At 48.1% G+C, this 57,671-nt stretch carries 51 protein-coding genes and 2 pseudogenes (3 of these 53 running past the window's edge); 15 read left to right on the top strand and 38 right to left on the bottom strand.

The window, feature by feature from the left end; translation table 11 throughout:
* Position 1, bottom strand: a 1-nt sliver of a protein-coding gene (locus H7F26_RS08745; RefSeq protein WP_003179029.1) for a mannitol-1-phosphate 5-dehydrogenase. The gene continues 1,139 nt to the left of window position 1, outside the view; only 1 of the gene's 1,140 nt is visible here; only part of the start codon is in view: it crosses the left edge, with 1 base visible at position 1; the stop codon falls past the left edge of the window.
* Positions 1–438: the 5' portion of a PTS mannitol transporter subunit IIA gene (locus H7F26_RS08740; RefSeq protein WP_003179027.1), read on the bottom strand. The gene continues 3 nt to the left of window position 1, outside the view; 438 of the gene's 441 nt are visible here — the first part of the coding sequence; the start codon lies at positions 436–438; its stop codon lies off the left edge, out of view. The genes H7F26_RS08745 and H7F26_RS08740 overlap by 4 nt, the downstream gene beginning before the upstream one ends.
* 66 nt (positions 439–504) lie before the next feature.
* Positions 505–1,929, bottom strand: coding sequence for a PTS mannitol transporter subunit IIBC (locus H7F26_RS08735; protein ID WP_003179025.1), 1,425 nt, complete (start codon positions 1,927–1,929; stop codon positions 505–507).
* Between the two features lie 244 nt (positions 1,930–2,173).
* Positions 2,174–2,812, bottom strand: a complete 639-nt coding sequence (locus H7F26_RS08730) for a GDSL-type esterase/lipase family protein (RefSeq protein ID WP_011197556.1) — start codon at positions 2,810–2,812, stop codon at positions 2,174–2,176.
* Positions 2,813–2,900: 88 nt separating this feature from the next.
* Positions 2,901–3,650, bottom strand: coding sequence for an IclR family transcriptional regulator (locus H7F26_RS08725; protein WP_003179022.1), 750 nt, complete (start codon positions 3,648–3,650; stop codon positions 2,901–2,903).
* Positions 3,651–3,681: 31 nt separating this feature from the next.
* Positions 3,682–4,695: a 5-oxoprolinase subunit C family protein gene (locus tag H7F26_RS08720; RefSeq protein ID WP_003179020.1), complete on the bottom strand. Its 1,014-nt coding sequence runs from the start codon at positions 4,693–4,695 to the stop codon at positions 3,682–3,684.
* Complete coding sequence (gene pxpB / locus H7F26_RS08715; RefSeq protein ID WP_044051830.1) at positions 4,692–5,402, bottom strand: 5-oxoprolinase subunit PxpB; 711 nt, start codon at positions 5,400–5,402, stop codon at positions 4,692–4,694. The genes H7F26_RS08720 and pxpB overlap by 4 nt, the downstream gene beginning before the upstream one ends.
* Positions 5,403–5,503: 101 nt before the next feature.
* On the bottom strand, positions 5,504–6,277 hold the full coding sequence (locus tag H7F26_RS08710) for a putative hydro-lyase (protein WP_085959542.1): 774 nt from the start codon (positions 6,275–6,277) through the stop codon (positions 5,504–5,506).
* A gap of 20 nt (positions 6,278–6,297) precedes the next feature.
* Entirely contained in the window at positions 6,298–7,509 is a 1,212-nt protein-coding gene (locus H7F26_RS08705) for an NRAMP family divalent metal transporter (protein ID WP_003179015.1), read from the bottom strand.
* A gap of 24 nt (positions 7,510–7,533) precedes the next feature.
* The gene (gene pxpA / locus H7F26_RS08700) at positions 7,534–8,295 is read right to left on the bottom strand and encodes a 5-oxoprolinase subunit PxpA (RefSeq protein WP_003179013.1); all 762 of its coding nucleotides are present in this window, start codon (positions 8,293–8,295) and stop codon (positions 7,534–7,536) included.
* Between the two features lie 286 nt (positions 8,296–8,581).
* Positions 8,582–9,337 (bottom strand): Cof-type HAD-IIB family hydrolase, encoded by a 756-nt coding sequence (locus H7F26_RS08695; protein ID WP_003179011.1) that lies wholly within the window; start codon positions 9,335–9,337, stop codon positions 8,582–8,584.
* A gap of 74 nt (positions 9,338–9,411) precedes the next feature.
* Positions 9,412–10,362, bottom strand: a complete 951-nt coding sequence (locus tag H7F26_RS08690; protein WP_003179009.1) for a transketolase family protein — start codon at positions 10,360–10,362, stop codon at positions 9,412–9,414.
* Entirely contained in the window at positions 10,359–11,201 is an 843-nt protein-coding gene (locus tag H7F26_RS08685; protein WP_011197555.1) for a transketolase, read from the bottom strand. Before H7F26_RS08685 ends, H7F26_RS08690 begins: the two co-directional genes overlap by 4 nt.
* Positions 11,202–11,215: 14 nt before the next feature.
* Positions 11,216–12,589, bottom strand: coding sequence for a PTS ascorbate transporter subunit IIC (locus H7F26_RS08680; RefSeq protein WP_003179004.1), 1,374 nt, complete (start codon positions 12,587–12,589; stop codon positions 11,216–11,218).
* A gap of 23 nt (positions 12,590–12,612) precedes the next feature.
* Positions 12,613–12,894, bottom strand: coding sequence for a PTS sugar transporter subunit IIB (locus tag H7F26_RS08675; RefSeq protein ID WP_003179002.1), 282 nt, complete (start codon positions 12,892–12,894; stop codon positions 12,613–12,615).
* 16 nt (positions 12,895–12,910) lie between these two features.
* Positions 12,911–14,962 (bottom strand): BglG family transcription antiterminator, encoded by a 2,052-nt coding sequence (locus H7F26_RS08670; RefSeq protein ID WP_003179000.1) that lies wholly within the window; start codon positions 14,960–14,962, stop codon positions 12,911–12,913.
* A gap of 165 nt (positions 14,963–15,127) precedes the next feature.
* Complete coding sequence (gene tsaA / locus H7F26_RS08665; RefSeq protein ID WP_003178998.1) at positions 15,128–15,595, bottom strand: tRNA (N6-threonylcarbamoyladenosine(37)-N6)-methyltransferase TrmO; 468 nt, start codon at positions 15,593–15,595, stop codon at positions 15,128–15,130.
* Positions 15,592–16,004, bottom strand: a pseudogene (locus tag H7F26_RS21910) (3-hydroxyacyl-ACP dehydratase FabZ family protein). The gene tsaA and the pseudogene H7F26_RS21910 overlap by 4 nt, the downstream one beginning before the upstream one ends.
* 118 nt (positions 16,005–16,122) lie before the next feature.
* Entirely contained in the window at positions 16,123–17,763 is a 1,641-nt protein-coding gene (locus H7F26_RS08650) for an SLC13 family permease (RefSeq protein WP_009330168.1), read from the bottom strand.
* A 228-nt stretch (positions 17,764–17,991) separates the two neighbouring features.
* Between H7F26_RS08650 and H7F26_RS08645 the strand changes: the two genes are divergently transcribed.
* Positions 17,992–18,672 (top strand): GntR family transcriptional regulator, encoded by a 681-nt coding sequence (locus tag H7F26_RS08645; RefSeq protein WP_003178989.1) that lies wholly within the window; start codon positions 17,992–17,994, stop codon positions 18,670–18,672.
* 25 nt (positions 18,673–18,697) lie between these two features.
* Here H7F26_RS08645 and cobA read toward each other — a convergent pair whose 3' ends face one another.
* From cobA to nirB (H7F26_RS08620), 5 genes are all read right to left on the bottom strand, one after another.
* Positions 18,698–20,158: a uroporphyrinogen-III C-methyltransferase gene (gene cobA / locus H7F26_RS08640; protein WP_009330169.1), complete on the bottom strand. Its 1,461-nt coding sequence runs from the start codon at positions 20,156–20,158 to the stop codon at positions 18,698–18,700.
* A gap of 117 nt (positions 20,159–20,275) precedes the next feature.
* On the bottom strand, positions 20,276–20,596 hold the full coding sequence (gene nirD / locus H7F26_RS08635; RefSeq protein ID WP_061565960.1) for a nitrite reductase small subunit NirD: 321 nt from the start codon (positions 20,594–20,596) through the stop codon (positions 20,276–20,278).
* A 30-nt stretch (positions 20,597–20,626) separates the two neighbouring features.
* Complete coding sequence (nirB, locus tag H7F26_RS08630) at positions 20,627–23,047, bottom strand: nitrite reductase large subunit NirB (RefSeq protein WP_003178981.1); 2,421 nt, start codon at positions 23,045–23,047, stop codon at positions 20,627–20,629.
* 113 nt (positions 23,048–23,160) lie between these two features.
* Entirely contained in the window at positions 23,161–25,320 is a 2,160-nt protein-coding gene (locus tag H7F26_RS08625) for an assimilatory nitrate reductase catalytic subunit NasC (RefSeq protein WP_016885148.1), read from the bottom strand.
* Between the two features lies 1 nt (position 25,321).
* Positions 25,322–27,616 (bottom strand): nitrite reductase large subunit NirB, encoded by a 2,295-nt coding sequence (nirB, locus tag H7F26_RS08620; RefSeq protein WP_003178977.1) that lies wholly within the window; start codon positions 27,614–27,616, stop codon positions 25,322–25,324.
* 260 nt (positions 27,617–27,876) lie between these two features.
* On the opposite strand from nirB (H7F26_RS08620), the gene H7F26_RS08615 reads away from it, so the two are divergent.
* The 3 genes from H7F26_RS08615 to H7F26_RS08605 are packed head-to-tail and all read left to right on the top strand — an operon-like array spanning position 27,877 to position 30,762.
* Entirely contained in the window at positions 27,877–28,449 is a 573-nt protein-coding gene (locus H7F26_RS08615) for a DeoR family transcriptional regulator (protein WP_016886382.1), read from the top strand.
* Between the two features lie 19 nt (positions 28,450–28,468).
* Positions 28,469–30,115 carry a copper resistance protein CopC gene (locus tag H7F26_RS08610; RefSeq protein ID WP_313770536.1) on the top strand — a complete coding sequence of 549 codons (1,647 nt, stop codon included), beginning with the start codon at positions 28,469–28,471 and terminating at the stop codon, positions 30,113–30,115.
* Between the two features lie 2 nt (positions 30,116–30,117).
* A complete protein-coding gene (locus H7F26_RS08605; RefSeq protein WP_003178971.1) occupies positions 30,118–30,762 on the top strand; it encodes a YcnI family copper-binding membrane protein in 645 nt (214 codons plus the stop codon).
* Positions 30,763–30,809: 47 nt separating this feature from the next.
* Here H7F26_RS08605 and H7F26_RS08600 read toward each other — a convergent pair whose 3' ends face one another.
* A complete protein-coding gene (locus tag H7F26_RS08600) occupies positions 30,810–31,301 on the bottom strand; it encodes a hypothetical protein (RefSeq protein WP_003178968.1) in 492 nt (163 codons plus the stop codon).
* Between the two features lie 164 nt (positions 31,302–31,465).
* Between H7F26_RS08600 and H7F26_RS08595 the strand changes: the two genes are divergently transcribed.
* Positions 31,466–32,350 carry an EamA family transporter gene (locus tag H7F26_RS08595; protein ID WP_003178966.1) on the top strand — a complete coding sequence of 295 codons (885 nt, stop codon included), beginning with the start codon at positions 31,466–31,468 and terminating at the stop codon, positions 32,348–32,350.
* A 46-nt stretch (positions 32,351–32,396) separates the two neighbouring features.
* Here the strand turns inward: H7F26_RS08595 and gabD are convergent, their stop codons facing one another.
* Genes gabD through gabT form a run of 3 tightly spaced genes read right to left on the bottom strand, consistent with a single transcriptional unit; the run spans position 32,397 to position 36,504 of the window.
* A complete protein-coding gene (gene gabD, locus H7F26_RS08590) occupies positions 32,397–33,791 on the bottom strand; it encodes a succinate-semialdehyde dehydrogenase (protein WP_009330176.1) in 1,395 nt (464 codons plus the stop codon).
* Positions 33,766–35,157, bottom strand: coding sequence for an APC family permease (locus H7F26_RS08585; RefSeq protein ID WP_003178960.1), 1,392 nt, complete (start codon positions 35,155–35,157; stop codon positions 33,766–33,768). Before H7F26_RS08585 ends, gabD begins: the two co-directional genes overlap by 26 nt.
* Positions 35,158–35,190: 33 nt before the next feature.
* Positions 35,191–36,504, bottom strand: a complete 1,314-nt coding sequence (gene gabT / locus H7F26_RS08580; RefSeq protein WP_011197548.1) for a 4-aminobutyrate--2-oxoglutarate transaminase — start codon at positions 36,502–36,504, stop codon at positions 35,191–35,193.
* A gap of 102 nt (positions 36,505–36,606) precedes the next feature.
* On the opposite strand from gabT, the gene H7F26_RS08575 reads away from it, so the two are divergent.
* Positions 36,607–38,037 (top strand): MocR-like transcriptional regulator GabR, encoded by a 1,431-nt coding sequence (locus H7F26_RS08575; RefSeq protein ID WP_185855250.1) that lies wholly within the window; start codon positions 36,607–36,609, stop codon positions 38,035–38,037.
* A 64-nt stretch (positions 38,038–38,101) separates the two neighbouring features.
* Here the strand turns inward: H7F26_RS08575 and H7F26_RS08570 are convergent, their stop codons facing one another.
* Positions 38,102–38,398: an ArsR/SmtB family transcription factor gene (locus H7F26_RS08570; protein WP_003178955.1), complete on the bottom strand. Its 297-nt coding sequence runs from the start codon at positions 38,396–38,398 to the stop codon at positions 38,102–38,104.
* A gap of 177 nt (positions 38,399–38,575) precedes the next feature.
* On the opposite strand from H7F26_RS08570, the gene H7F26_RS08565 reads away from it, so the two are divergent.
* From H7F26_RS08565 to H7F26_RS08545, 5 genes are all read left to right on the top strand, one after another.
* Positions 38,576–38,863, top strand: coding sequence for a putative quinol monooxygenase (locus H7F26_RS08565; protein WP_003178953.1), 288 nt, complete (start codon positions 38,576–38,578; stop codon positions 38,861–38,863).
* Between the two features lie 18 nt (positions 38,864–38,881).
* On the top strand, positions 38,882–39,619 hold the full coding sequence (locus H7F26_RS08560; RefSeq protein ID WP_003178951.1) for an NADPH-dependent oxidoreductase: 738 nt from the start codon (positions 38,882–38,884) through the stop codon (positions 39,617–39,619).
* A 110-nt stretch (positions 39,620–39,729) separates the two neighbouring features.
* Positions 39,730–40,572, top strand: coding sequence for an isocitrate lyase/PEP mutase family protein (locus H7F26_RS08555; RefSeq protein ID WP_009330179.1), 843 nt, complete (start codon positions 39,730–39,732; stop codon positions 40,570–40,572).
* Between the two features lie 94 nt (positions 40,573–40,666).
* Positions 40,667–41,554: a TetR/AcrR family transcriptional regulator gene (locus H7F26_RS08550; RefSeq protein ID WP_228767661.1), complete on the top strand. Its 888-nt coding sequence runs from the start codon at positions 40,667–40,669 to the stop codon at positions 41,552–41,554.
* Between the two features lie 11 nt (positions 41,555–41,565).
* Positions 41,566–42,987, top strand: coding sequence for an MDR family MFS transporter (locus H7F26_RS08545; protein WP_003178944.1), 1,422 nt, complete (start codon positions 41,566–41,568; stop codon positions 42,985–42,987).
* Positions 42,988–43,155: 168 nt separating this feature from the next.
* Here the strand turns inward: H7F26_RS08545 and H7F26_RS08540 are convergent, their stop codons facing one another.
* The 4 genes from H7F26_RS08540 to H7F26_RS08525 are packed head-to-tail and all read right to left on the bottom strand — an operon-like array spanning position 43,156 to position 46,763.
* Positions 43,156–44,103 (bottom strand): siderophore ABC transporter substrate-binding protein, encoded by a 948-nt coding sequence (locus H7F26_RS08540; RefSeq protein ID WP_003178942.1) that lies wholly within the window; start codon positions 44,101–44,103, stop codon positions 43,156–43,158.
* Positions 44,104–44,117: 14 nt separating this feature from the next.
* The gene (locus H7F26_RS08535; protein ID WP_003178940.1) at positions 44,118–44,876 is read right to left on the bottom strand and encodes an iron ABC transporter ATP-binding protein; all 759 of its coding nucleotides are present in this window, start codon (positions 44,874–44,876) and stop codon (positions 44,118–44,120) included.
* Positions 44,876–45,820: an iron chelate uptake ABC transporter family permease subunit gene (locus H7F26_RS08530; protein WP_003178939.1), complete on the bottom strand. Its 945-nt coding sequence runs from the start codon at positions 45,818–45,820 to the stop codon at positions 44,876–44,878. The genes H7F26_RS08535 and H7F26_RS08530 overlap by 1 nt, the downstream gene beginning before the upstream one ends.
* Positions 45,810–46,763 (bottom strand): ABC transporter permease, encoded by a 954-nt coding sequence (locus H7F26_RS08525; protein WP_003178937.1) that lies wholly within the window; start codon positions 46,761–46,763, stop codon positions 45,810–45,812. Before H7F26_RS08525 ends, H7F26_RS08530 begins: the two co-directional genes overlap by 11 nt.
* Positions 46,764–47,039: 276 nt before the next feature.
* Between H7F26_RS08525 and H7F26_RS08520 the strand changes: the two genes are divergently transcribed.
* Positions 47,040–48,401 carry an aspartate kinase gene (locus H7F26_RS08520; RefSeq protein WP_009330182.1) on the top strand — a complete coding sequence of 454 codons (1,362 nt, stop codon included), beginning with the start codon at positions 47,040–47,042 and terminating at the stop codon, positions 48,399–48,401.
* Between the two features lie 135 nt (positions 48,402–48,536).
* Positions 48,537–50,242, top strand: a pseudogene (locus H7F26_RS22200) (methyl-accepting chemotaxis protein).
* Between the two features lie 32 nt (positions 50,243–50,274).
* Here H7F26_RS22200 and H7F26_RS08510 read toward each other — a convergent pair.
* Both H7F26_RS08510 and H7F26_RS08505 read right to left on the bottom strand, forming a co-directional pair.
* Positions 50,275–51,702 (bottom strand): sensor histidine kinase, encoded by a 1,428-nt coding sequence (locus H7F26_RS08510; RefSeq protein WP_009330185.1) that lies wholly within the window; start codon positions 51,700–51,702, stop codon positions 50,275–50,277.
* On the bottom strand, positions 51,692–52,378 hold the full coding sequence (locus H7F26_RS08505) for a response regulator transcription factor (protein WP_003178929.1): 687 nt from the start codon (positions 52,376–52,378) through the stop codon (positions 51,692–51,694). Before H7F26_RS08505 ends, H7F26_RS08510 begins: the two co-directional genes overlap by 11 nt.
* Before the next feature lie 217 nt (positions 52,379–52,595).
* Between H7F26_RS08505 and H7F26_RS08500 the strand changes: the two genes are divergently transcribed.
* Positions 52,596–54,035 (top strand): ABC transporter permease, encoded by a 1,440-nt coding sequence (locus H7F26_RS08500; protein ID WP_017473981.1) that lies wholly within the window; start codon positions 52,596–52,598, stop codon positions 54,033–54,035.
* A 15-nt stretch (positions 54,036–54,050) separates the two neighbouring features.
* A complete protein-coding gene (locus H7F26_RS08495) occupies positions 54,051–54,734 on the top strand; it encodes an ABC transporter ATP-binding protein (protein ID WP_003178925.1) in 684 nt (227 codons plus the stop codon).
* Between the two features lie 32 nt (positions 54,735–54,766).
* On the opposite strand, the gene H7F26_RS08490 is transcribed toward H7F26_RS08495, so the two are convergent.
* The 3 genes in view from H7F26_RS08490 to H7F26_RS08480 are tightly spaced (at most 55 nt apart) and all read right to left on the bottom strand, a layout consistent with a single transcriptional unit that may run on beyond the window.
* The gene (locus H7F26_RS08490; protein WP_009330188.1) at positions 54,767–55,495 is read right to left on the bottom strand and encodes a MerR family transcriptional regulator; all 729 of its coding nucleotides are present in this window, start codon (positions 55,493–55,495) and stop codon (positions 54,767–54,769) included.
* A 55-nt stretch (positions 55,496–55,550) separates the two neighbouring features.
* The gene (locus H7F26_RS08485; protein WP_061565964.1) at positions 55,551–56,657 is read right to left on the bottom strand and encodes a GerAB/ArcD/ProY family transporter; all 1,107 of its coding nucleotides are present in this window, start codon (positions 56,655–56,657) and stop codon (positions 55,551–55,553) included.
* A gap of 24 nt (positions 56,658–56,681) precedes the next feature.
* Positions 56,682–57,671, bottom strand: the 3' portion of a protein-coding gene (locus H7F26_RS08480) for a Ger(x)C family spore germination protein (protein ID WP_061565965.1). 234 nt of this gene lie beyond the right edge of the window; the window shows 990 of its 1,224 coding nt (coding positions 235–1,224); its start codon lies beyond the right edge, outside the window; its stop codon occupies positions 56,682–56,684.

Here is a 57,671-nt window from a genome sequence, read left to right as displayed (position 1 = left end):
TACCTGGTCACCTTCTTCAAAAACCGCCATTAACTCGTCTTCATTTTTCGCATTGATGATCCGTTCGACATTGTCCGCTTCTGAGCAGACAATCGCAATCTTTGACAAAATCTCCAAATGCTCATCATTTTTTCCGGCAATGCCAAAGATCACTTTAGCAATATTGCCATCGCCGTATTCGACACCTTCCGGAAGCTGGATAACGGATATTCCGGAATGAAGAACATCCTGCTTGCTGTCTTCCGTACCATGCGGAATGGCGATTGCGTTCCCCATGTAAGTGGAAGTGAGGCCTTCCCTCTCCAACATTTTCTCGATATAATCCGCGGTAACATAGCCGGCGTCAACCAGCGCCTTTCCGGCCAGTCTGATCGCTTCTTCCTGCGTTGCGGCAGATTGATTGAGATGAATGTTTTCTTTTGCAAGTACTGGTTTCATTGGGAAATCACTCTCTTTCATACATGTTGTGTGAGCCTGATTTTCAGGCTCACGGGTTCTCAAACTTTACTTTTTAAGCTGATTGATCAGTTCGTCGTATTTTGGACTGTTAAGGAAGTTTTCCACCGATATGTGTCTGGCGCTTGGAAGCTTCGCTTTTGCGCGTTCCGTTAAGTCTTTATGCGTGATGACGATATCGGCATCTTCCGGCAGATTATTGATCGATGTATTGGATACGTCGATATCGAGTTCTGCTTTTTTGACTTTGTTTTTCAAAATTGATGCCCCCATCGCACTGGAGCCCATTCCGGCATCACACGCGAAGATGATCTTGCTGACATTTTCGTACGGAGCCGCTGATTCTTCCGCTTCGTCAGCCGAAGTCAATGCAGAAACGGCCTGGCTCTTCTTGCCTTTCATTTGCTGCATTTTTTCCGCCGCGGCCGTCAAATCTTCTTCGCCGGCTTTAGACGTTTTCAAAATCAAAGAAGCTACAATGAATGAAACGACTGCTGCGACGAGAACACCAAGGATCACGCCGATGTGGTTGCCTTTCGGCGTCATCGCCAGCACCGCAATAATACTTCCAGGTGAAGGAACAGCCGCAAGCCCCGCATTAAAGATGGAAAACGTCAGCACACCGCTCGCTCCGCCCGCTATTGCAGCCAGGATTAACAGCGGTTTCATCAGAATGTAAGGGAAATAAATTTCGTGAATACCGCCTAGGAAATGGATCACTGCAGCGCCCGGAGCGGTCTGCTTTGATGTGCCTCTTCCGAAAATCATGTAAGCTAAAAGAATCCCGAGACCAGGGCCTGGGTTCGCCTCTAAAAGGAATAAAATTGATTTTCCTGTCTGGGCGGCCTGCTCAATACCAATCGGGCTCAAAATACCGTGGTTGATCGCATTGTTAAGGAAAAGAACTTTCGCAGGCTCTACAAAAATACTTGCGAGCGGAAGCAGATTCGCATTGACGATCACTTCCACGCCGGCCGCCAATGTTTTGTTTAAGCCGAGCACCACCGGACCGATTGCAAGAAAGCCGAGCACCGCCAGAATGAAGCCGAGAATTCCGGCTGTAAAGTTGTTGATCAGCATTTCAAATCCGGAACGGACCTTATCTTTGAAAAGCCTGTCCGTCAGTTTCATCAGGTAGCCGCCCAGCGGCCCCATGATCATCGCGCCGAGGAACATCGGAATGTCCGCGCCGACGATAACGCCGATCGCTGCAGTCGCACCGACGACGCCTCCGCGGTGATCGTACACCATCTTACCGCCCGTGTATCCAATCAAGAGCGGCAGCAAAAATTTGATCATTGGATCAACCAATGAAGCAAGCGCTTCATTCGGCATCCATCCCGTCGGAATAAACAATGCGGTAATGATCCCCCATGCGATAAATGCACCGATATTCGGCATGATCATTCCGCTCAAATAGCTTCCGAAACGTTGAATCTTTACTTTGAAATCTTGATTTTGTCTATCTTCCATTTCATAACCCTCCTTTGTTGTCCTTTAAAGCCTGTGATAAAAAAATGATGTCGAATAATGTCGGCTCCCTGTTTCTATATTAAAACGCTTACAGATGACTGCTCAATCGAAAGAAAACGGCACTTTGGCAGGAGCCGTGTGACAAAATTTAATAGTTTCATTTTTTAGTCTGTTTTCGGCTGCTCGCTGAAGAATTGCATAAAAAAAGACCATTCCTGATTGGAATGGTCTTTCTTCATCATATTCAGCCCTCCAGCCGCCCGTAGCCCGCCGCTCTCAGCTTTTCCGACATCGCTTCATACCCTCTGCTGCTTGGATGCACACGGTCAATTGACAAATATTCTTTTTCGCGTCCTTTAAAGACAGCATAAGTATCGATCACCTTGATTTGCGGAGCGGACTCTAGCTGCTTTAAGTGCCTGTTAAAGCCGGAAATCCATTTGTCCGCTAATTCGATTGACGGAAATGGGTTGTATAAATTGAGAAGCCGGACGAGATAACGCGTATCTTTTTCTCCCTTTATTTCTCTGATCTTCTCAAGCATGCCTGAGTAGTTTTTCTGACAGTGGGAGGAAGCTTCCAAAAAGACGTGTTCATCCTTTTCTTTTTCATATATCTCCAGCGATTGCAGAAGATCATTTCCGCAGCCCGTTATCGTGATGACGTCCGCTTTTTTGACCTGTTCCATGATGAAAGGCTCGTTCAGCATCGCTAAAATTTCCGACGTCTCAAGACCGGATTTCGCAAATACAATCAAAGAAACTTCTTCGTTCAAATCCTCTTCCATTTTCCTTTTATAGCGCTGTACAAATCCCGGCTCAAACAAACCTGCACCGACCCCGACGGTTAAAGAGTCGCCGAGAGCCGTATATTGAAGCGTCATATCCTTTCCCCCTCCGATATGCCGTTTTTTCGCGGCAGCTACCATATATGTACTCGGCAGAGGCTCGAAAGGATACTTTTCTTTTTTCCTAAAAACCTAATTTTCTCGAGATGTCAAGCGCCGCCTTTTTCACTCTTTCGGTCAAATAAGGAAGACGGTCTTTCTGAAAGCGGGCTTCAAACCCGGCGATGCTGATCCCAGCTGCGACTTCGCGCTTATGATTGAAAATCGGCGCGGCAATCGCGGAGGTGTAGTCTTCGAGCTCCGAATGACTGACCGTGCAGCCGCTCCGGTACGACTCGTCCACAATGCGGATCAGCTCAGCCTTGTCCCGGATCGTGCCGGAAGCGATCGGCACCAGCTCTGTTTGCTCGATATAGGCATCCCGCTCCTCTTCAGGCAAAAACGTCAGAATGCTTCTCGCACAGGCTCCGGCATATAAAGGGGACCGCCTCCCGATCGCTGTATAGAGGCGAACGGTCTGCGTGCCCTCAATTTTTTCTATATACATTGCTTCATTTCCCTGCCTTACAATTAAATGGACGGCTTCATCCACGTCATCGCGGAGTTCTTCCATGATGGGCAGAGCGATTTTTCGAATATCAAGCCTTTCTGAAACAAGGTGGCCGTATTGCAAAAACAGCAGTCCTAAGCTATACATCCCGTTCTCGTCGCGGTCGAGAAAACCCATTTCTTCGAGAGAACAAACCATGCGGTAGACAGATGTTTTCGGCATGCCTGTCAGCTCAATCATGTCGCCCAGCGAGAGCCTTTCTCTCGTCAGGAACAGATTGAGCAGGGTCATGGCTTTGACGACTGTTTTGTTTTTATGTTCCATGCCTTCCCCCTCCTGATACACATCACACCTATCATAACATGTATTCAAGCTTCAATCGGGCAGAAAGTTCGCTGATTTTCGTCTCCCGTTCGATGTAAACGCGCTCTGCTTCCTGAAGGCTGACAAGCTGAAACTGCACCTGCTCGCCCGGCATCATCTGCGTGACCTGAGAAAAATCAGCTGATGCGATATGGGCGATTCTCGGGTATCCGCCCGCTGTCTGCCTGTCTGCGAGAAGAACGATCGGATTGCCGTCGGGCGGCACTTGAATCGTTCCGAATGATACCGCTTCAGAGATCATTTCCAGAGGCTGAGTGAGTTCGAGCGCCTCTCCTTGAAGACGGTACCCCATCCGGTCGGATTTAGCCGTCACCCGGAATGGACCCGCGAAAAAGCGCTCTTGTGATGATGAGGTAAAGCAAGCAAACTGATCGCCTTTGATGACACGAATGACCGGGTTCTTTTTTAGCGGGAGAAAATATTTGCGGTCGACAGCCCACTTCGGAGCCGCAAAGCCCCGTTCTTTGCCCTCGTCTGCGAGCTTTCTGTGCAGCGCTTCCGACAACGGCGTCGGGCTGCCTAGCGATAACACGTCTCCCTTTTGAAGCGCCCTTCCTTGAAAGCCGCCGAGTCCTGCTCTGACATATGTGCTTTTGCTTTCCATTACAGGCGGCACATCAATTCCCCCGGCCACTGCCATATATGCACGGCTTCCGCGCTTGCACATGCCGAATGTCAACACGCTGCCCTCTTTGATGAAAACCGGGCGCCAAAGCGGGACTTCTTCGTCATTTACCATCAGTGAAAAGTCAGCGCCCGTCACCGCTATAAGAGCAGGTTTTTGAAAGCGGAGAGACGGCCCCGGCCCCATCAGCGTCACTTCAAGCGCAGCTTCGTTCTGGCTGTTCCCCGCGAGCAGATTGGCAATCCGCAAAGAATCGGCATCCATGGCACCGCTGACAAGCACGCCGTATTTTTGAAAACCTGTGCGGCCCAAGTCTTGAACCGTTGTCATCAGACCCGGCTTTAACACTTCTATGCTCAAGATTTCCCCTCCTTCAGCGCGTGATACTCCTCTTCTGTCACGCTGACAAATTTCACGATATCCCCTGCTCTCAGAAGGCTCGGAGGCTGTTCATAAGGCTTGAATAATTCAAGCGGCGTATTGCCGATCAGCTGCCAGCCGCCCGGCGTTGAAAGGGGATAGACGCCTGTTTGCATGCCGGCTATTCCGACTGAACCGGCGGGAATCGAAGTCCGAGGAGATGACCGCCGCGGTGCGGCTATCTTTTCAGACATTCCGCCTAGGTAAGGGAAGCCCGGCGCAAAGCCGATCATATAAACGAGGTACTCACCCGAGGTGTGAATATCGATGACTTCCTGTGCAGTCAGGCCGTTGATGTCGGCCACTTCCTCCAAATCAGGGCCGAAACGGCCGCCGTAACAAACCGGAATTTCCACCGTGCGCTGATCTGTCTCTTCTTCCATTGTGAGCTCTTGGAGATGATGGTCGAGGAGGGCTTTTACCTTTTCATACGGAGAATCAACAGCCTTGCCGCTCTCCATCTTGCGGTATACTTCAAATGGCTGATAGAAAACGGTCACACTCGTGAAAGCCGGCACACACTCAATAAAACCGGGAAACGGATCGTTTTCAATCCGCTTTGTCAGCGCGCTGACGACACGGTGCGTCTGTTCGCTTATCCCCTCTCCAAGCTGGATGATAACCGCGGAGTCGCCGAGCGGAGACATTGTCGCATTCGAAAGATTTTTCAATTCTGTTTCACCTTGCCTTTCATCCCCTTAAATTAAAAATCAATACAGATAAACCGCTCTGTATTGATTTTGAAATCCTATAACACACCAAATTGTTCATCCCGAACATCGGTAACCAGCATATGGCCGGGCGAATGCGTAATCATCAGCTCCGGCCTTGCGTGCATTGCGACTGCCTGAGGGGTGACGCCGCAAGCCCAGAATACCGGAACTTCCCCTTTTTTTATCGTTACCGCATCGCCGAAATCGGGTTTTGCGATGTCTGTTATACCGATGGCTTCTGGACTGCCGATATGGACAGGCCCTCCGTGAACGGCGGGAAGCCTTGATGTAACCTGAACGGCTCGCACCGCCTGCTCTTCCGGAACCGGCCTCATGCTGACGACCATAGGCCCTTGAAAACGGCCTGCCGGGACACAAGGAATATTCGTTTGATACATCGGGACATTTCGCTTTTCTTCAATGTGTCTGACAGGGATTCCGTTATTCATTAACGCTTGTTCGAACGTAAAGCTGCAGCCGATTAAAAAACCGACCATGTCGTCTTCCCATAAAGAAGAGATATCTGTCACTTCATCCGCCAATTCGCCACGCTTGTATACGCGGTATTTTGGAAAATCGGTGCGGATATCAGCGTCCGGCGCCGTGATGGACGGAACCGGAGATCCGGGGTCCGTGACATCAAGAATCGGACACGGCTTTTGATTGCGCTGGCAAAACAGCAAGAACTCAAAAGCGAGCTCTTTTTTCAAAATCACCAGGTTTGCCTGGGTAAAACCCCCGGCCATGCCGGCTGTCGGACCCGTTATTTCCCCTTTTCGAATCAGAGCCCTGACTTCGTCAGGACGCATTTCATTTACATGCAACGAGATCATCCCCATAACTTAGGAATTTCATTGATTAACGTATAGCCTCCCATGATGGCCATGACAATAACGACCAGAATGCCCGGAATTGTAAGCCAGATCGGATGCCTGTAGTCGCCGATGACATTCTTCTTATGCGCGCCGATTAAAAGGGAGCCTAGTGCGATCGGCAAGATTAAGCCGTTTAATGCGCCGGCAAGAACGAGAAGGTTGACCGGCTTTCCAATTGTTACAAAGCAAAGCGTTGATACAATAATAAAGACAATTATAATGCCGCGTGAATTCTTTTCGATTTTCGGAGAAAACGTTTTAAAGAATGATACCGACGTATAAGCAGCACCGATCACGGATGTAATAGCAGCGCTCCACATGACGAGGCCGAAGATTTTGTATCCGACATTTCCTGCGGCATGCTGGAATACTGATGCCGGCGGATTATCCGGATTAATCTGCATACCTTTTGATACGACGCCAAGTACGGCAAGGAAAAGCGCAATCCTCATGACAGACGTGATCAAAATGCCGGAAACAGAGCTTTTCGTTACTTCAGGGATCGCATCCTTCCCTTTAACACCCGCATCAAGCAATCGGTGTCCGCCGGCAAATGTAATGTATCCGCCGACCGTACCGCCGACAAGCGTTATAATCGCAAGATAATCAATGTTATCAGGCATGACCGTCTTCGTTATCGCTTCCCCTACCGGAGGTCCGGTGGTGACAGCGACGTACACCGTCAGTAAAATCATGACAAAGCCTGCGATCAGCGTAAACCGGTCCATCGCTTTTCCCGCTTCTTTAATGACAAAGATCAAAATCGCGATGACGGCGCTGATGATGGCTCCCATCTGCGGCGAAATGCCGAATAAAACCTGCATGCCGAGACCGGCGCCTCCGATATTGCCGATGTTGAAGGCAAGCCCGCCCAGAACGACAAGAAAGGCGATAAAATAGCCGAGTCCCGGTAAGACGAGGTTGGCGATTTCCTGCCCTCTTTTTTCAGAAACCGCAATAATTCTCCACACATTGGTTTGGGCGAAAATATCTAAAATGATGGAAACGAGGATGACAAAGCCGAAGCTTGCGGCCAAAGATTGTGTAAATACTGTGGTTTGTGTTAAAAATCCCGGACCGATTGCAGATGTGGCCATTAAAAAAGCGGCGCCCAAAAGCAACGTCCAGTTGCCTGCCGGCGCTTTTGTTTTTTTATTTTGTTTCAAATGGTATTCCTCCTTTTGTCAACATCATGTAGAAAAAGCTTGTACTTTAATATCTGCTGCTCTGAGTTCGCGGCGGATTTTTTTCGCAAACTGAAGCGCGTGTGCACCATCACCGTGAATGCACACCGTATCTGCTTTAAGGATGACATCCGTTCCCTGCAGGCTGCGGACCTTGCCTTCTTTCACCATGCGGATCACCTGGCCGACGGCTTCATCGTCATCTTGAATCAGCGCATCATTCTGGCGGCGGGAAGTCAGCGTTCCGTCTTCTTGATATGTACGGTCGGCGAAAACTTCGTGAGCCGTTTTTAAACCGGCTCTTTCACCGGCAAGCACAAGTTCGCTTCCCGCCAAACCGAATAAAATCAGTTCCGGGTCTGTTTGATAAACTGCGCGCGCGATCGCATCCGACAGTTCCCGGCTTTGCGCAGCCATATTATATAGTGCGCCATGGGGTTTCACATGCTGCATGGTCACGCCTTCAGCCTTTAGAAATCCTGAAAGCGCACCGATTTGATACACGACAAGATCGTATGCTTCTTCAGGCGTGATCGCCATATTGCGGCGCCCGAATCCCGCTAAATCGGGAAGTCCCGGATGCGCGCCGATTTTCACGCCTTTTTCCGCCGCCATTTTGACGGTTTTGCGCATGACGCCAGGGTCTCCCGCATGAAATCCGCAAGCGATGTTGGCTGATGTAACAAACTCGAGAATCTCCTCATCCAGCCCGATTTTATAAGCGCCGAAGCTTTCTCCAAGATCGCAGTTTAAATCAACTTGATTCATCAAATCCCCCCTATATATTGATGCACATTCGGTCGAATTTTAGTATATCCCTCGTTTTGTTCCGATTTTCGGAACATTAATTCCGAATAATCAAACTTGAATTGATTATATCAAGGATTTGCCCGCTTGGCATCATATTGTTAGGAAACCTCACATAAAATAAATCGTTATACCTAAAAACTTTAGCTGATAAACCTGATTTCACAAGGTTTTTCAGCTTGCTTCAGTCCATGAATATTTTTTATTTTGCACAAAAAAAAGAGCCGCAAATCGGCTCTTTTTTCGGCTAGGACAATACCCAATGCCTGATCGCCTTTGCGACTCCGTGTTCGATATTGGAATCTGTAATCCAGTCCGCGGTTTCTTTGACGATTTCCTGGGCGTTCCCCATGGCAACGCCTAAACCGGCTTCTTTGATCATGGCGATATCATTTAAACTGTCTCCGACCGCCATCACATGTTCCATCGTAAAGCCGAGGCGCTCGCACACTTTTGCCAAAGCGGCCGCTTTATTGATCCCGATGGCATTGACTTCAATATTGGTCGGGCTTGAATTGGTGACTTCCAATTCTTTGTTCTTTTTCAGCTCTTCCAGGACCCGGTTTCTGACGTCGTCATCCGGAATATCAAAGCCGAATTTCAGCCATTCATACGCTTGTATATCCTCAGGAAACTCGCCTCTCCACACTTTATCGACACTGGCGGCCCAGAAATCGGTGTTGTGCAGATTGCGCAAATCCCACATCATTTGGACATGATCGGGATGAAGCAGCTGGCGCTCGACCAGGTTGAAAGACGAATCCCAGATTTCACTGCCATTTGCCGTGATCAAAAAAGAAGACAGTTCGAGCGACTCCGCCAACTCCCGGCACGTCATCAGCGTCCGCCCGGTGCTAAGCACGACATAAACCCCTTTTTCCTCAGCTTCTTTAATCGCTTTTCTGTTTTCATCAGAAATGGTTTGTTCGTCATTTAACAGTGTTCCATCCATATCCAGAGCTACTAGCTTCACATCGATTCGATTTCTTTGACTGACTGACACGATATTTAAGATACCTCCACTTTTTTTAGGCTTTTATCTATTCTAATATAAAAATCGGCCAGGACAAAGAAATCTTAAACGAGCTGTTCCGCCGCCAGTGCAATGTGTTCTGCGGTCAAACGGTAAGATTTTTTCAAATAATCGATTGTCCCGACCTGCCCGAAGGCTTCATGAACCCCGATTCTTTTAAGCGGCGCGGGATAATGTTCACTCAGCACTTCCGCAACTGCGCTTCCCAATCCGCCTATGACATTATGGTTTTCAGCCGTGACAATCGCATTCGTTTTTTGTGCATAACGAACCACCGTTTCTTGATCAATCGGCTTGATGCAATACATATCGATCACTGCTGCATCGATTCCTTTTTCTTTTAGCAGTTCAGCCGCCTGCAAAGCTTCGGCGACCATGATGCCGCTGGCAAACAGCGCCGCATCGCTGCCATCTTTGAGAACTTTTGCTTTTCCGTCTGCGAATGTTTCGTGTTCATCATAAAGCCTGACAGCCTTTTTTCTGATCGTCCTGATATAGTGAATGCCGTACTCTGCCGCAGCCTTTTTGATCAAAAATTTGAGCATTGCCGCATCGCTTGCTTCATAAACAAAGGCGTTTGGGATCAGCCGGGCGAGTCCCAAATCTTCAAAGGCCATATGGGTTCCGCCGTTATGTTCAGCCGTAATTCCCGAATCTGATCCGAGAATCTTAATGTTTGTTTTGGCATATGCACCTGAAACAAACAGCTGGTCAAAACAGCGTCTTGTCGCAAACTGAGCGAACGTGTGAACAAACGGGATTCTTCCGGTTAACGAAAGCCCGGCCGCAATCCCTATCATATTGGCTTCCATGACACCGCAATTGATCACTTGCTCGGGAATGCGCCGTTTGACTTTGTCCATGGAGATCGAGCTCATCAAATCCGCTTCCAAGGCCACGATGTCCGTGTTTTCTTGAGCCAGTTCATAAACGGCTGAGCTGTATGCCTGCCTCATTTCAACAGCGTCCAGCTCTACATTTGCCGCCTCATTCATGCCCTCACTTCCTTTTCTTCAAGCGTCAAAATGATCCTTTCGATCATGCGGTTTTGCTCTTCATTTGCTCTAATGTGGTGGCTGTTCTCCATTTTTTCAAAATAAGGGATGCCCTTTCCCTTCACCGTATCAAGGATGACGGCAACCGGCCTTTCCCGCTGGGCTTCGCCTCTTTTGACCGCACGATAAATCGCTTCCGGTTCGTGTCCGTTTACCCTTTCGGAATAAAACCCGAAGGCTCTAAATTTGCTGACAAAATCCAGCGGATCGATAATCTCTTTCGTCGGGCCGTCCAGCTGTTGTTTATTATCATCCACAAACACATAAAGATTGCGGAGCTTATGGTGCGCCGCAAATTGGATCGCTTCCCAGCATTGGCCTTCGTTCAGCTCCCCGTCGCCGACAATGACAAAGGTGCGGTTAGCGCGTCCTGAAAGCTTGTGCGACAGCGCGACTCCTGCTGCAGCCGAGATCCCCTGGCCCAGCGACCCGGTCGTCATATCGACTCCCGGTGTTAAATTTCGGTCAGGGTGCGACGGAAGAGCTGTGCCGTTTTGGTTTAGCGTATAGAGCACATCTTCTTCAAAATAGCCGGAAAGATGAAGCGCTGCATATAAGGCGGGGCCGCCGTGCCCTTTTGAAAGGATAAAGAAGTCCCGATCTTCCCACGACGGATTGGCAGGATCTATTTTCATCACCTTTCCATACAAAACGGCCAACACATCGGCGATTGACAAGCTGCCACCATAATGTCCAAAGCCGAGGTGATGAAGCTGTTTCAATGTCAGCAGCCTGATTTGATCACGAAAACGCTCCATATCGATTTCCCTTACTGACATCATTGCCCACTCCTTTATGCTTCGACTTTCTGATCTGGCTTTTCCGCCTTTCCGCGTTTAAAGCCGAACAAGACTGCGCCAACCACTACCGCTGCGATTCCAATTACAACGCCTCCAGATCCCAGCAGTTTCACCGCATGCCCAAGCACGATTCCTGTTGCGGCAAAATCGGTATCGGAAAATGTCGTATTGGCAAAGCCTAAATCACCCATGACCGGCAGCAGGAACACAGGGAAAAACGTGATAATCAGACCGTTGACAAAAGACCCCAAGACCGCTCCCCGTATCCCCCCTGCAGCGTTTCCGAAGACGCCGGCCGAAGCTCCTGTGAAAAAGTGGGGAACCACTCCGGGAAGAACGATGACGGCTCCGGCCGCTCCGAGAATCAGCATGCCGGTGATGCCGCCAATGAAGCTGCAAAAAAAGCCGATTAATACGGCGTTTGGCGCGTACGGAAAAATGATCGGACAATCCAGTGCCGGCTTGGAATCCGGTACGAGTTTGTCAGATATGCCTTTAAAAGCCGGAACGATCTCCGCGAGCACGAGTCTGACTCCCGAAAGAATAATAAACACCCCTGCCGCAAATGTGACCGCTTGAATAACGGAGAAGACAAGATAATGCGTACCGCCGCTCAACTCGCGCTCCACATAGCCCGCCCCTGCAAATAAGGCAATCAAAACGTACAAGATGGTCATAGTGAGCGCAATGCTGACAGAGCTGTCCCTTAAAAATCCGAGGCCGTTTGGAAACCGGATTTTTTCAGTTGAGCGCGAGCCCTTGCCTGCCGCTTTGCCGATTAACCCGGACACAGCGTAACCGATTGAAGAAAAATGGCCGAACGCGACCTTATCATTGCCGGTTATCTTTTTCATAAAAGGCTGAACCATCGCCGGAAACAAACTCATTGTCAAGCCGAGCGAAACAGCTCCGACGCCGATCAAAAACGGGCCCTTCAAACCCGCCACCGCCAGTATAACGGCGATTAAACATGCCATATACAATGTGTGATGCCCGGTCAAAAAAATGTATTTTAATCTGGTAAAACGGGCAATTAAGATGTTGGACAGCATCCCGAAAAACATGATCAGCGCTGTTGCCGTCCCGTATTCATTGAGCGCCATCGCGACAATCGCTTCATTGTTCGGAACGACGCCGTTCACATGAAAGGCGGCTTGAAACATCTTTCCGAACGGCTCAAGCGAGCCAACAAGGATGCCCGCCCCGGCTGAAATCACGATAAAGCCTAAAAACGATTTGGTCGTCCCTTTCACAATTTCATTGGCAGGCTTTTTTTGAAGCAGAAGACCGATAAGAGAAATGGCTGCAATTAATACAGCCGGCTGGCTTAACACATCCATCATCAGCTTTAGCGCTCTTTCACCCATTTGCAGTTCCTCCTTTTCTGTGATTAAAGCACTCCTTTTTCCTGCAATGTTTTAACCAGTTTTGTTTTCAGTTCATCCATGTCTATAATGCTTTCAAGCACGACGATATCGCGCAGGTGGGCCGCTCCTTCCGCGATATCTTTGGCAACGACAAACAAATCCGCTTGATCAGGAGACGCTGAACTCAAATCCGAATGATCCACCTCGATCTCCATTAACCCCATTTCCTGCAAAATATCCTTAATATTCATTTCCAGCATAAAACTGCTTCCGAGTCCTGATCCGCAAACTGCCAATATCTTCATATTATCCCTCCTGTTTTTAATTGGATGAATAGGCTTCGATTAAACGTTTGATATGCTCCAACGACTCGGTTTCCTTTAAGGAATCCTGATTTTCTTTATTGCTGAGAAGCCGGGTCAGTTGGGAAAGTGCTTTCAGATGTGTCGTATGGTCAACCGCCGCAATGCAAAACAAAAGCCTTACCGGATACTGCTCATCATCCAAAAAATAGACCGGCTCCTTCAGTTTCAGGAGACTCATTCCCACCTTTTGGACGCCCTTTTCAGGTCTTGCATGAGGGATGGCAATCTCGGGGCCGATAATCATATAAGGTCCCATCGTTTTGACATTGTCGATCATGGCATCCGTGTATTCCTTCAAGATCACCTCCTTATCAAGCAAAGGCTTTGCCGCTGTTTGAATCGCTTCTTCCCAGCCTTTGATTTGGTCGGCCATTTGAATGGTTTCATCTGTCAGAAGATCTTTCAGCACTGGTCGTTTCCCCCTTGTTTCCGTCACTTTTTGAACAAATGCAATATTTTTCAATGATTCTCTTAGTCCTTTTTCATCTATGATTTTGGCGTGCTTCTTGAGGATGTGAAGAAATTCGTCTGTCAAAAGCTCCCTTTGCTTCACACCGAACATTTCCTGATACACTTCATTGACAAGCCTGCTTTTTTCAGCGGGCGTCATCAGCGGCCTGACCATGTAGTATCGCTTTTTGGTTTTCAGCTCAACGGTGGAAAACACGGCATCATAATGATCAAAGACGTCAGGTGTGAATTCCTGCAAAGACATCGCTTTCTCAACGACAATCTCTGAAAATAACGATTCAAGCTGGCGCCTGACCATTAAGGATGAGCTGACACCGCTCGGACAGACGACGACTGCCGTCTTTTTGGATGACCCGGACTGCACCGGCTGCTCAAGCAATGCACCAAAATGAATTGTGATAAAGCCGATTTCTTCCTCTGGAACCGGTTTGTTCAACAGCGCTTCAAGGTGCCGCATCAGCTTTTGAACGATGGTAAACAGTTCTTTATGCTCTTTCTTAATTTTGCTGAGCAAGGGATTGTGAATCGGAATGCGGTATTTCATTCTGAAATATGCCGGCTTCAAGTGCCGGTAAAGAGATTCCGCCACCTCGCGCCTCCTGGGAAATGTGATGCATGCTCTTGATTCAAATTCAAATACAAGTTTTTCACACAGCTGATAAAGCGGATCATGCGCCGGCTGCTGTCCGAATGAAAGACCGAGCAGCTGGATCAAAATGTAGCAAAGTTCCGTTTCATGAACGGGAATCCGAAGCTCATTCACAAGCCTTACGGCTGCGTTTTTCAGCGGACTTTGCTTTAAAAGCTCACCCTCCTCCTGGTGAAAACGGACAATTTTTCCTTCGGCCACTCTGATCGAATACATCATCAGAAAGTAGATAAATTCATTAAGCCTTTCTTCGACGAGTTGAAGCCCGTATTCTTTTGAGACAAGTTCAACCGCTCTTTTAAATTCTTGTTGTTTGTGATCGCGCGAGCCGGAAATTTTTAAAATATAATGAAGGATTTCTTTGCCGTAAGGCTTTTGCAGGAAAGAAGAAAGGTGGTGCATGACGGGAACTCTTTTATCAAACTCGCTTCCTATTAAATGATAGCCGCGCTGTCTTGTATATTTGATCGCCACTAAAAACGGAGTCAGCGCCTCATTCGCTTTTTTCACATCATTCATGACCGTATTTTTGCTGACCTGCAATAGCTGTGTCAGATGAGCGGATGAAATCGGCTCCCTGCGGACAAACAGAAACATGTACAAGGCCTTGATCCGCTCTTCCTGCGTAAAAATAAACGAGCGGCCGATGTCTGAACAGGCTTCGGAGAACCGCAATTCAAGCAATGTTTCCGGAACGGCCAGCCTGTTCTTTCTTTTATATTCGATTTCAGGCAGCTGCTTGCCGGTCAGCCAATGATTGATTTTGTCCAGGTCATAGCAGATTTGCCGTTTCGATAATTGAAAATGATCAATCAGCTGATGCATTGTCGCCTCTCTGACACGCAGCAAATATTGGAGCAATTGAGCAGGACGTTTCTCGTTGATCATTTTTGCGACCCCCTTATTGACATCATATAATAAAGCGCTTTCATTTTGTTTGCCGATTGGGCACAATTCATGGGACTTCCGATCTTCAAGATTGGTCTGATATCCTTCTTTTTTATCGTATAAGCATGAAAAAACCTCTCAGAAGGTGTTGAGAGGTTTTTTCTATCAATCAGCTGCATGCCAATATACTTTCATCAAATCTTCCGACCATTTCGGCTGTATGATTTGTCCTTTCGGGAGAAACTCTTTCATCACCGGTTTGATATCGATTACAGGTGTTCCGTCAATCGCATCCAACCCTTTCACTACAAGCTTGCTCCCGGATTTTTCAAGGAGGGTGACAACGGTCGCGCCGAGCCTGTTCGGCCTGTTTTTTCCCCGTTGGGCGAAAATGCCTGTCTCAGGATAGTTTTTATTGTTTCTCGGGCGCCTCGCCTTATATTGAATGTGTTCCTCTTTTACTTGATGAAAGTAAAAGATAATGTCCAAATGGGAAAATTCTTCGATCCCTTTTAAAGCGTCCGGATGGATGCCTTCAGCCAACTTAATTTCAGAAATCACATCGCCCCAATGATCATCCTTCGGGAAAGTCCGCAAGTTTTCCACAAACGCGACAGGCTTTATTTCTATCAATCTTCTCCCCCGCTTTCACTTTGCTCCATAAAAATTCCGATCTCTGCTTTCACTGCAGGTTTTCCGTTTACTGAGGCGGTTCCTTTGCCGAATAAAAACCCCCGTTTATAGCGGGAAACTTCAAAGTATAGATCAAGTTTGTCTCCCACAACGGCCTTGCCGGTGCATTCGGCTTTTTTCACCGAAGACAGAAAGCCGATTTCAGCCGGTTCTTTCAACGCAGTAAATGCTGCGGTCTGAGCCAGCGCTTCTATTAAGATGAAAATGGCATTTCCTTTTGATTTTCGGTGATGAACCAGTCGTTTTCCGTTATGAATTTATAGCCTTTCACCCATTTTCCCGGCTCACTCTCTACAACACAATCTATGAATAGAAATGGGTATCGATGCGGCAGTACAGGGTTGTTCATGCTGATCATCTTTTTTTTCAGCAGTTTCATTTTTTTCTCTTTTTAAATGGCTGCTGAACGATCAATTGCAAGCTTCACCATGACCAAAAGCCGGGGCTTAAGCTCCGGCTTCGCTTCATCAATTCGATTTCAGATTGTCGGGGAAGACGGTCAGATCTACTCCCCATAAATGCGGAAGAATGTAGAACACAGCTCCGACGATTAAAATTAGTGTGAAAATATTAATGACAAAGCCGGTTCGAACCATTTCGCTGATCTTCAATTTGCCCGATGCGAAAATAATTGCATTCGGCGGCGTGCCGACCGGCAGCATGAAGGCGCAGTTTGCCGCCATTGCAGCAGGCACCATTAATGCGTACGGATGAACATTCAGCGCTAAAGCGAGCGAGGCCAGTACAGGCAGAATCATGGTCGCCGTAGCCGTATTCGACGTAATCTCCGTCAAAAACAGCACCAATGCCGTTGAGATGATGACAATAACCACAAAGTTAAATCCATCCAATACCGTCAGCCTTCCGCCGATCCACTCCGCCAGACCCGTTTCTTTAAAACCTGTTGCGAGCGCCAAGCCTCCTCCGAATAAAAGGAGAATCCCCCACGGCAAGTCCTTCGATACCGACCAGTCCAATACCCTGCCCCCTTTATTGAGCGAAGGGATCAAGAAGAGCAATGAAGCGGCGAATATCGCAATCATTGTATCGTCAATACCCGGTATTTTGTCATCCCATAAAAACGTTCTCGTCACCCACATAAACGCGGCAAACCCGAAGACGAGCAGAACCATTGTTTCTTCAAAACTCATCTTTCCAAGCTTTCTTTTTTCTTCGAGAATCAATTCTTTTCCGCCCGGAAGCTCCTTCATCTTGATCGGATGCGCCACTTTCGTCAAGTACAGCCATACCGCTACAAGCAAAATGACGACGACCGGAACGGCAAAAGCCATCCATCCGCCGAAAGACACTTCAACTCCGTACAGCTTCTTAATATTGGCCGCCAAAATAATGTTCGGCGGCGTGCCGATCAGCGTACCGAGTCCGCCGATTGTCCCCGCATACCCGATGCTGAAGATCAGCGCTTTTGAAAATTTCGCCTCTTCTGCGGCTAAATCTTTTCTTTCAGACTTTATGACAGCTGATACCTGATGAATGATAGCGGTTCCAATTGGAAGCATCATCATCACAGCGGCCGTATTTGAGACCCACATAGACAAAAATCCTGTGGCCGCCATAAAACCGAGGACGATCCTCGAGGTGCTCGTGCCCACTACAGAAATAATATTGAGCGCAATCCGTTTATGGAGATTCCAACGTTCCATCGCAAGTGCAATCAAGAAGCCCCCTAAGAATAAAAAGACGATCGGATCGCCGTAGCTCGACGTGACAGCTGCCCCTTCCAGCGCCCCCGTCAGCGGAAGCAGCACGATCGGCAGCAATGATGCAGCCGGAATCGGAACAGCCTCCGTAATCCACCAAACCGCAACCCACAAAGTAGTCGCCAATACCATTCTACCTTCATAGCTCAGACCCTCGGGAAAAAAGAACAAAAGGACAGCGAAAAACAATGCAGGACCAAGCAGCAGCCCGATTTTTTGAGGCGTTTTATAGCTCGGCGGCTTCTCTTCCTTCATGGTTTGTTCCGAATTTATCTTTAAACCGGCATCTTTTCCCGCCCTGACAGGCATGGCGAACAAAAGCAGCCTCTTTGCTTCCCGGTGTGATCTCCAAAGCATATCCCATGCTGACACAACGCTTGATTTCATAAAAAACTCCCCCTTCCCCTCTAACGATAAAGCGCTTACAATAATAATCAAAAAGTAATCTGCCGACTGTCGACAGTTATAACTTAATTATAACGGACAGCTAATGGCAGTCAACACTTTTTTGTCACAAAATACTCAATATTATGGTAATTTTAGATTGATGGTATTTCTCTCTTTTTGCTAGACTATTAGTGATTTCCGCAGTGAAAAATAAACGAGGTGAACAGCGTGAAGTTTTCGATCCAACGTGCAGTCTCTTATCATGATCAAGTCCATCATTATTTAAAAGATATGATTATTAAAGGAGGATATCAGCCCGGCGAACGGATCTATGAATCCAAAATCGCCAAGGAGCTGCAAGTGAGCCGCAGCCCCGTCAGAGAGGCGATTCGGACACTTGAACAAGAAGGCCTGTTATTGATAGATGATAAATCAAAAATTACAGTTTATGAACCGACAATCAAAGATCTTGAAGAAATATACCAATGCCGTCAGGCGCTCGAATCCCTGGCCGTTTCTTTGGCGACTCGCCTTGCCTCTAATGAAACACTGGAGCTCATTTCCGAAACGCTCTCTGAGGCGCATAAGCACCAGAAAAGCCAAGGTCCGGAGTCGGCTAATGCTCTGCTTCGCCTAAATACGCAATTTCATGATGCCATCATCGAAGCGAGCGAAAACGAACGCCTGCAAAAACAGCTGCTTGATTTACGGTCGCTGACCTTTTTCTACCGGAGCAAAAACCTTGAAAAACCGGAGCGCACTCTTGAAATCATCAATCAGCACGAGGAGATTCTGCGTCACATGCAGGACAGAAATGACGCAAAAGCAGCCGAATCAATGAGGAAGCATATAGAGGCAGACCTTTGCTACTTAAAAGAGGTGTTGTTCAGAAGCAGTGCCGCACGCTAAAAAAGCAGGGTTCCCCCTGCTTTTTTCAGCTCTGACAGACAAATTCGGCTGTTCGGTTGATCTCTTTGATGACATCCGGCAGGCGATCGCGATCATTCACTGCATGAACGCGCTGAAACCCTACGGCTGCAGCTCTCTCCCCCGCTTCTTCAGTGAGGCAGAACGCCTGAAGACGGGCAGCCGTTTTTTCCGGATGGAGGCCGACTGTCTCCGCCTCGTTTACGAACAGCTCGACGCATGTTCGATTTGAAAACAACACTATATCAATAGGAAACTCATCAATTTCCCGTTTGATGATCGAGGTAAAGCGGCTGTCGATCACCCTGTCATGTGTAATCAATACCTCGCACCCGGAGTGCGGGTAATTTTGCACGGCTTCCCGGCTGCCGATCAGCAAACAGCTGCCCGAGACCGGCATTTCCGTTTGCAGAAAGGCTTCAAATCCCCGTTCTTCAAGAGCTGCTTTTACATGCTGATCTGAAGCGTAAAGCCTTCCGCGCATTTCCCTGACATCGATCTTCAAAGCAGCAAGCCGGCTGAAAAATCTGCGCAGTGACGCACTTGAGGTGAACAGCAGGCTGTCAAAACAAGCGATTCGACCTAAAAGTGCATCGTCAGGCACCGTTTCGGCCGAGTTCCATTTCGGCCATTCCACAACTTCAGCGCCTTGTTCACGAAGCGCCTCCACTGGAATTTGTTCTTCTTCACAGCTTTTGACTGCCATGATGTTCAGCCCGATCAAAGGCTTTTCTTCAAACCAGCTGTTCTGCCTGAATGATACGATGTCGCCGATGACGATAATCGCGGGATTTTTGATCTGATGCTCGGTTATTTTCTCCCTGATATTCTGCAATGTCCCTTTAACACTCCGCTGCCGGCCCCATGTGCCCCATTGGATGGCCATTGCGGGAACAAGGGGGGACTTGCCGTGTTTCATCAGCTGCTCGCATATATAACCAAGGTTTTTGATCCCCATGTAAAAGACGAGGGTTTGGACGCCCTTGGCCAGCCCTTCCCAATTCATCTCCGGTTTGCCCGATTTATCATGGGCGGTGACAACGGCAAAGGATGAAGCGAAATCGCGGTGGGTCACAGGCAGTCCGGCATAAAGAGGAGCGGCGATTCCCGATGTAATGCCTGGCACCATCTCGTACGGGATGCCGTGTTCGCTGACGGCGGCCGCTTCTTCCCCGACTCTGCCAAACACGCTCGGGTCTCCTCCTTTCAGCCGGACCACTTTGAGGCCTTTCAGCCCCTTTTCAATGAGCAGTGCATTGATTTCACTTTGCCTCATATAATGGCGGTCCGGGAGCTTGCCGCAGTAGACAAATTCGCATGATGCTTTTGCATGCTCAAGCAGCCGGGAATTGACGAGCCTGTCATACAATATGACATCCGCCGCCTCGATCAGCGTTCTTCCTTTTAATGTGATCAATCCTGAATCGCCCGGTCCGGCCCCGACAAAATAAACTTTCCCATTCCCCATCAACTGTCATCCTTCCATCTGCCGATTATGTGAACGCGTTTGTTTTTTTAATAAAGAGGGGTCACGTTCTGCGACCCTTAAGGCTTTTGAAATATTGCGTTTCGCTTGTTGCGCCGTTTAATAAACGATATACAAATCTTCGCCTTCAACGACCGTTTCGTATGTCTGCACACACCCCGTGTCAGGCTCTTGGACTTTGCCGTCTTCAAGGCTGATCTTCCAGTCGTGCATCGGACAGAAGACGAATTCGCCGCTTACCATTCCTTCGGCAAGCACGCCCCCTTTGTGGGGGCATCGGTTTTCAATCGCGCGGACGCTGCCGTTTGAAAGCTTGAATACCGCGATTTCCTTGTCCTTGATGAGCACTGTCTTCCCAAGCTGATTCGGCAAATCCCCGACCTTCGAAACAAACACCTTTGTTAAGTTCTTGTTCACCATGTGAATTCCTCCTCAAGTTGGTTTTTCATTTTAGGAAGTGACAACATTTTCGAATAGCTGTCTTGTTGTCTTTCCGTCTTCCAAAAAGTCTTTCCACGGGTCTTTATGGACAGACAGCGCTTGATTGATGCGGTCATTCAGCTCTTTGCGTTTTTCTTTATCATTCAATACGGATTGGACGTGGGACAAGCCGACACGTTCGATCCATGCAGATGTCCGCTCTAAATAGTTGGCTGTTTCACGATAGTATTGGAGATATGCGCCTGTGATTTCGATGACTTCTTCAGCCGTTTTGACTTTCATTAACAGATCGCCTGCACGCAGATGTGTGCCTCCGTTTCCGCCGACGTAAATTTCCCAGCCGCCGTCGATGCCGACAACGCCGATATCTTTAATGCCGGATTCAGCACAGTTTCTCGGACAAGCGGAAACCGCCATTTTAATTTTGTGAGGCGTGTAGAGCCCTTCAAATTTTTTCTCAAGGTCAATTCCGAGAGCCATTGAATCTTGCGTTCCGAAGCGGCAGAACTGTTCGCCTACGCACGTTTTTACGGTTCTGAGCGTTTTTCCGTAAGCAAATCCAGAAGGCATGTCAAGATCAGCCCATACTTTCGGAAGATCCTCTTTTTTGACGCCGATCAGATCGATCCGCTGGCCGCCGGTCATTTTCACTAGAGGAATTTCATATTTGTCGACGACATCGGCGATGCGCCGCAAGTCATTCGAATTGGTGACCCCGCCGTACATCCGCGGTACGACTGAATATGTGCCGTCTTTTTGAATGTTGGCGTGCATCCGTTCATTGACGAAGCGGGATTCTCTTTCATCTTCATATTCCTTCGGATTGATCATGCCGAGGTAGTAGTTAAGCGCAGGGCGGCATTTGGAACAGCCTTCCGCCGTTTTCCAGCCGAGCACGTTCATGACTTCTTTTGTATGGGTCAGCCCTTTTTCTCTGATTTCGGCCACGAGTTCGTCTCTTGAAAGGTCCGTACATCCGCAAATCGCTTCTTTTTGTGCTGAAGCATCAAATTCTGAGCCGAGCGTATGCTGGAGAATCTCTGCGACAAGCGGCTTACATCCTCCGCAAGAGCGCGATGCGCCTGTGCATGCTTTAATTTCATCCGTCGATGTGCATCCCTGCTCTTTGATCGCCTGAATGATCATTCCTTTCGAAACGCCGTTACAGCCGCACACGATCTCATCGTCGCTCATCGCAGCGGTCAAGCTCATGCCTTCTTCCTGATTCAAAGGCTGCAAGATTGAAATTTTTGAAGTATCAGAAATATCCGCTCCTTTTTGAATCATGGAAAACAGCCTGTTTCCTTCGCTGCTGTCTCCGAACAGTACGGCGCCGATCACCTGATTGCCGCGCAGAACGATTTTTTTGTAGATTCCGTCCTGTTCGTCAAACACTTTGAGCGCTTTTTTGTCTTCTCCGTCATCCTCATTAAAGTCACCGGCAGAAAAGACCTCAACACCGGAAACCTTCAGCTGGGTAGATAAAACAGATCCTTCATACGGAGCCGTTTCAACGCCGCAGATTTTTTTGGCAAGCACTTTTGCCTGTTCATAAAGAGGCGCGACAAGTCCGTAGGCAATGCCCCTATGCTCCGCGCATTCTCCGACAGCGTAAATGTTGGGAACTTCGGTCTCCATGTAATCATTGACGACGATTCCTCTGTTTACCGGAAGGCCGCAGTCTTTGCCGAGCTGAACGTTCGGCTTGATTCCGACCGCCATGACGACCAAATCGGCCTCAAGCGTTGAGCCGTCTTTGAATTTTAAGCCTTCGACACGTGTTTCTCCGTAAATTTCTTCGGTCTGCTTTTCCAGTAAAAATTTCATGCCCTGCTTTTCCAGCTCTTTTTGCAAAAGCCGTCCTGCGGCTGCATCAAGCTGACGCTCCATCAAATATGGCGCGAGGTGGACAACGGTAACATCCATGCCAAGGTTGAGAAGTCCGCGCGCTGCTTCCAGTCCCAGCAGCCCGCCGCCGATAACTGCTGCTTTTTTGTACGTTTTGGAAGCTTCGAGCATGATATCCGTATCCTTGATATCACGGAAAGCTGTTACACCTTCTTTATCCGCTCCGGGCAATGGCAGAATAAAAGGGAGAGAACCTGTCGCCAAAATCAGTTCATCATACGGCTGGACTCTTCCCGTATCCGTGATGACGGTTTTGGACTCCGGATCAACTTTAACGACTTCTTCACCTGTATACAGCTGAATGCCGTTTTCTTCATACCAATCCCAATCATTCAGTGTAATGTCCTTAACATCCGTATCTCCTTGAAGCACTTTGGAAAGAAGAATCCGGTTATAGTTTGGGTGCGGTTCGCTGCCGAAAATCGTGATCTGAAACTCTTCGTTTGAAATTTTAAGAATTTCTTCAATGGCCCTGACCCCGGCCATACCGTTCCCTACAAGGACAAGCTGCTTTTTTTTCACTATGATCCTCCCCTTTTTCAAAACAATTCACTATACGCCCTAAACAAGTATTCTATTTACATCTTTAAAACTATCACAAATTATAGTTAATTTTGTAAACTTTTTATGACTTTTTATGACAATTTATTCACAAAATTGTCAACTGACGGACGAATTTTCACGGAGCAAACCTTAAATCCCGGCATGCTGCAGGACGGATCGAGCGTTTCCGCTATCAAATCGTTCACATTTTGCGAATCCGCCCAATGCATCGGTACAAAAACGGTATCCGGCCTGATGGCTTCCGACCATTTGCTCCTGACGATGATGCTGCCTCTTTTTGATTCCACCCTGACCAGCACCCGGTCGCCAATATTGTACTTTTCCGCCGTTTTCGGATGGATTTCCATAAATGATTCAAAGTGTCTCGCCTTGAGCGCGGCGCTCCTTCTCGTCTGTACCCCGGTTAAATAGTGAGACATCACCCTTCCGGTCGTCAGAATAAGGGGATACTCCTCAGTCGGTACATCTTTTTTGACCTTTGGTTCGTTCGGGACGACGCACATTCTTGCTTTTTTGTCCGGGTGGGAGAAGGATGATTCAAACAGGCGCTGTGTTCCAGGGTGCCCCTCTTCTGGACAGGGCCATAAAATGCCGCCTTCCTTTCTCAGACGTTCATAGGTGATGCCCGAATAGTCGGCAATTCCGCCGCGGCTCGCTTTTCTCAATTCATTAAAAACATCCTCTGCCGATCGATATGAAAAATAGCGGCCTTTTCCAAGCGCTTTAGCGATATCGCAAATAATTTGCCAGTCATGCCTCGCTTCACCGGGACACGGCTTTGAGGCTTCCCTTAATGTCACTCTGCCTTCCAGATTGGTCATCGTTCCTTCGTCCTCGAGATAGGATGATGCTGGGAGAACGACATCCGCGAGTATTGCCGTTTCAGAAAGAAACAAATCAACGGCGGCAAAAAACTTTAATTTACCCAAAGCGGATTTGACAAAGCCGGCGTTCGGGCTGGATACAACAGGGTTTGAACACATTAAAAACATTCCTGTAATTTCGCCTTCATGAACTTTCTTCATCATTTCATAAGCGGATACGCCTTTTCCCGGAAGATCTTCAGCTTTTATGCCCCAAACATCCGCAATATAGGCGCGGTCGGCTTCATTTTCAATCGAACGGTAACCTGGCAGCTGGTCTGCTTTCTGCCCGTGCTCCCGCGCCCCCTGCCCATTTCCTTGCCCGGTGACGGCGCCGTAGCCGCAAGCAAATTTGCCGATTTTCCCCGTTGATATTAGAATATTCAGTAAATTTCTTACAGCAGCCGTTCCGTCAGTCTGCTGTTCAACCCCTCTTGCCGTGAACAGCATTCCCGTCTCCTCGCGGGCGAATTTTACCGCGGCTTTTTTGATCTGCTCGATTTGTATCCCGGTTTTGGCCGAAATGTCTTCAAGCGATAAAGATGCTACATGGCGCTTGACCTCTTCAAACCCTTCAGCTCTATCTCTGATAAACGCTCCGTCTGTCAGCTGTTCTTCAATGATGATTTTCAGCATTCCGTTTGCGAGCGCGGCGTCTGTTCCCGGCTTGATTTTCAAATGCAGGTCGGCGATCTTGGCCGTTGCCGTTTCGCGGGGATCAATGACGATGATGTACGCCCCGTTTTGCTTCGCTTCTTCAAAATACGGCATGATCGTCGGCTGGCACTCGGCGATATTCGTACCTGCGAGGATGATGACCCTTGCATGGGGGATCTCGGAAAGGGCATTTGTCAGTCCCCGGTCCATTCCGAAGGTTTGATTTGCAGCTGTTGCGGCCGCCGACATGCAAAGCCTGCCGTTGTAGTCAATATGCTTCGTCTTCAAGGCGACGCGGGCGAACTTCCCGAGCAGGTACGCTTCCTCGTTTGTAATGGACGCGCTGCCGTATACACTCAAAGCATCGCGGCCGTCTTCATGCTGGATCGCTGTTACTTGTTCTTTGATGTACTGAAGCGCTTCTTCCCATGACACACGGACGAATTCACTGTTTTTTTTGATCAGCGGATGGGTGATCCTCTCTGAATGAAACGCGTGCTGATGGGCGTTCATCCCCTTCATGCACAGCCGCCCCTTTGTCGTCGGATTGTCTTTTCCGACCGCCGTGTACTTTTTTCTTGTCACAATCGTCTGTTCAATGAGCTGCATTTTGCACTGCATGCTGCAAAATGGACATTGGGTGTCATACGTTTTTTCGGATTGCACTTCTTTTTGCTTTGTGCGAAAGTACTTTAGCAATCGTTCTGTCAATTCACATCAGCCCTTTTATCGTTTCTTGCTGAGCCAGCCGCTTTTCTTTTTCAAGCCGTTCGATCAGCTGGCCGCGAAGTCCGTTGTCAAATAAAACTTCCCGGATATGAATGATGCCGGCGCGTTCAATCCAATGCCCGATCTTCTCAAGATAGTTTGCTGTTTCGCGGTAATATTGAAGCAGGCCTTTCATGAGTTCACCCGCTTCCTCCGCCGAGTCGGCTACTGAAAGCAGCTCTCCCGGGGAAGCATGCTGTCCTCCTTGGCCGCCCGCATAAAACTCCCATCCTCCGTTTACTTTGAGAAGTCCGATGTCATGAACTGAAGCGTACACGCAATCGTCCAAACAGCCCGACACCCCAATGGAGACCTTGGCCGGAATGAGGAGGGATTCTGCTGCTTTTTCCAAGTCTGCTGCCAATGTTTGAATCTGCGGTGATCCGCATGGGCACGTTTTAACCGCGGCGATCCGCTGCTGTTGCGGCGGGCAATACGGCATGCCGAGTTCTTCTTTCACGCGCTCTATAAGCTCCGGCTTAATGCCGGCAAGCTTTAATCTCTGATGGTGTGTCATGTACACCTCTTGAATTTGATATTTTTCAATCACTCCTGCAATGCGCTTCAGCTCTTCGGCATTCGTCCGGCCTCCGTACATTTGCGGGATGATGGCATCCGTCTCCTCTTCGTGCTCCTCATAGGCGATGTCCGGACGGATCATTTTTAAATAGTAGTGAAGCGCGGGCACGCAAATCCGGCATCCGCTGCTATTTTTCCAGCCGAGCGCCGAGATGACTTCGTGAACGGAAGAAAGATTTCTCATCTGTATTTCGTTCACGACTTCATCTTCCGTGAATGAAGTGCAGGCGCACATCGGTTGTTCCGCCGCAGATATGTGACCATCATGTTCGGCGGTATGGAGGAGCAGTTCCTCGACCAACGGCCTGCAGCCGCCACATGACCCGGAAGCTTTTGTACAGCGTTTGACCTCCTCGGCCGTCTTTAAACCGTGCGTCTGTATCGCTTCCATGATCATGCCTTTTGAAACCGCGTTGCATTGGCAGATCGTTTCACGAACCGCCATAGAAGCGACTGAACTGTCTTCCTCCGATTGAAACAGCTCTTTTTTGACAACGGTAATATCCCTTTGTTTGATGATGCTTTCCAACAGCCTTTGACTGCCGCTGGTGTCTCCGTATAAAATGACGCCGGCCATTTTATCCCCTTGAAAGACCGCTTTTTTATAGACTCCGGCCGCTTCGTCTAAAAGTTTAATAGCCGTCGTCGAGTCGTCCTCTGTGATTTTCCCTGCCGAAAAGACGTCGATTCCGGACATTTTTAAAGCCGCGGACTGAACGGAGCCCTGATAACCGGAACATTCGAGGCCGCAAATATGTTTGGCCAGCACTTTCCCCTGCTCATACAGTGGCTTGACTAAGCCGTAGACCGTTCCGTTATGCTCCGCGCATTCACCGACGGCGTAGACATTTGGAACATTTGTCTCCATATAGTCGCTGACGATGATCGCCCTGTTGGTTGAAATACCGCTCGCCTTGGCCAGTTCGATATTCGGTCTGACACCGGCAGCCATGACGACGAGATCGGCGCTGATCTTCGTCCCGTCTTTAAACCGCACACCCTCGGCGCGCGATGTTCCTAAAATCGCCTCTGTATCTTTCTCCAAAAGAAAATGGATCCCTTGACGCTCCAGCTCTTTCTGGAGCATGGCAGAAGCCGGCGGATCAAGCTGAGTCTGCATGATTGAGGAAGAGTGGTGAACCACATCAACCTTCATCCCGAGGTTTGCCAATCCCCGCGCCGCCTCAAGGCCCAATATTCCCCCGCCGATGACGGCCGCTTTTTTAAATCGCTTTGATGCGTTTATGAATGCCCGGCAATCGTCTATTGTTCTAAAACCATATACCCCTTCTTTGTCTGCACCATGAACCGGGAGGATAAACGGGGAAGAGCCCGTCGCAATGATCAGTTTGTCATAAGCGATTTCGCGGTTTTGATCTGTCGCCACCGTTTGATTAACCGTATCGATTGCGACAGCCGTTTCCCCTGTATAAAGGGTAATCCCGTTTTCTTCATACCAGCTCCGGCTTTTTGTCATCACATCGTTCCAATCCGTTTCTCCCTGAAGGACAGAAGACAGCAGAATCCGGTTATAGCCCGGGTGTGGTTCGCTGCCGATGATGACGATCTCAAACCGGCTCCCGCCGTGTAGTGAAATCTCTTCGGCCGTGCGAACCCCTGCCATGCCGTTTCCTATTAAAACAAGCCTTTGTTTCCCCATTTTCTCCCCTCCCCTCTGCAGCTTTGCTCCGGATTATTATTTCACATTGCATCGCTAAAGCGTGCAAACCTGTTACATTTCCTGACAAAAAATTTTAGAAACAGGACGGTTTGACCAGTACCCATTGACGACGATTCAACGGCTTTGGCCGCGATGTTAAAGTTCAACATTTCATCACATTTTTTATCACGTTCCGCTTGTTTCTTTTCCTTCAATCTACTAGGCTTATAAGTACAGAACATAAAGAACGGGGGAGGAGAATGCTACCGATTAAAAGAAGGGAGCAGATTTTGGCTTGGATCAAAGAAGAAGAATCTCTGCGCATTTCGGAAATTTCGAAAAGGCTGAACGTCTCTGAAATGACCGTTTACCGCGACATTAAACCGCTCGTTGAAAACGGGCAGGTCATCAAGACCGCAGGCGGAATTACGCTAAACAAGCCGAAGCAGCAGCTTGGGCAGCTTTGCGTCGTTTGCGGAAAAGGGGCAGGTTCGAGGCTTGCCGTGCAAATTGTCAAAAACGACAGCCAAATTGAACAGTTTTGCTGCGCGCATTGCGCAATGCTCCGCTATGAGAAAGTGAAAGATGATGTATCACAGATTATCTGCAGGGATTTTTTGCTGGATACGACGATCAGCGCCAAAGCTGCCGTCTTTTTGCTGGATACAGATCTTCATTTGAACTGCTGCGAGCCGCATGCGCTCCCTTTCGCTTCTGAAGCAGAAGCGCGGAAATTCAAAAAAGGCTTTGGCGGACAGCTGTTATCGTTTGACGATGCCGCGCTTCTGGTCCAGAAAACGATGAAGAACAGCTGCTGCAGCCTGAAGACATGAAATTTTGTTAAGAGATTGGATGAATGTGATGAAAAGAGCAACACTCTGGGCAGTTCTGGCTGTTCTTTGTACCATTCTGCTGCCAAAAGCCGCTTTTGCTCACGCTTATATCGTACAATCAACTCCTGCTGAAAATCAGGAGCTGAAAAAAGCGCCTGAAGAAATTAAGATCGAATTCAATGAAGCGATTCAGAACGGGTTTCATTCGATAACGGTCAGAAATTCGTCGGGTGAACGGGTAGATTCCGGCAAAACGGAAATCGACCCCCAAAACGCAAAGATCATGACCGTCAAGCTGAAACCGAAGTTAAAGGATGATATCTACTCGGCCGAATGGAGAGCCGTATCCGCAGACGGTCATCCTGTATCAGGCACGATCCCTTTTAGTATCGGAAACATTCAAGGCGGGCTGCCGAAAGATCAGCAAAATCAAGCATCAGGCCTGCCGGCAGCCTATATCGTCATTGAACGCGTCCTTTTGTATACCGGTTTCTCCCTGTTCATGGGAGCCGCTCTTTTTCAGCTCGTCTGGCACCGACCTGAAAACGGCTGGCCGGGTGACAAAAAGCGCCGTCTGAAGCGGATCACGAATGTGGCGCTCTTATTGACAGGGGCTGCCATCATCATTCAGCTGCCACTGCAAACAAAAACAAACGCAGGCGTTTCCTGGATCGGGGCTTTTCAGCCTTCGCTTTTAAAAGAAACGCTTCTGAATACGACGGGCGGAACGCTGTGGCTGATCAACATCGCCATCATCGCCTTGCTTGTTTTCTCTTCGAATAGAAAAGGCCTGAAGAGCGCGATCTTGAGCCTGTTCCTTTTTGCCGGACTATTGTTCGTCAAATCGCTCGACGGCCATGCCGCTTCGACGAGCGCAGGCTATATGACAATCGCGATGAACTTCATCCATCTGAATGCCGCTTCCATTTGGACTGGCGGACTCGCGATGTTTGTGCTGTTTTTCGGAAAAGACTGGCTGAAGCCTGACAAAAGTTTGATATGGGAAACCATTCGGCGCTTCTCGCCATGGGCGCTCGCTTCAGCAGGGCTACTCATATTCTCGGGCCTTTTCAACAGCTTTTTCATTGTTCATACACTGGATAACCTGTTCGGGACGGCTTACGGAAAAGCGCTCCTTGTGAAATCGGCGCTCGTCCTTCTCATGATCGGACTCGGGGCATTTCACTATTTTCGTTTTAGAAAAGCGCCGAAACAGCAGGACGGCCGTTCGATGAAAGCTGAATGGGCGGTCGGGCTTCTCATTCTGCTGACCACGGCGGTTTTCACCAATATTCCAAGTCCGCCCGCGCCGCTGCCGCAGCCTTTCAGTGAGACGAAGCAGCTGACGGAAGGAAATACGCTGTCACTCCGAATCAGCCCAAACATGCCGGGCTCAAATACGTTTGAAGTCACCGTCAGAAACAGAAAAGGAGACGTCGTCAAAGATATCCAAAAAATTGAATTAACCGTTGAGAAAACCGGGCTTTTCGGGGATGACAAGGAAAGCACGTTCAGCCTCAGCAAAAATAAAGACGGTGTTTTCCAAACGAAAAATTTAAATTTAAGCGAAGACGGCATCTGGAAGATCCGCGTTCACGGATTAACGGCGTCATTTGAGGAAATCAGAACAGTTTTCAATGCAAAAATTAATAAAAAGGAGTTTTGATTATGTTGAAAAAGACATTATGGATGGGTGCAATCCTAGCATCATTTTTGCTTTTCTCCGTGCCGGTCAGCGCACATGTCACGGTAAAACCGACCGAATCAGCAGCAGGCTCATGGGAAACATACACTGTCAAAGTACCGGTTGAAAAAGACAACGCCACGATCAAGGTCGTTCTCAGCATGCCGGACGGTGTTGAATTTCAGCAGTATGAACCGGTGCCGGGGTGGAAAACAAGCACTGAAACCGGCAAAAACGAAAAAGTAACAAGGGTGACGTGGGAAGCCGAAAACGGCGGCATTCAGCCTGGTGAATTCCAGCAGTTTACCTTCACCGCCAAAAACCCTGACAAAGAACAAAAGGCCGCCTGGAACGCATACCAATATTATAAGGACGGCACAATTGTCGAGTGGACCGGTGATGATGACGCCGATACCCCGCATGCAATCACAAGCATTGTCGACGCTGCAAAACTCGGACACGAAACGGTTGATGCACACGGCGCTTCAACGAAACAAAACGCTGCCGCAGAAAATGAAGACAGTCAAGGAGGACAAGGGATTCAAACCGCTTCCCTGATCCTGTCGATCCTCGCCGTGCTTCTTGGAGGTGCTGCGCTGCTCTTGACAGTGCGGAAAAAGAAATCGTAAAAAATGAAATGCTGTCGGGAACAACCCGACAGCATTTTTGTTTCATTTCAGTCCGAATCCTGCACGATCTGATAATACATGCCCGTTTTTTGATCGACCACCGGCTCCAAATGAAGCCCGTCATCAGTCTCAAATGTACCATTCAGGCGATCTGCATCCCCTGTATATAACGTGTACTTTCTTCCCTTAGGGGTTGTGAACGGCGCGGAAGCTTCCGCATTCTCCGTTTTCGGGTGGTCCGATTTTACAATTGCGTAATTTAAGTCGCGGTACCATTGATAGTTGCCGTTTTCCCTTTTGATGTGTGCGAGGCCAATCCCCTCTCCCTCCGAATCGCCGAATCGAAAAACGACGACTTGTTCACCGTTTAAATCGATTTTGTCTATAATATCGTCTTTTGTAATGCTTTCATAACGAATGCCGTTCTCAATCGCTTTCTGTTCGCTGTTCACCCATTTGGTTTGTTCCTCAGCCTCTTGGGCGCTCGCACATCCGGCGAGCCAGATCAACAAGAAGAATAAAACTGTTCGTTTTTTCATCCGCTTCCTCCAACTTTAATTGTTTTTTGGCCATTATATGAATTCGGCCAGCGTTGAATATTTCCTCTTTTCAGGGAAATTTCCGAAGCGGCGATTCAAAAATCCGCAAACTTATCTTACAATAGAAAAAGTTCTGAATGATCGAGTAGGGAGAGATCGTTAGTATGAAAGTATCGGTTCTGTTTGTCTTGCTTGCGGCAATTTTATGGGGAACGACGGGAACAACCCAGGCATTTGCGCCGAAAGAGGCGGCACCTCTTGTGTTCGGCGCTGTCAGAATGGCTGTCGGCGGCATCACCCTGCTCTTGTTCGCGGCTTTCCGCGGTCAATTGAAACGAAGCGGCTGGCCCGTTAAAACGCTGATCATCGCAGCATTGAGCATGGCATTTTACCAGCCTTTCTTTTTTTCAGCCGTCAGCCTGTCAGGAATCGCCGTCGGAACGGTCGTCGCCATCGGCAGCGCTCCGATTATTGCCGGCTGCCTCGAATGGCTGGTGTTCAAAAAGGTTCCGCAGACGAAATGGTGGATCGCAACTGCTGCAGCGATAGCAGGCGTAGCCTTATTATTCATTCCCTCCGCCTCATCGGGGGGGAGCTTTCTCGGCATACTGCTCGCACTTGGCGCCGGTCTTTCCTTTGCCGTCTACACGCTGACAAGCAAGAAACTCCTGCAAAAGCAAAAGCCGGAGGCTGTCACAGGCACCGTATTCTTTTTAAGCGCTGTATTGCTTGCCCCGTTGTTGTTTCTGTACGATCTCGGCTGGATCTCATCGGTTCAGGGAATGGCTGTCAGCCTCTATATCGGGGTCATTGCAACCGGAGCCGCGTACCTGTTATTTACGACAGGATTGGCAAAAGTGCCCGCCTCAACGGCGGTGACGCTGTCGCTTGCTGAACCGCTTACAGCGTCGCTGTTGGGAACCGTGCTTGTCAGGGAATCGCTGCCTCTTGTTTCCTGGGCCGGGATCGCCCTGCTTCTTTTAGGCATTTTTTATATTTCCTATCAGCCCAAAAAAGATAAAATAAACGCTGAACAGATGAAAGCGTAAAAAAAACCCGCCCGGGGATATACGGGCGGGTTTTCATGTTGTCTTGTTATTCATCCAAACCGATGGACAAATATTTTGTTTCCAAATACGGCTCGATGCCTTCCAGTCCGCCTTCGCGTCCGATACCGCTTTCCTTCATGCCGCCGAAAGGCGCCTGAACGGTTGACGGTCCGCCGTCATTCCAGCCGAGAATGCCGTAATCAAGGTTTTCGGATAAATAGATGCCGCGGCGGTAGTTTTCCGTAAAGAAGTATGCCGCTAAACCGTAAGGCGTATCATTGGCGAGCTTGACCGCTTCGTCCAGCGTTTTAAAAGACGTAATCGGCGCAACGGGGCCGAATGTTTCCTCATGCATGATCGTCATTGAAGGATCAACATCCGTCAGCACTGTCGGATGGACAAAGTAGCATGATTTCTCATCATCGCTTTCGTATTCGGCGCCGATGAGAACTTTCGCCCCTTTATTCACCGCGTCATTGATTTGATCGACGATTTTTTGGAAGCCGTTTTTATTGATGATCGGCCCGATTGATACACCTTCTTCGAGTCCGTTCCCGACTTTCAGCTTGGCGACTTCCGCGCGGAGTTTTTCTGCAAATTCATCCTTAACCGATTCATGAACGATCAGACGGTTTGCACAGACGCACGTTTGTCCGGCATTCCTGTATTTCGAAAGCATCGTCTGCTTAACGGCGAGGTCAATGTTGGCATCTTCATCAACGATCAGCGGGGCATGGCCGCCGAGCTCCATTGACACATGCTTCACCGTCTCGGCGCTGTTTTTCATTAAATGTTTGCCGACAGGTGTTGACCCGGTGAACGTAATCTTGCGGATCAGCGGATGGCTTGTAAAAATAGAGCCGATCTCTTGTCCGTCGCCGATCACACATTGAAGGACGTCTTTCGGAATGCCCGCTTCGTGCCCGAGACGGACGAGCTCAAGCGCCGTTAAAGGCGTATCAGGCGCCGGCTTGATGATAAAGGTACAGCCCGCCGCCAAAGCCGGCGCCGCTTTTCTCGTGATCATCGCCGCCGGAAAATTCCACGGGGTAATCGCCGCAACAGGTCCGACTCCCTGGCGTGTGACGATGATGCGCTTGTTCGTCACAGAGGCGGGAACCGTTCTTCCGTAGATGCGCTTCGCTTCCTCCGCATACCATTCGATATAGCCTGCGCTATATAAGACTTCGCCCTGCGCTTCAGCGTACGGCTTGCCGTTTTCAAGCGTAATCAATTTTGCCAGCTCGTCCTTCTGCTCCACAATTAAATCAAACCATTTTTTCAGCAAGCCCGCTCGTTCTGCAGCCGATGTTTTCGACCATTTTTGAAATGCCTCATGCGAGCGTACGACAGCTTCTTCGACTTCCTTTGCGGATTGCTGGGGAACCGATTTGATTTTTTCTCCAGTCGCAGGATTATATACTTCTAGCATGCTGGTCATGTTGAATCTCCTCCCCTTTACGTTTTGAACTGCTGTTGTATAAAAGAAAACCGATCAATGTCCATCCCGCCAAGATCAGCCACTCATACGGCCATGTGAGCGCGGCCGGCATGCCTGGCAAATAAAAGGCAAGGAAGATAACACTTAAGAGGATAGCAGATATACCCGTTGTTTTCCACTTATTGATTTTATACGGCCTGTGTAAATCCGGCTCTGTTTTTCTCAGCTTCATGAATGCAATCGAGACGATCAAATATCCGACTATAATACCTGTTCCCCCTGCATTGACGATCCAAACAAGGGCAGGGCGTCCGAGCAGCGGGGCAAAAAACGCCAGCGCACCCAGAAATAAAATTGCATTAGTCGGCGTTTTATACTTCGGATGGATGAAGCCGAACCATTTCGGCACCATGCCCTTTTCCGACATTGCAAACAGAATCCGGCTCGCGCCGATGATAAATGCGTTCCAGCTCGTAATGATTCCGGCGACGCCGCCGAGGACAAGCACCGTGCCGAACAGCTGGTTCCCGAGCAGATTGACCATTGCATCCGCGGTTGCCAAAGAAGTCGTCGCAAGCTCGCTTTCTGACAGACCCATCGTTACGCCGAATACAATCAGCAAATAAAACACGACCGCACTGATAATCGAAATAATCAAAATTTTGCCGATGATTTTTTTCGGGGCATTAATTTCAGCCGCAACCTGAGGGATGACGTCAAATCCGACAAATAGAAACGGAATCATGACAAGGACGGACATCATACCGGAAAACCCGTCTTTAAAAAGGGGCTGTACATGTTCGAAATCACCGTTTACCAAGGCGCCGCCCAAAAGGAGAAAGCCCGTGGCGATAATCGCAATCGTAAAGACCGACTGAAAAATCGCGGCCGGCTTGACGCCGAAGTAATTGAGCGCTGTCAGGACGACCGCACCTCCCGAACCGATCAACACCCAAGTGACATACACGTCCCAGCCGCTTAGCGACCAGAGAAACCCCTGATGTTCGACAGGCAGGACGTAATCGATGACGGTAGGCAATGCGACCGCCTCAAATGTAATCACCGAAACATAGCCGAACAGCACACCCCAAGCGGCGACAAAAGCCGTTTTTCGTCCGAACGCCCTGTAGACGAAAATCAAGCCGCCACCCGTTTCAGGGATGGCAGAAGACAGCTCCGCGTACGTTAACCCGATTAAGATGACGAGTATGCCGCCGATGATAAACGCGATCGTGCTGCCCAAAAAGCCGGCTGTCGAAATCCAGTCGCCGGAAAGGACGACCCAGCCCCAGCCGAGCATAGCTCCGATCGCTAAAAATAGCACATCCGTCTGCGACATCGTTTTTTTCATTTGCTGTTTACCCATCAAAATCCGCTCCTTCTTTTAGAAGATGTCAAACTAGAGCTGTTCCAGCGCTTCTTCAATGATGCCGAACCCTTCCTCAAGTAATTCATCAGTAATGACGAGCGGAGACAGAAAACGGATAATGTTGCCGTTGATCCCTGCCGTCAACAAGAGCAGACCGTGTTCATTGGCGTACTTGGCAATCTTGGCCGCAGCTGCTTTGTCCGGCTCCCGCGTCTTTTCGTCCCTGACAATTTCAATCGCAGCCATTGCGCCAAGTCGGCGGACTTCCCCAATCTGCGGATATTTCATCTTCCATTCAAGCGCCCGCTCTTCGATGGCTTTGCCGATTTCTTCAGAGCGCTTGTTGAGCTGTTCCGATTCGATAATATCGAGCACTGCCAAAGCGGCTACGCATCCAAGCGGACTTCCGGCGTAGGTGCCCCCGAGTTCACCCGGATCCGCCGCATCGAGCATTTCCGCCCGGCCGATGACGCCGCTGAGCGGAACGCCGGCAGCCAGCGATTTTGACACTGTCACAAGATCAGGAACGACATCAAAATGCTCAATCGCAAAATATTTGCCCGTTCTGGCAAAGCCTGTTTGAATCTCATCAGCGACAAAAACGATGCCGTGTTTTTGGCAGAAGGCTGCGACATGCTGCACAAACCGTTTTGAAGGAATGATAAAACCGCCTTCTCCCTGTACCGGCTCCATGACGACGCAAGCAACCGTCTCCGGAGCAACAGACGAGACGAAGAAATCGTCAAACGCCTGAATAACCATGTCATCATAGCTTTCATCAGTCATCCCTTCAGGCTTTCTATAGTAGTAAGGAAACGGCGCCTGATATACCTCGGGTGCAAAAGGACCGAATCCGAATTTGTACGGTTTCACCTTGCTCGTCATGCTCATCGTCATGTTTGTGCGTCCGTGGAATCCGCGGGTAAAAGAAACGACGGCTTGACGCTTCGTATATTTTCTGGCGATTTTCACGGCGTTTTCTACGGCTTCCGCACCCGAGTTCAGGAAAATCGCTTTTTTCTCATGGGCGCCCGGCGCAAGCCGGCAAAGCTTTTCCGCCAATTCCAAATAGGCCGGATACATCATGACGTTAAAACCGGGATGGATGAGCTGTTCGGCCTGCCGCTTGACAGCTTCTACAACTTTCGGATGTGAATGCCCGACATTTAATGTGCCGATCGCCCCGGCAAAATCGATAAAACGGCGTCCGTCAATATCATATAAAACGGCACCTTCCCCTTTAGCGGCCAGATGACGATTTCCGTTGGAGACACCCCTTGCCACGAATTGATCCCGTTTGGCCTGCCAATCTTCCGTTGTGAATGCTTTTGTGTTCCGACTCATAAAAAATCTCTCCCCCACTTTTATTTCTTATAATTCTGAATATTTTTTGGTATGATGAAAAGTACCAATCATTAATTTTTGATGGTACCAGAGGGAGGCGCTATGATCACAATACCGATTGACCGCTCCAAGGGCGCGGAATATATTTATCACCAAATCTATCAACGGATTAAACAAGAAATTTTCAGCCGCAACCTTTTGCCGGGGAAAAAGCTCCCATCCAAGCGAGAGCTCGCCGAAACATTGAACGTCAGCATCAATTCGGTCAACGCCGCCTACCAGCAGCTTCTGGCAGAAGGTTATCTTTATTCGCGTGAAAGAAAAGGCTTTTTTGTAGAGCAGATCGAAACGTTCCACGCCAGCCGTCACCCCGGTCCCCTTCAATTGGAAAAAGAACTGGTTGAAGAGCCTGAAAGCAAAGACGGCTGGATCTCGTTTTCCCATATGAGCGTCGATACGGCGCATTTTCCGTTTAAAACATGGCTTCGCTGCGAACAGAAAGCGGTTTCTTCACATGTTGACGAACTCGGAGAAATGACGCACCCGCAAGGCGTCTACGAAGTGCGCCAAACGATCGCACGCTTTATCGCTTTAACGAGAGGCGTCAAATGTCTCCCCGAACAAATCGTGATCAGCGCAGGGACGCAGTCCTTAATTCACACGCTCCAGGACCTTCTCCCCGCCTCAGCCGTCTATGCGATGGAGGAGCCGGGATACAGCCGCATTTATCGACTGCTGAAAAATGAAGGAAAAGAAGTCGCCACGATTCAGCTCGACCATAAAGGAATGCGGATCAGCGAGATTCACCGTCTGAATCCGGACGTTTTATTTGTCACGCCTTCACACCAGTTTCCAACAGGAATCATTATGCCGGTATCGAGGAGGATTCAGCTTTTAAACTGGGTTTCCGACGGGGCAAACCGCTATATTGTGGAAGATGATTATGACAGCGAATTTAAATACGGGAGCGATACGATCCCCGCCCTGCAAAGCCTTGACCGCTCTGAAAAAGTCATCTACATCGGCACTTTTTCAAAATCGCTTCTTCCGGGCCTGAGAATCAGCTATATGGTACTGCCGCAAAAGCTGCTGAAGCGATACAGAAAAAGGCACCATTTCTCGATTCAATCGAGCAGCGTCTTAACGCAGCTCGCCCTGCAGGAACTGATCGAATCGGGGGAGTACCAAAAGCACATTAAGAAAATGAACCAGATTTACGAAAAAAAGCGGACAAGGCTGATCGGAAGCCTTGTCAAACACTTTAACGGCCGGGTCAAAATTAAAGGCGAGAGCGCAGGCCTTCACTTTGTGGCCGATTTTGAAACGGATAGAAGTGAAGAAGAGGTTTTATTAAGAGCAAAGGAAAGGCGGGTCGAGGTTTACGGCATGAGTCGGTTTACGTTAAAGAAAGAGCAGACAAAACATGAAGGAACGGTATCGCTCGTGCTCGGATTCGCCAAAATCGCTGCCGATCAGATCGACGAAGGGACTGCCAAGCTTTATGAAGCGGTATGCGGTGATGAGAAGCTTTAAAAATACCGGCAGGTTCTTTCCTGCCGGTATCAGCCTGGCTTTAAAAAGCCGACATCTGGTCCGTTTACCACCGTTCCTTTTCTACCTTGAGAACCGCCTCGATCAGTCCCGGAAACTGCTCCTCCAATTCCCGTTTGCAGAGGGAGTAATAATGATGCTTCCCTTCGATGCGGACTTTGAGCAGACCCGCTTCCCTCAGCACCTTGAAGTGGTGGGACAGCGTAGACTTTGCAATATTGAGATTTGTGCACGTACCGCACGTTTTCTCGGCTGTGTCAGCCAATGCTTTGACAATCTCAAGCCTGTAAGGATCACTCAAGGCTTGGAGAACGGCTGTTAACTTCATTTCATTTGTTTTCATGGGTTAAATGTATCATAATCCTAACTTCAAGACAATTCATCAAGGAGGCAAATGGGTTGCCGGCAATGCAAGGACATGTTACGATTCAATTGTTCGAAGATTTTCGAACAATCAATTCCCTGTGTATACAACGCACACGAAAAGGAATTCTAAATGACATAATGGAGGTTTGATCCAATGATCGTATTGCAAGCCTATATGAAAGTAAAACCAGAAAAACGAGACGCCTTTCTCGAAAGCGTACAACCGCTTCTTAAACATTCAAGAGCTGAAGCCGGCAATGCCCAGTACCAGCTGTTTGAAGATACCGAACATGCCAATACATTTGTCATGCTTGAGCAATGGAAGGATCAAGACGCGCTTGACGCCCATAATCAGACAGAGCATTTTCAAGCTTTCGTTCAAGCCGCGGGCGACCTTTTATCAGAACCCCTGAATGTGGTTAAAACGCACACAACGGATTAAAGAAAGGATGAGTTTCTAATGAATGAAGTATTGAAAACATTGAAAGACCATAGATCAATCCGCAGCTATACAGATGAGCCCGTGAGCCCTGAACAGCTGGACGACATTATTCAAGCCGTTCAAGCCGCGCCGAATTCCATTAACGGCCAGCAGGTCACCGTGATTACGGTTCAGGATGAGGAACGGAAAAAGAAAATTGCCGAACTGGCCGGCGGACAGGTCTGGATCGAGCAGGCCCCTGTTTTCCTTTTGTTCTGCGCGGACTTCAACCGTGCGAAAATCGCCCTTGAGAAAAACGGCGAAACGCTTGCGATCACAGACGGAATGGAATCCGTGCTTGTCGGAGCTGTCGACGCAGGCATCGCCCTCGGGACGGCCACAGCAGCCGCTGAATCGATGGGACTTGGCACTGTGCCGATCGGCGCGGTCCGCGGCCGTGCAGAAGAGTTGATCAAACTGCTCAATATTCCTGAATACGTCTTCCCTGTCGCAGGACTTGTCGTCGGCCATCCGGCGGACCGCTCCGCCAAAAAGCCGCGCCTCCCGGAACAAGCGGTAAGGCACAGCGAAACGTATCAACCGGATTTAAAACCGCTGATCGACGCGTACGATGAAGAAATATCCGAATACATGACAAAACGGACTAACGGACAGGAAACAAGAAACTGGTCTCAGGGCATATCCGCTTATTACAATAAAGTGTACTATCCTCACATCCGTGAAATGCTTGAGAAACAAGGATTTAAACTCGAATAGATGCTTTAGGCTATCGGTGATCGATAGCCTTTTTCCATGCGTTCCATTCCACATTTCGATGAGCATCGAAGGTCTTTACATTTACACTATGTAAAAAAGGAGTGGAATACATGAAATCATTTGCAAAGTATCAAACATTTCTGGATCTCCATCATCAGTCAGACCCATTCGTTCTGCCAAATGCATGGGATGCAGCCAGCGCCAAAGCATTTCAAAACTGCGGTTTTAAAGCAGTCGGGACAACCAGCGCCGGAATTGCCATGTCCCTCGGCTATCCCGACGGCGAACATCTCCCCTTTGAAACATTGCTTTCCGTACTGAAAACCATCACGGATGCCGTCGATATTCCCGTCAGTGCAGATCTTGAAGCGGGTTACGGCCAAACACCGGAAACAGTCGCTGAAAACGCAAAAAAAGCCGCAGCTGCCGGGGTTGTCGGTATTAATATTGAAGACGGAACGAAAGAACCCTGTCGGCCGCTGTGTGATGAAACATTAATGGAAGAAAAAATAACGGCTGTTAAAAAACTGAACCTTCCTGTTTTAATCAATGCCCGTACGGATGTGTACTGGCTCAATGCTGACGCCCCCGGCTCCCGTCTTCAAGCAGCAGTCCGGCGGGCAAATCGGTACAGTCAAGCAGGCGCGGACTGCATTTTTATCCCCGGAGCCGATGATGCAGGCACCATTGCCGGGCTGAGAAAAGGTATATCCGGGCCGATCAACGTGCTGGCCGGCTCACACACCCCCTCTTTACAGATTCTTTCCGAACTGGGGATTGAAAGGATCAGCTGCGGATCCGCCCCTTTCAGAGCTGCACTGTCACTGGTGAAAAAGATCGGTGAAGACATCATCCGCCGCGGCGCCTTCAATCGTATGACGGACGGCGTGCTTTCATACGGAGAAGCGGCTGATTGGATCAGCCTTCATCGTGACCCAAAACAAAATCGTTGACCGAAACTGTTCGGTCTGTTAATATTTCATTTATGAAAACTCATGGGTTTTTTAGTGACCCATGAGTTTTATCATTGCGAAAGAAGGAGCCGGAATGAACGAAAAAAAAGCAGCAGTCTTAAGGGCCGCCAAAAAGCTGTTTGCCCAAAAAGGCTATCACAATGTTGCAATGCAAGCGATCGCTGAAGAATGCAAAATGTCAAAAGCATCTATTTATAAACTGTTTCAATCTAAAGAAGATCTTCTGCTGGCATTGATCAAGTTCAGAAAGCATGAAATGCTGAACAAAAGCGCCGTCATCAATACGGAAACCTCGCTGACGCCGAAAGAAAGATTCGCTAAAAAAATCGCTTTGGAGATTACGGAATTCAGTGAAAACCGCCAATTTATCAATTTCATCTCCAATGAGGGATCATCTCCGGATACCGCAGTATTTAAAAAGCATCTGAAAGAAACAAAATCAATGATTATCAGCTGGCATAAAGACTCTATCATTCAAGCGTACGGCGAAGAGGTCGAGCCGTTTATATGGGATATCGTCATCATTTTCCACGGGCTGATGAGGGAATTCCTGTTTTTAGTCGGCACTGGAAAAGCGCAGCCTGACGTTAAAACGATTCCGCCATTCATTATGTCAGTTCTGGACCTCTTCATAGAGAAAAAGCTGAACGAAGATCAGAAAAGTTCATTAAATGAAGACATTATTGCCTCCTATTCGAATTTCTCATCATGCTGGGCACCGCCCAAAAAAGAGGAATTGCTTGAAGACCTTTTGCAAAAACTGAAAACCAAGATTTCTTCGCTGTCACAAGACGACTTTGCCGTGACAGAACTGCTGTCAGCGGCAGATTTGCTGAGCGAAGAGCTTTTCAGCAAAGAGCCCCGCACGTATTTAATTAAGGCTCTCCTTGATTACCTTGGAAAAATCGAGGCCATCCAATACGATGTTTCACAAATACAAACGATTAGTATAAAAGAATAAGAGGGATTGATATGAGTACAGGAACTGAACAACAGACATACAACAGAAATATCATCGTAGGTTTGCTTATTGCCGGGGCGTTTATCGCGATCTTGAACCAAACGCTCCTGGTTACCGCACTGCCGCATATTATGGCAGACTTGAACATAGACGCTACAAAAGCTCAATGGCTGACAACGGCGTTCATGCTGACAAACGGGATTCTCATTCCGATTACCGCCTTTTTGATCGAAAAATTCTCGAGCCGCGCGCTCGTCATCGCGGCGATGAGCATCTTTGCGGCGGGAACAGTCGTCGGTGCGGTGGCGCCTAACTTTCCGGTTCTTCTGGCGGCGCGGATCATTCAGGCCGCAGGCGCCGGAATTATGATGCCGCTCATGCAGACGATCTTTTTAACGATTTTCCCGGTTGAAAAACGCGGGGCTGCAATGGGCATGGTCGGCTTGGTGATCGCATTTGCACCGGCCATCGGACCGACATTGTCAGGCTGGATCGTCGACAGCTTTACATGGAGATACTTATTTTATATTATTCTGCCAATTGCACTGATTGATCTTGTGCTTGTCATCTTGCTGATGAAAAACGTCACGAAATTGAGAGAAACATCAGTGGACATCATATCTATTATCCTGTCCAGCCTGGGTTTCGGCGGTTTATTGTACGGCTTCAGCAACGCCGGATCAGAAGGCTGGGGGAGCAATACTGTTTTAATTTCCTTTGCAGTCGGTGCGGTCGCCCTGTTCTTCTTTATCTCTAGACAATTGAAAATCAAAAGGCCGATACTCGAGTTTCGCGTTTTCCAATCGTGGACTTTTACGATAACAACGCTACTTGGTATGATCGTTTTTGCATTAATGATCGGTACTGAGACCATTTTGCCGCTGTACACGCAAAACGTCAGAGACGTGACAGCTTTCGATTCGGGTTTGATGCTTCTGCCGGGCGCGATAGCAATGGGCATCATGTCGCCGATCATCGGCCGGATTTTTGACAAGATCGGCGGAAAAGGCCTTGCGATTATCGGGTTTGCCGTCTTGCTGCTGACGTCCATCCCGTTTGCGGACCTGCAAATGGATACTTCGCTGACATTTATTATCGTCATTTATACGCTGCGGATGATGGGAACTTCCATGATTATGATGCCTCTCACAACGGCGGGCATCAATGCCCTTCCGGCGCACCTCATTCCGCACGGAACAGCGATGAACAATACGATGCGCCAGATCGGCGGTTCGATCGGCACGGCTGTTCTGATTTCCGTCATGAGTAATTCAGCCAAAAACGCCGCGACATCTCATCCGTTAAATGCGCTCATTCACGGCATGAATTCCGCCTTTATCGTGGCCGCTGTCTTGGCGCTGATCGGATTTATCCTTTCGTTTACATTGAAAAAGAAGCCGCAGGCCGACAAACAAGGCCAGCCGGCCCGCTGATCATGTCACGCCAGTTCAATCGAACTGGCGTGTTTTTTTATATTCGCTTAACTGAGTCTGGGGCCCTTGCGGCGTTATGAGCATGAAAACCCGCTTTGCTTCTCTCTGCCCTCTTCTCCTTGAACAGACAAAAAAGGCTGCCGGATAAGAACCGGCAGCCTCGCTCTTTTATTTCAATCCATTTTCGACTTCTTTCACCATTTCAGATACGGATTCAAGGCCTCCGCCTGACAGGTACCAGTAGCCTGGATCAAGGTATGTGATATGGCCGTTTTTATAGGCCTTTGTTGATTTTACAATTTCATTTTCGATGACTTCTTTTGCTGTTCCTTTTTCGCCGATGGCAGCGCTTCGGTCGATGACAAACAGGTAATCAGGATTCTTTTCAGAGATATATTCTGAAGAGACGCTTTGGCCGTGAAGGGAAACCTCGATGTTTTTATCGACAGGTTCAACGCCGAGCACATCGTGGATCAAGCCGAATCTTGAGCCGCTTCCATACGCGCTGATTTGCTTATCGCTCGTTAAGACGACCAATCCTTTGCCGCCTTTTTCTTTCGCCAGCTTGTTGGCTTTCTCTACTTTTTCATCGATTTTCGCAAGGGCTTCTTTGACAGCATCTTCTTTGCCGAAGATTTTTCCAATGTTTTCGGTATTTTCTTTAAAACTGTTCATGTAGTTCTTCTGGTCAAGCTCAATGTCGATCGTCGGAGCGATCTTTTTAAACTCGTCATACTGTTCAGACTGTCTGCCTTCGATGATGATCAAATCAGGCTCAAGCTCAGCAATTTTTTCAAAATCTGGCTCTTTTAGTCCGCCGACGCTTTCAAATTTGCTGTCTTTATATTTTTTCAAGTAAGACGGAAGGGTTTGTTTCGGAAGGCCGACAACGCGGTCGCTTAAGCCAAGCTCATCAAGCGTGTCAAGCATTCCAAAATTGAAGACAACGACTTTTTTCGGGTTTTTCGGTACATCTGTTGTGTCGCTGTTGTGTTTAATTGTGACGGTTTCTTTTTTAGAGGAAGATTTTGCATCTGTGTCAGCAGCTTTGTTTCCGCAGGCGGCTACGACAAGAACGGTTATCAATGCCATAATCAATAAAGATAGTTTTTTCAATTCAGGTCACCTCATCATTTAAAATATACACAGATTTTTTGATCTCCGATTTGTTGGATCGGAATGTCCATATCATAGATGTCTTTCAGCACCGGCGTTTGGATAATGTCTTCCGCCGGCCCCTCTTTTACAATCCGCCCGTTTTTCAGGGCTGCGATTCTGTCGGAATAAACCGAGGCGAAATTAATGTCATGAATGACAATAACGATCGTTTTTCCGCGATTTTCGACAAGGTCTTTCAAGAGCTTCATAATCTCTACTGAGTGTTTCATATCGAGATTATTCAATGGTTCGTCAAGCAATATATAGTCGGTATCCTGAGCAATGACCATCGCGATGAAAGCGCGCTGGCACTGGCCGCCGCTTAACTGATCAAGGTGTTTATGCTCAATGTCTCTCAGCTTCATGTAATCAATCGCTTCATCGACATATGCCCAGTCCTCTTTCGAGAGCCTTCCCTGTGAATAAGGAAACCTGCCGAAGCTGACGAGCTCCCTGACAGTCAGCCTGATGTTGATCTGGTTGGACTGCTTTAAAATGCTGATTTTTTTTGCTAAATCATTGCTTTTGTAAGCGCCGATTTCTTTGCCGTCAATCAGCACTTTTCCGGCGTCCATGCCGATCAGCCTGCTGATGATGGACAAAAGCGTGCTTTTTCCCGCTCCGTTCGGTCCGATGAAGGACGTGATCATTCCTTTTTGTATCGTTAAAGTCGTGGGATGAACAACGGTCTGCTCTCCGAATTGTTTCATGATATCTCGTACTTCTATCATTATTTACGCTCCTTCAGCAACAGGTAAATAAAATAAATCCCGCCGATAAAATCAATGATCACCACGAGCGTCACCGTTAAACCAAACAGCTTTTCAACAATGAACTGGCCTCCGACAAGCGCAATGATGCTGAACAAAACCGCTCCGGGAATCAGGACGCTGTGCTTATACGTTTTAAATACCTCCCGGGCCACATTGACGACGAGAAGCCCCAAAAATGTGATCGGACCCACGAGGGCAGTAGACACGGAAACGAGAACGGCGACGACGATCAGCATTTTCTTCACCGTCCGGTCGTAATCGATTCCGAGGTTGACGGCTTGATCCCTGCCGAGCGAAATCACGTCAAAGTACGGATTAAACCGCCAAGCGTAAACGAGAATCGCCAGAATGACGAGCGAAGCAAGCACTAAAATGTCCGTATTCAAATTGTTGAAGCTGGCAAACATCTTGTTTTGAACGACTTGGAACTCGTTCGGATCGATCAGCATCTGCATAAAGGATGACAGGCTTCTGAACAATGTGCCGAACACGATTCCAACGAGCAGCAGCAGGAAGATGTGCCTTCCCCCGCGGCGGAACATCAGGAAAAACAGCACAAATGAAAAGCAGACCATCAAACCGGTAGACAATAGAAAATTGCCGTTTTTGCCAAGGTCAGCGAGTTTGGCTGCACCGAAAAAGAAAATAATCCCGGTTTGCAGCAGAACATAGAGAGAATCGAGTCCGAGGATGCTCGGCGTCAAAATTCTGTTGTTTGTGATCGTTTGGAAAATCATCGACGAATACGCAATCGCTGTACCGACAATGATGATCGCAAAAACCTTGGCAAACCTCCGCGGAAGCGCATATTCCCATACAGACGGCAAACCGTAGAACAGAAACAGCCCGATGCAGACTGCTGCTATCACGATGAGTACAAGCATTTTCTGTTTATGACGCATAGGCTTTTCTCCTTAAAAGCAAGTAAAGAAAAACGCCGCTCCCGATGATGCCGACCATCAAACCAACCGAAATTTCGTACGGGTAAATGACGAGACGTCCCGCTATATCGCAAAACAAGACGAAAACGGCTCCGAGAACCGCCGTGTGAGGCAGGCTGTTTTTCAAATGATCTCCCCTGTAAATGGACACGATGTTCGGGATGATCAATCCCAAAAAGGGAAGCGTGCCGATCGTCAGGATGACGACGGACGAAATAATAGATACGATGATCAGCCCGATATTGACCACCCGCTTGTATTTCAAACCAAGATTGATGGAAAATGACTCCCCCATCCCGGCCAACGTGAATTTATTGGCGAACAGATAGGCAATGATAACGAGCGGTATACTCAGAAATAAGAGCTCATACCTCCCCTTCATGACGAGCGAAAAATTCCCTTCAAACCATGCATTGACGTTTTGAATAATATTGTACTGATAAGCCATGAAAGTAGAGATGGCGCTGACAACGCTCCCGAGCATCATTCCGACGAGAGGGATGAAAATCGCATCTTTGAACTTGATTCTGTCCAAAATTTTGACGAACAAAAAGCTGCCAAACAGTGCAAAAACAAAGGCAAACAGTATTTTGACTACTATCCCTGCAGACGAAAAAAGCACGATCGCAATGATCACGCCGAGCCGAGCCCAATCCATCGTTCCAGCGGTGGTTGGTGAAACAAATTTATTGCGCGTCAGCTGCTGCATGATCAGCCCGCAGATGCTCAAGCTCATTCCCGCAAGCACGATGCTGATCAAGCGCGGGATTCTGCTTATGTAAAGCGTTTGAATTTCGTCCTCATTAAAGCGGAAAAGGTCAAGAGGCGAAAGCTCCTTAACGCCGATGAATATCGAGCTGAATGAAAGAATGATGAGCATTAGCAATAAGTATCGTAATTTCATGCTGCAGTAGCCTCCTTGCACAACAAAGCAACCCCTCCGCCGACGTTAATGATTATCATTATCAATAAGGGCCTTTATATATCTTACCATTTTTTCTGACATAGTCAATAAGATTAATAGATACAAAGGTTGAAGTCATGCGATTTCCCCATGATGAGTCCTCCTCAAAAACACATTTGTTCTTTCCTGAAAGAAAAACCTTGATTCTTCTTGTAAAAAGCGCAATAATTAAAATTAAATTTATTTCGAAAATTTAAACTTTAGGAGATGTAACAAATGAAAGTCGTTAAATTTGGAGGCAGCTCGCTCGCATCAGGAGCCCAGCTAGAGAAAGTATTTCAAATCGTCACTTCCGATCCGGAAAGGAGGGCCGTCGTCGTATCGGCACCCGGAAAACGGCATCCCGAGGATACGAAAGTAACTGACCTGTTAATCGAATGCGCCCAACAGTACTTATTATCGAAAGAAGCAACCGGCCTGGTTGAGGCGATTGTCGGACGGTATGCCGATATCGCGCTAGAGCTCGGGCTTGCCGATGACGTGATCAACCGGATCCGGGCAGACCTGCTTCAGCTGCTCGAAGGTGATAAAACAAATCCGGAACGGTTTATTGATGCGATCAAAGCAAGCGGCGAAGATAACAATGCCAAACTGGTAGCGGCCTACTTCAGGCACCGGGGAGTTGAAGCACATTATGTCAGTCCAAAAGACGCCGGGCTGTTCGTGACGAGCGAACCCGGCAACGCACAAGTGCTGCCCGAGTCCTACGACAATCTGTTTCAGCTGAGACAGCAAAAGGGCATCATTATCTTTCCCGGCTTCTTCGGATTCAGCCAGGAAGGAGAAGTGATGACGTTTTCGCGCAGCGGCTCTGACATTACGGGCTCCATTTTAGCGAATGGATTGAAAGCCGAGTTGTATGAAAACTTCACTGACGTTGACGCCGTTTATTCTGTCAACCCGGCGATCGTATCCAACCCGAAAGAAATCCGCGAGCTGACATACCGGGAAATGAGAGAGCTGTCGTATGCCGGCTTTTCCGTCTTTCATGATGAAGCATTGATTCCTGCTTTCCGGGCGCGCATACCGGTTCAGATCAAAAATACAAACAACCCGGACGCGGAAGGGACAAGAGTTGTCGCCACACGCGACAACACGAACGGACCTGTCGTCGGGATCGCCGGCGACAGCGGATTTTGCAGCATTTACATCAGCAAATATTTGATGAACCGAGAAATCGGCTTCGGCCGCCGCGTCCTGCAAATCCTTGAAGATGAAGAGCTGACGTATGAACACATTCCGTCCGGCATTGACGATATTACGATCATTTTAAGGCAGAATCAAATGGATCAAGCAGCAGAAAAACGGATGATCAAACGGATCAAGGAAGAGTTGGATGCTGATGAAGTAGCGATTGAACACAATATTGCCCTGATCATGGTCGTCGGCGAAGCCATGCGCCATAACGTCGGAACGACGGCAAGAGCGTCAAAAGCATTGTCTGAAGCCGGCGTCAACATCGAAATGATCAACCAGGGCTCCTCGGAAGTCAGCATGATGTTCGGCGTTAAGGAAGCTCAGGAAAAACAAGCGGTCCGCGCATTATACCAGGAATTTTTCGCAAAAGTTCTCGTTTAAAAAAACCCCTTTTTTATGGGGTTTTTTTGTTGTCAGAAAATATCCCCTTCCCTTAAAATACCTGCCATAAATTGATTCACAAAACCGTTTTGAAAGCCGATATGTAAAGTAAATAAATTGATGGGAGAACACCATATGAATCTGTTGAGAAATATAAAAATCAGAAGCAAACTGTTTGTCATCATTATCATTTCGGCGCTGGCTTTGTCAATTGTCGGCATCCAGGGGGTAGGCGGACTGAGCAAGCTTTCCAAAGGTTCCGAGATGATCTATCAAGATCAATTGATTCCCAACCAGTTGTTTGCAAGATTAAAAGCGAACAACCTCGATCTTGATACGTACAAATTCGAGTTAATGGTGACGAAAGACAACGATCGAAATGATACTTTGCAAAAAAACATCAAGGAAAAAAACGAAGAAAACAACACCTTAATGGAAAAGATCGATCAGCTGAAATTAATGGACAACGTCTCTGAAAAATACGAGAGCTTCAAAAGCGAATACAAGAAATTGCAAGATATCAGCAGCGAGATGCTCAGCTTGGCGGTGAAGAACGAAAATGACAAAGCATATGATGTCTATCTAAAAGAGATGGATCCTCAAAGAGAAACGGTCAACCAGCTGATTGAAGACATTCAAACGCTAAATGCTGACAACGCCAAAACGATCTATCAGCGGGATTCTAAAGAAGCCGGTTCCATCATCACGCTTCTCATCATTGTGATCGCAGCATCGCTTGTTTTATCCATCTCGATTGGACTCTTAATGACAAGGCTGATCACAAAGCCGATCAAAGACATTCAGGCGCTGTTCGCAGAAACAGAGCAAGGCGATTTTACTGTCAAAGGAACATATCAATCGAAGGATGAATTGGGATTGCTGACCGCATCGTTTAACAAAATGGTAGCAGGCGTCCGTTCGATCATTGAAACGGTCGGCGAAACGTCCCACCAAGTTGCTTCATCATCACAAGAATTGAGCGCCAGCGCTGATGAAAGCACAAAGGCTCAACGACGATCCAGGAGCTTGCGGTAGGCTCTGATCAGCAGGTGGAAAGCGTTGAAAACAGCAGAACCGTTATTAAGGGAATGACCGAGTTTGCCGGAAGAATTTCTTCTAGCGCCGAAAAGGCAGCCGCCACCGCAGACCAGACGGCGCTGATGTCGCTTGAAGGCACGAAAGCCATTGATAAAGTGAGCGCACAAATGCAGTCTATTAATGAAACGGTCGTTTCTCTTTCAGAAGCATTTAAACATTTAACAGAACGTTCAAATGAGATCGGGAATATTACCGAAGTGATTACGAGCATCGCTGAACAAACGAACCTGCTAGCTTTAAACGCGGCCATTGAAGCGGCCAGGGCTGGAGAACAAGGAAAAGGCTTTGCCGTCGTCGCGGATGAAGTCAGAAAATTAGCCGAGCAATCGGCCCAGTCAGCAGAACAGATTACAAGGTTGATTACGATCATTCAAAACGATACAAAGCAGACGATGAACTCGGTCATTTCGGCAACCGGCGAAGTCAAAGAAGGACTTGTCGTCGTTCATGAAGCCGGAGGCGCTTTCCAAAAAATCGAAAACTCGATAACTGAGGTTGTCACACAGATCAATGATGTGACAAACTTGGTGAAAAACCTGACAGCCGGCACAAGCGAAATCGAAACCGCGATTTCCGGCGTCAAAGAAGTAGCCGAGACTGCAGCGGGAAGCACGCAAACGGTTAGTGCGGCAACCCAGGAGCAGCTTGCTTCAATGGAAGAAATCGCCGCCGCATCACAGATCCTCGCGCAAAACGCCGAAGAGCTGCAGCACCTGATTCAGAAATTCAAAATTAAAGATTAACAAAAACCCGCCAGACGCTGTCTGGCGGGTTTCTATTCATCATCATCTCTCGCCGTCAGCGGCAGGCGGATGATAAATTTTGTTCCTTTGTTTTTCTCGCTTTCAATCTCTACCGTGCCGTTGTGAAGGGAGACGAGCTGTCTGACGATCGACAGCCCCAGCCCGTATTCTCCGTAAGGTGTGTTTGTCCGTGATAAATCCGCTTTATAAAAACGATCCCAAATGTTTTCGATATCATTTTCATCAATGCCGATTCCGGTATCCTCTACTTCGATCACCGTCTCCTTGTAGTCTTCCCGGCCTCTCAGCCAAACGGTTCCGTTCGTTGTGAATTGAATGCTGTTCTTCGTAATATTGACGAGAATCTGGATGAGCCGGTCGTAATCGGCATTGACCATTACATGATCTTCCACATCGAGGATCAGCTGATTCTGTCTCTCCTCCGCCTGAAGCGCCAGCTGCTCTTTAATGATTTCAAACACTTCGATCAGCGGATAATGCAGCTTTTGCAATGTAATCTGGTTGGAGCGGATTTTTTCATAATCAAGGTTTTCGTTGACGAGGCGAATCAGCCTTTTTGTCTCCTCCGTGATCAGCTTCATACATTTATCCTGCTGGTCTTCGGGTATCGTCTGGCTGTTCATCCCTTCCACTAAACCGCTGATCGTCGTCAGCGGCGTCTTCAGCTCATGTGAAACGTCAGTGATAAACTGCCTTCTCCGCTTTTCGAGCCGGTCGATTTCCTCGCTTGAGCTTTTTAGCTTGCGGGCCATAATGTTAAAGTCGTCGCCCAAATCACCGATTTCATCCTTATTGCGGTTTTCGATATGGATGTCATAATCCCCGGCCGCGACTTTTTTCGTGGCGTCGCGGAGCTTCTGAATGCGGGCGACATGGAATTTCGACGTCAGCCAGCTTAAGAGAATAGCGACTAAGATGACACCCGCCGCCGTAAAGAGCATAAAGCGGTTCATGTCGCTGATCATTTCTTCGGTCCCGCTGATCGGAGCGGTCAGCAGAATGCCTCCCTGAAATTCATTGTTGACGATGTTGGGCAGAGCGACGACCGATACTTCCTCATTAAAACGGTTAAAGTCGGTTTTGACGACAACGGCCTTTCCATCTTTAAGCTCTTTCCATTCTTCATCACTGAGCAGCAGTTTTCGCGGCCGCAAATCGGCCGGCGTCATCAAGATCTCTTTCTTTTCATTAAACAGAAAAAAGCTGATCTTCCTGCTTCGCAAAATTTCCTCAAACGGCTTCATAATGGCCGGCGCTCCTTTCGGCCGCATCTCCATTTCGCCCATGATGCGGTAGCCGTAGGAAGACAGCTCATCGACTTTGCTCTCGTATGCAAAGTCTTTGGCAAAGTGTGAAAACAGCGCCCCCGTGATGAGAAAAGCCAAGACTAATATACTGATGTGACTGGCCAGCAGCTGATAGAGATACTTAATCTTCATCGAACTTGTACCCTACTCCCCATACGGTGTAAAGAAACGGCCGCGAGTCGCTGCCAAGCTTTTTTCTCAGCCGTTTAATATGAACATCCACAGTCCGCTCGTCTCCGTAGAATTGGTATCCCCAAACCTGCTCAAGCAGCTGCTCCCTTGAAAAAACCTGTTTCGGGCTTTGCACCAAGTAATACAATAAATCGAACTCCTTAGGCGTCAAATTTTGAATTTGAACGCCGTCCAAAAACACTTCTCTCGTTTTTTTATTGATTTTAAAATGTTCCGTTTCAAGCGTGTCGCTGTCAGCGGAATCCTGCCGGCCGGCGTTTTGATATCTCCGGCTCACCGCTTTGATTCTCGCCACAAGCGCCAAAGGGCTGAACGGCTTGGTCACATAATCATCAGCCCCGAGCTCAAAACCGAGCACCTGGTCTGATTCCGTATCCTTTGCCGTCAGCATAATAATCGGAACCGTGCTCTCTTCTCTGACCTTTTTGCAGATCGTGACCCCATCCATCGACGGCAGCATGATATCGATGATCAGCAAATCCCAATCACCTGATTTAAAACGGTTATATCCTTCGAGTCCGTCATGGACGAACTCTGTTTCAAATCCTTCTTTTGCAAAAAACATCTCTGTCATAGTACATACGCTTAAATTATCTTCAATCATTAATATTTTCATCGTAAAAGTGCCTCCGCTAGACAAACGTTAGATTCATTTTACATAGGGCCCAGCCATTTCTCAATTCCATTCTGAACATTTAAAGGTCTGGCAACAGTTTGGTCATAATTTATTCATAAGTAGCGGCTAAGATGAAATCAAGCATAAGGCAAAAGTCCTGCTGCCGTTAGATTTGGCAGCAATAATAAATGAAATAGATACGGAGGAATCACGCGTTATGAATTTTTTCAAACGAGCCTTTTGGAGCATGAAAGCGAAAAAAGGAAAAACACTTTTACAATTGTTTGTTTTCACGATGATTTGCGTGCTCGTGCTGACAGGAATTACGATCCAGTCGGCAGCCGTGAAATCGAGCGAACTGGCGAGGGAACAGCTTGGAGGCAGCGTCACGCTCAAAGTTGACAGGGAAAAAATGATGAAAGAACAGCAGGACTCAGGAGACCGGAAAAGGTTTGAATCGACCCCCGTTTCTCTCAAATCAGCCGAGAAACTTGCGAGCCTTTACCATGTCAAAAGCTATAACTTCATCTCCTCAACATCTGCTTTAGCGGACAACTTCGATCCGATCGAAAGCGGTGACGAGGATTCAACGGACTCAAACAGCGATCAGCCGGCCGGATCGGGCGGCAATGAACAGGGCGGCCGGCAAATGATGCAGGCTGACGTATCAATCGAAGGTGTGACAAGCACAGCCCTCGTCGACGAATTTGCCGACGGGACGTCCAAGATCACGGAAGGCCGTGCTTTAACAAAGGATGATGTGAATGAAAAAGTCGCCGTGATTGAAGAAACGCTTGCCGAAGAAAACGAGCTGAAGGTCGGCGATACGATCAAAGTCAAAGCGAGCAGCGATGAAGATGCAACGATCAATTTAAAAATCGTCGGAATCTATAAAACGACTTCATCCGGAGACAATCAAGCGCAAAACTTCGCCTTTTTAAACCCTTATAACAAAATCTATACACCATATACGGCGGCATCGGCCTTAAAAGGCGACGATTATCAAAACGCGATAGATGAAGCGGTCTACAATATGGACGACGCCTCCAACATCGACGCTTTCATTGCGGCTGCCAAGAAAACAGGCATTGATTTGGATACATTCACATTGGACGCCAATGACCAGTTGTACCAGCAGATGGTCGGCCCGATTGAAAATGTCGCCTCCTTCTCGAAAAATGTCGTCTATCTTGTCACGGTCGCCGGGGCGGTGATTCTCGGACTGATCGTCATGATGTCAATCAGGGAGAGAAAATACGAAATGGGTGTTCTGATGGCGATCGGCGAAAAACGCCGGAAACTCACCGGACAGTTTTTAACCGAAATCTTAATGATCGCAGTGCTTGCCATCGGGATCTCAGCATTAACCGGCAGCCTGATTGCAAAGCAAATCGGGAACCAGCTCTTGAGCCAGCAAATCGAACAAACGTCAGCTAGCCAGTCTGCAGGCGGAATGATGGGCCCAGGCGGCGGAGGCTTCTTCGGACAAAGTACTGCTCAAGTCTCAGCCATTGATCAGCTCGACATTCAAGTATCCTTCGGGAACTTAATGGCACTTGGCGGAATCGGCCTTTTAATTGCGATGTTCGCGACACTCCTTCCGTCCATATCTGTTTTAAGGCTCCATCCGAAAACGATTTTAACAAAACAAGAATAGAAAGAAGTGAAGATTATGGGCAGTATTTTAGAATTTCAGAATGTCGGCTATTGGTATAAAAATCAGGATCAGCCTCTATTCGAGGATATCAGCATTCAATTCAGCCAAGGACTCTTATATACGATTGTCGGGACTTCCGGTTCCGGCAAAACCACCTTTTTATCGTTGGCGGGCGGACTTGACGCGCCAAAAGAGGGGAACATCCTCTACAAAGGAGAAAACATTTCAAAAATCGGACTGACCAGCTTCCGCAATCAATATGTATCGATCGTTTTTCAGTCCTATAACCTGCTGCCGTATATGACGGCTCTCCAAAATATCACGTCGGCCATGGAAATCACCGGATCTCAGGTCAAAAACAAGGAACAATACGCTTTGGAGATGCTCGAAAAGGTCGGCATCGGCGAAAAGCAGGCCAGACAGAAAGTATTGACATTAAGCGGCGGCCAGCAGCAGCGTGTCTCCATCATCAGAGCGTTCTGCTGTGACACGGATTTAATCGTCGCCGATGAACCGACAGGCAACTTGGATGAAGATACATCAAAAGACATCGTCCGGCTCTTTCAAAACCTTGCCCACCAAGAAAACAAATGCGTCATCATGGTCACCCATGATGAACAGATCGCAAAGGTATCCGATGTCAACATCACGCTTTCAAGGGGCGGCTTTACCGTCAAAAAACGCATATCAGCAGGATAAGGGGAGCGGCATGAGCCGTTCCCCTTCTTTTATTATGAAGCAAATGCTTCTGCAGCAGCAGCCAAATAATACGAGAGGCCTGTTTGCTGATTTTCAAGCATTCCGCGATGAAAATCGTCTTCGATAAAGAAGCGTGTCTGGGACTGAAAATCGTCGGGCGTAATTCCCAAAAACTTGAGGTGCCGTTTAATTGCAGTCTTCACTTGTTCATGGTCGTGTTTGACTCCGTCTCTGAGCGCTTCGGCCATTCCATTCATAAAACGGGCCGCCTCTTCAGCTTTTTCATTCATTTCTTCCGCTATGACTGGTTCTCCTTTCAGCAAATCGACATCATACGCCTCCTTCAAATAGCGGTTTTGTTCAGCGAGCGCATCCTCCCATTCCCTGCTGCTTGAAAACCCTTTGAACATGCTTGATTGATCCATTGCTTCTCCTTTCCCGGCCTGCTGAATCGAAAGATCGATCGTAGAAATAAGCTGTTTAATTCTGTCCAAACGGGCAGTGAAAAGACGTTTCTGCTCAGACAAAATCGTCAGTCGATCAGCTTTGCCGTCCAGTATTTGCTTAATTGCCTTGAGCGGAAATTCGAGCTCCCGATAAAACAAGATGTGCTGCAGCCGTTCCAGCTCTTTTACCCCGTAAAGGCGATAGCCGGCATCCGTCACTTCTGCGGGGCATAGAAGGCCGATTTTATGATAGTGGTACAGCGTTTTGATCGTGATATTCGCCAAGCGAGCCACTTCTTTTACCGTATAGAGCATCAAACCTCACCTCGTCTGTCATGTTAAAGGGTGCCCTAAGGGCGGGGTCAATCCATTACATGGCCTTTTTTTTATTTTTTTTCATTTTCACATAAGTGACTATGCAAATAAAAGCGGGAAGGATCACCTGCATCGGCAAATGGACATATAATGGAACAAACTCGATTCCTTCTTTAACATGCTCTGAAATATTGCTGGCAATGGAGACGGACAAAATCAAAATAATAATGCCGATGACATGAACAACTTTGGAGGGGTTTTTAAGCTTGAATAAAACGGTCACGCCTTCGGTTACGGCATACATGAAAATGCTCATCTTAAAAAAAACGCCAATCACCAGCACGAGCATGAAAAATACATCAAGCCTGACCAAGAATTCGGCGACTTGAACCGTCTGGATCGTACTCAGCAATGGGAAGCGCGACCGCATATTGAGATCGACGCCAAGCACGCTGATGTTCAATGCGACATTAAAAGCCAGGATGAGGCCGCTGATGGCAATTCCCAACAACCCGGCTTTTTTCGCTAGTTTCTTTTCCTTTAAATACGGCAGGATCAATGTAAAGGCGATAATTTCTCCAAACGGAAAATACAGCGTTTGCGTGAACACGGCATGAAACATCGGACCGGGTCCGTTTCCAAGAATGGGCAAAAGCTCTTTCGGTTTGATCATTCCTGACGAAACTATCAGGATAAGGCCTGTGACAGCAAGCCAAAACATGATGCCAAACAACAGCTCGCCTGAACGGGCAAGGACCTCGATTCCCTTCCTCACAGTAAAAATACAAACTGCAATCAACAATCCATTAGCGAAGATAATCGGCGTGTTCGGATAAGCCGATGTCAGCAGCATTTCTCCAAAATCGCGCAAAACCCTTGCCGCAATGTAACAATAATAAACAATGTAGATAAATGTCATGCTCCAGCCAACCGGTTTTCCAAAAATATTCATCAGCGTTTTATAGGGAGAGGCGTCGGGATTCACCTGGTAGAAAAAGTGGTGCATCATAAACAAAGCCAGCCCTCCGACTGTTCCGAACAAGATCGCGATCCAGGCGTCCTGTTCTGCAGATTGCCCTGGAAAAATCAGCAGAGAGCTGCTGAGTTCAAACAGAACAATCAGCACGAACAGCTGTGCAGCACTGATTTTTGCTTTCTCCATTTAAAGCCCTCCTCTCTCTTTCATTCAAGAACGCCCTTCACGATGATTCAAAATGTTCGGGTTGTTCCTTAAACCTGTTCTTCGTACATATGCATTAACCGTAATGTCGACATCTGTGTCAGGAAAATACCGATTGCTCCACTCGCCCTCCATCTTTTTCCACGCTTCGGGGTGGGTGCGATACACAACATCACCGAATTGCAGAACATCCGTCTTGTTCCGCTTAACAATGTCAATCGTATTCTGCAATTCATTTTTCAGTTCCTTTGCCACCTTCCTTTCGATGTCGCTCAGCACTTTTGGATCATCCAGGTGAATCGGTAAAGTTGTTTCGCCGATGTCCCCTTCCATGTCGACGTCAACCGAAATCGCCGGTTTGCCGTTTTTCAGGTGAGATCCGATTTTTGTTTTTTGGCGGATGACGTCAAATGTGACGGCATCTCTCTCATGATTCATTGGAATTGTCAAATACGTTCTGCTGATTTTATTGCGCAGCCATAAAACGCCTCTCGCCGTTTTGCCTTCAAGCCAATTGACGAGCTTTCCCTCTTTAATGACCGCCAAGCCGTCCGCTTCGACTATTGCCTCAGGAGATGTAGACTGCACGTTTTCCATTTTTTCACCCTTTTCCTTATTTCCGGTTACTTTAAAAGAAGAAATAATCGGGTGCTTTGCCTTCGAAGTCAAGCATTTGATGACATCCTGGACGCTCGTTTTCATATTTTCTCCTAAATGCTTTTCAGTATTTTGCAGCGTTTTGTTTACTTTATTTGACGGGATCTTATCGATCGCAGTCAGCGTCCGGATAAATGTTTTCGCTTTTTGGCCGCGGGAAATAATAATCGTCGCCGTTGTACGAAAATCGGCTTCCCGGTCAAGAGCATCAAGAATTTTAATCAAGCCTTCTTCCTTGGCGAGTTTTTCGTCAACAACCAACAAGTTGGTGTTGGAGTAATAAATCTCGCGCGACATTTTTGCTGACGCATGTCTGCTCATTTCCGTCAGATTGTTTCC

Origin of the sequence: Bacillus sp. PAMC28748 (assembly GCF_014250415.1) — a bacterium.
In the GTDB taxonomy this organism is placed as follows: Bacteria; Bacillota; Bacilli; order Bacillales; family Bacillaceae; genus Bacillus; species Bacillus licheniformis.
This window is presented reverse-complemented; position numbering and strand designations above follow the sequence as displayed.

Excerpts from the sequence above, each read along its gene's own strand:
- H7F26_RS08530 (WP_003178939.1), bottom strand. The coding sequence starts at position 45,820 with ATGCGTCATAAACAGAAAATGCTTGTACTCATCGTGATAGCAGCAGTC.
- H7F26_RS08680 (WP_003179004.1), bottom strand. The coding sequence starts at position 12,589 with ATGGGTGAAAGAGCGCTAAAGCTGATGATGGATGTGTTAAGCCAGCCG.
- H7F26_RS08595 (WP_003178966.1), top strand. The coding sequence starts at position 31,466 with ATGAAAGTATCGGTTCTGTTTGTCTTGCTTGCGGCAATTTTATGGGGA.
- H7F26_RS08490 (WP_009330188.1), bottom strand. The coding sequence starts at position 55,495 with ATGCTCTATACGGTAAAAGAAGTGGCTCGCTTGGCGAATATCACGATC.
- H7F26_RS08520 (WP_009330182.1), top strand. The coding sequence starts at position 47,040 with ATGAAAGTCGTTAAATTTGGAGGCAGCTCGCTCGCATCAGGAGCCCAG.
- H7F26_RS08565 (WP_003178953.1), top strand. The coding sequence starts at position 38,576 with ATGATCGTATTGCAAGCCTATATGAAAGTAAAACCAGAAAAACGAGAC.
- H7F26_RS08505 (WP_003178929.1), bottom strand. The coding sequence starts at position 52,378 with ATGAAAATATTAATGATTGAAGATAATTTAAGCGTATGTACTATGACA.
- nirD (WP_061565960.1), bottom strand. The coding sequence starts at position 20,596 with ATGGTGAACAAGAACTTAACAAAGGTGTTTGTTTCGAAGGTCGGGGAT.
- H7F26_RS08585 (WP_003178960.1), bottom strand. The coding sequence starts at position 35,157 with ATGGGTAAACAGCAAATGAAAAAAACGATGTCGCAGACGGATGTGCTA.
- cobA (WP_009330169.1), bottom strand. The coding sequence starts at position 20,158 with ATGGGGAATGGGAAAGTTTATTTTGTCGGGGCCGGACCGGGCGATTCA.
- H7F26_RS08690 (WP_003179009.1), bottom strand. The coding sequence starts at position 10,362 with ATGAATGAGGCGGCAAATGTAGAGCTGGACGCTGTTGAAATGAGGCAG.
- H7F26_RS08495 (WP_003178925.1), top strand. The coding sequence starts at position 54,051 with ATGGGCAGTATTTTAGAATTTCAGAATGTCGGCTATTGGTATAAAAAT.
- H7F26_RS08730 (WP_011197556.1), bottom strand. The coding sequence starts at position 2,812 with ATGACGCTTCAATATACGGCTCTCGGCGACTCTTTAACCGTCGGGGTC.
- pxpA (WP_003179013.1), bottom strand. The coding sequence starts at position 8,295 with ATGAATCAAGTTGATTTAAACTGCGATCTTGGAGAAAGCTTCGGCGCT.
- H7F26_RS08605 (WP_003178971.1), top strand. The coding sequence starts at position 30,118 with ATGTTGAAAAAGACATTATGGATGGGTGCAATCCTAGCATCATTTTTG.
- H7F26_RS08675 (WP_003179002.1), bottom strand. The coding sequence starts at position 12,894 with ATGAAGATATTGGCAGTTTGCGGATCAGGACTCGGAAGCAGTTTTATG.
- H7F26_RS08500 (WP_017473981.1), top strand. The coding sequence starts at position 52,596 with ATGAATTTTTTCAAACGAGCCTTTTGGAGCATGAAAGCGAAAAAAGGA.
- H7F26_RS08650 (WP_009330168.1), bottom strand. The coding sequence starts at position 17,763 with ATGAAATCAAGCGTTGTGTCAGCATGGGATATGCTTTGGAGATCACAC.
- gabT (WP_011197548.1), bottom strand. The coding sequence starts at position 36,504 with ATGAGTCGGAACACAAAAGCATTCACAACGGAAGATTGGCAGGCCAAA.
- H7F26_RS08485 (WP_061565964.1), bottom strand. The coding sequence starts at position 56,657 with ATGGAGAAAGCAAAAATCAGTGCTGCACAGCTGTTCGTGCTGATTGTT.
- H7F26_RS08525 (WP_003178937.1), bottom strand. The coding sequence starts at position 46,763 with ATGAAATTACGATACTTATTGCTAATGCTCATCATTCTTTCATTCAGC.
- H7F26_RS08735 (WP_003179025.1), bottom strand. The coding sequence starts at position 1,929 with ATGGAAGATAGACAAAATCAAGATTTCAAAGTAAAGATTCAACGTTTC.
- H7F26_RS08600 (WP_003178968.1), bottom strand. The coding sequence starts at position 31,301 with ATGAAAAAACGAACAGTTTTATTCTTCTTGTTGATCTGGCTCGCCGGA.
- H7F26_RS08545 (WP_003178944.1), top strand. The coding sequence starts at position 41,566 with ATGAGTACAGGAACTGAACAACAGACATACAACAGAAATATCATCGTA.
- H7F26_RS08615 (WP_016886382.1), top strand. The coding sequence starts at position 27,877 with ATGCTACCGATTAAAAGAAGGGAGCAGATTTTGGCTTGGATCAAAGAA.
- H7F26_RS08510 (WP_009330185.1), bottom strand. The coding sequence starts at position 51,702 with ATGAAGATTAAGTATCTCTATCAGCTGCTGGCCAGTCACATCAGTATA.
- H7F26_RS08550 (WP_228767661.1), top strand. The coding sequence starts at position 40,667 with ATGAACGAAAAAAAAGCAGCAGTCTTAAGGGCCGCCAAAAAGCTGTTT.
- H7F26_RS08560 (WP_003178951.1), top strand. The coding sequence starts at position 38,882 with ATGAATGAAGTATTGAAAACATTGAAAGACCATAGATCAATCCGCAGC.
- H7F26_RS08725 (WP_003179022.1), bottom strand. The coding sequence starts at position 3,650 with ATGGAACATAAAAACAAAACAGTCGTCAAAGCCATGACCCTGCTCAAT.
- H7F26_RS08685 (WP_011197555.1), bottom strand. The coding sequence starts at position 11,201 with ATGTCAGTAAGGGAAATCGATATGGAGCGTTTTCGTGATCAAATCAGG.
- H7F26_RS08570 (WP_003178955.1), bottom strand. The coding sequence starts at position 38,398 with ATGAAAACAAATGAAATGAAGTTAACAGCCGTTCTCCAAGCCTTGAGT.
- H7F26_RS08610 (WP_313770536.1), top strand. The coding sequence starts at position 28,469 with ATGAATGTGATGAAAAGAGCAACACTCTGGGCAGTTCTGGCTGTTCTT.
- pxpB (WP_044051830.1), bottom strand. The coding sequence starts at position 5,402 with ATGTCTCCGCTCGGCGACTCCGCGGTTATCATCCAGCTTGGAGAGGGG.
- H7F26_RS08710 (WP_085959542.1), bottom strand. The coding sequence starts at position 6,277 with ATGCGTCCTGACGAAGTCAGGGCTCTGATTCGAAAAGGGGAAATAACG.
- H7F26_RS08535 (WP_003178940.1), bottom strand. The coding sequence starts at position 44,876 with ATGATAGAAGTACGAGATATCATGAAACAATTCGGAGAGCAGACCGTT.
- gabD (WP_009330176.1), bottom strand. The coding sequence starts at position 33,791 with ATGACCAGCATGCTAGAAGTATATAATCCTGCGACTGGAGAAAAAATC.
- H7F26_RS08555 (WP_009330179.1), top strand. The coding sequence starts at position 39,730 with ATGAAATCATTTGCAAAGTATCAAACATTTCTGGATCTCCATCATCAG.
- H7F26_RS08670 (WP_003179000.1), bottom strand. The coding sequence starts at position 14,962 with ATGATCAACGAGAAACGTCCTGCTCAATTGCTCCAATATTTGCTGCGT.
- H7F26_RS08575 (WP_185855250.1), top strand. The coding sequence starts at position 36,607 with ATGATCACAATACCGATTGACCGCTCCAAGGGCGCGGAATATATTTAT.
- nirB (WP_003178977.1), bottom strand. The coding sequence starts at position 27,616 with ATGGGGAAACAAAGGCTTGTTTTAATAGGAAACGGCATGGCAGGGGTT.